The organism is Diaphorobacter limosus (assembly GCF_033100095.1).
GTDB lineage: Bacteria > Pseudomonadota > Gammaproteobacteria > Burkholderiales > Burkholderiaceae_C > Alicycliphilus > Alicycliphilus limosus.
Genome location: NZ_CP136921.1, coordinates 3,233,681 through 3,288,681, shown reverse-complemented (window position 1 = coordinate 3,288,681; position 55,001 = coordinate 3,233,681). Strand labels below are relative to the sequence as shown.

The 55,001-nt window shown below is 66.3% G+C and carries 54 protein-coding genes and 11 pseudogenes (2 of these 65 running past the window's edge); 14 read left to right on the top strand and 51 right to left on the bottom strand.

Features of this window, described 5'->3' with window-relative positions; translation table 11 throughout:
- From P4826_RS15805 to rfbB, 21 genes are all read right to left on the bottom strand, one after another.
- Positions 1–455 carry the 5' portion of a peptidyl-prolyl cis-trans isomerase gene (locus P4826_RS15805; RefSeq protein WP_317701314.1) on the bottom strand. The gene continues 427 nt to the left of window position 1, outside the view, so only the first 455 of its 882 coding nucleotides appear in the window; it begins with the start codon at positions 453–455; its stop codon lies beyond the left edge, outside the window.
- Positions 456–467: 12 nt separating this feature from the next.
- On the bottom strand, positions 468–1,556 hold the full coding sequence (locus tag P4826_RS15800; protein ID WP_317701313.1) for a hypothetical protein: 1,089 nt from the start codon (positions 1,554–1,556) through the stop codon (positions 468–470).
- 86 nt (positions 1,557–1,642) lie between these two features.
- Positions 1,643–2,575, bottom strand: coding sequence for a hypothetical protein (locus P4826_RS15795; RefSeq protein WP_317701312.1), 933 nt, complete (start codon positions 2,573–2,575; stop codon positions 1,643–1,645).
- Between the two features lie 167 nt (positions 2,576–2,742).
- Positions 2,743–3,213, bottom strand: coding sequence for a hypothetical protein (locus P4826_RS15790; RefSeq protein WP_317701311.1), 471 nt, complete (start codon positions 3,211–3,213; stop codon positions 2,743–2,745).
- A 216-nt stretch (positions 3,214–3,429) separates the two neighbouring features.
- Positions 3,430–5,868 (bottom strand): type II secretion system secretin GspD, encoded by a 2,439-nt coding sequence (gspD, locus tag P4826_RS15785; protein WP_317701310.1) that lies wholly within the window; start codon positions 5,866–5,868, stop codon positions 3,430–3,432.
- Positions 5,869–5,907: 39 nt separating this feature from the next.
- A complete protein-coding gene (locus P4826_RS15780) occupies positions 5,908–6,378 on the bottom strand; it encodes a hypothetical protein (protein WP_317701309.1) in 471 nt (156 codons plus the stop codon).
- On the bottom strand, positions 6,375–6,923 hold the full coding sequence (gspM, locus tag P4826_RS15775; protein WP_317701308.1) for a type II secretion system protein GspM: 549 nt from the start codon (positions 6,921–6,923) through the stop codon (positions 6,375–6,377). The genes P4826_RS15780 and gspM overlap by 4 nt, the downstream gene beginning before the upstream one ends.
- Entirely contained in the window at positions 6,920–7,921 is a 1,002-nt protein-coding gene (locus tag P4826_RS15770; RefSeq protein WP_317701307.1) for a PilN domain-containing protein, read from the bottom strand. Before P4826_RS15770 ends, gspM begins: the two co-directional genes overlap by 4 nt.
- A complete protein-coding gene (locus P4826_RS15765) occupies positions 7,918–8,829 on the bottom strand; it encodes a type II secretion system minor pseudopilin (RefSeq protein WP_317701306.1) in 912 nt (303 codons plus the stop codon). Before P4826_RS15765 ends, P4826_RS15770 begins: the two co-directional genes overlap by 4 nt.
- Positions 8,826–9,449: a prepilin-type N-terminal cleavage/methylation domain-containing protein gene (locus tag P4826_RS15760; protein ID WP_317701305.1), complete on the bottom strand. Its 624-nt coding sequence runs from the start codon at positions 9,447–9,449 to the stop codon at positions 8,826–8,828. Before P4826_RS15760 ends, P4826_RS15765 begins: the two co-directional genes overlap by 4 nt.
- Positions 9,446–9,850, bottom strand: coding sequence for a type IV pilus modification PilV family protein (locus tag P4826_RS15755; RefSeq protein ID WP_317701304.1), 405 nt, complete (start codon positions 9,848–9,850; stop codon positions 9,446–9,448). Before P4826_RS15755 ends, P4826_RS15760 begins: the two co-directional genes overlap by 4 nt.
- On the bottom strand, positions 9,847–10,332 hold the full coding sequence (locus tag P4826_RS15750; protein ID WP_317701303.1) for a prepilin-type N-terminal cleavage/methylation domain-containing protein: 486 nt from the start codon (positions 10,330–10,332) through the stop codon (positions 9,847–9,849). The genes P4826_RS15755 and P4826_RS15750 overlap by 4 nt, the downstream gene beginning before the upstream one ends.
- 114 nt (positions 10,333–10,446) lie before the next feature.
- Complete coding sequence (gene gspG / locus P4826_RS15745; RefSeq protein ID WP_317703774.1) at positions 10,447–10,881, bottom strand: type II secretion system major pseudopilin GspG; 435 nt, start codon at positions 10,879–10,881, stop codon at positions 10,447–10,449.
- A 41-nt stretch (positions 10,882–10,922) separates the two neighbouring features.
- Positions 10,923–12,131 (bottom strand): type II secretion system F family protein, encoded by a 1,209-nt coding sequence (locus tag P4826_RS15740; protein ID WP_317701302.1) that lies wholly within the window; start codon positions 12,129–12,131, stop codon positions 10,923–10,925.
- The gene (locus P4826_RS15735) at positions 12,124–13,827 is read right to left on the bottom strand and encodes a GspE/PulE family protein (protein ID WP_317701301.1); all 1,704 of its coding nucleotides are present in this window, start codon (positions 13,825–13,827) and stop codon (positions 12,124–12,126) included. Before P4826_RS15735 ends, P4826_RS15740 begins: the two co-directional genes overlap by 8 nt.
- An 8-nt stretch (positions 13,828–13,835) precedes the next feature.
- On the bottom strand, positions 13,836–14,747 hold the full coding sequence (locus P4826_RS15730; RefSeq protein ID WP_317701300.1) for a glycosyltransferase family 2 protein: 912 nt from the start codon (positions 14,745–14,747) through the stop codon (positions 13,836–13,838).
- The gene (locus P4826_RS15725) at positions 14,744–15,955 is read right to left on the bottom strand and encodes a DUF1972 domain-containing protein (protein WP_317701299.1); all 1,212 of its coding nucleotides are present in this window, start codon (positions 15,953–15,955) and stop codon (positions 14,744–14,746) included. The genes P4826_RS15730 and P4826_RS15725 overlap by 4 nt, the downstream gene beginning before the upstream one ends.
- Positions 15,946–16,491 (bottom strand): dTDP-4-dehydrorhamnose 3,5-epimerase, encoded by a 546-nt coding sequence (gene rfbC / locus P4826_RS15720; protein ID WP_317701298.1) that lies wholly within the window; start codon positions 16,489–16,491, stop codon positions 15,946–15,948. Before rfbC ends, P4826_RS15725 begins: the two co-directional genes overlap by 10 nt.
- On the bottom strand, positions 16,491–17,387 hold the full coding sequence (rfbA, locus tag P4826_RS15715) for a glucose-1-phosphate thymidylyltransferase RfbA (protein ID WP_317701297.1): 897 nt from the start codon (positions 17,385–17,387) through the stop codon (positions 16,491–16,493). The genes rfbC and rfbA overlap by 1 nt, the downstream gene beginning before the upstream one ends.
- 168 nt (positions 17,388–17,555) lie before the next feature.
- Entirely contained in the window at positions 17,556–18,446 is an 891-nt protein-coding gene (gene rfbD, locus P4826_RS15710) for a dTDP-4-dehydrorhamnose reductase (RefSeq protein WP_317701296.1), read from the bottom strand.
- Between the two features lie 87 nt (positions 18,447–18,533).
- Positions 18,534–19,589, bottom strand: a complete 1,056-nt coding sequence (gene rfbB, locus P4826_RS15705; protein WP_317701295.1) for a dTDP-glucose 4,6-dehydratase — start codon at positions 19,587–19,589, stop codon at positions 18,534–18,536.
- A gap of 168 nt (positions 19,590–19,757) precedes the next feature.
- Between rfbB and P4826_RS15700 the strand changes: the two genes are divergently transcribed.
- Together P4826_RS15700 and P4826_RS15695 are read left to right on the top strand one after the other, a co-directional pair.
- Complete coding sequence (locus P4826_RS15700; RefSeq protein ID WP_317701294.1) at positions 19,758–20,201, top strand: phasin family protein; 444 nt, start codon at positions 19,758–19,760, stop codon at positions 20,199–20,201.
- Positions 20,202–20,295: 94 nt separating this feature from the next.
- Positions 20,296–20,988 (top strand): TetR/AcrR family transcriptional regulator, encoded by a 693-nt coding sequence (locus P4826_RS15695; RefSeq protein ID WP_317701293.1) that lies wholly within the window; start codon positions 20,296–20,298, stop codon positions 20,986–20,988.
- A 1-nt stretch (position 20,989) separates the two neighbouring features.
- On the opposite strand, the gene P4826_RS15690 is transcribed toward P4826_RS15695, so the two are convergent.
- Positions 20,990–21,766: a type III pantothenate kinase gene (locus P4826_RS15690; RefSeq protein WP_317701292.1), complete on the bottom strand. Its 777-nt coding sequence runs from the start codon at positions 21,764–21,766 to the stop codon at positions 20,990–20,992.
- A gap of 140 nt (positions 21,767–21,906) precedes the next feature.
- On the opposite strand from P4826_RS15690, the gene lysM reads away from it, so the two are divergent.
- Positions 21,907–22,395 (top strand): peptidoglycan-binding protein LysM, encoded by a 489-nt coding sequence (gene lysM / locus P4826_RS15685; RefSeq protein ID WP_317701291.1) that lies wholly within the window; start codon positions 21,907–21,909, stop codon positions 22,393–22,395.
- 301 nt (positions 22,396–22,696) lie between these two features.
- Here the strand turns inward: lysM and P4826_RS15680 are convergent, their stop codons facing one another.
- From P4826_RS15680 to P4826_RS15645, 8 genes and pseudogenes are all read right to left on the bottom strand, one after another.
- Positions 22,697–23,122, bottom strand: a complete 426-nt coding sequence (locus tag P4826_RS15680; protein ID WP_317701290.1) for a rhodanese-like domain-containing protein — start codon at positions 23,120–23,122, stop codon at positions 22,697–22,699.
- Between the two features lie 11 nt (positions 23,123–23,133).
- Positions 23,134–23,949, bottom strand: a complete 816-nt coding sequence (locus P4826_RS15675; RefSeq protein WP_317703773.1) for a M48 family metallopeptidase — start codon at positions 23,947–23,949, stop codon at positions 23,134–23,136.
- On the bottom strand, positions 23,946–24,698 hold the full coding sequence (locus P4826_RS15670; RefSeq protein ID WP_317701289.1) for a lysophospholipid acyltransferase family protein: 753 nt from the start codon (positions 24,696–24,698) through the stop codon (positions 23,946–23,948). The genes P4826_RS15675 and P4826_RS15670 overlap by 4 nt, the downstream gene beginning before the upstream one ends.
- Before the next feature lie 90 nt (positions 24,699–24,788).
- Entirely contained in the window at positions 24,789–25,349 is a 561-nt protein-coding gene (gene gmhB, locus P4826_RS15665) for a D-glycero-beta-D-manno-heptose 1,7-bisphosphate 7-phosphatase (protein ID WP_317701288.1), read from the bottom strand.
- A gap of 13 nt (positions 25,350–25,362) precedes the next feature.
- Positions 25,363–25,965: a hypothetical protein gene (locus tag P4826_RS15660; RefSeq protein WP_317701287.1), complete on the bottom strand. Its 603-nt coding sequence runs from the start codon at positions 25,963–25,965 to the stop codon at positions 25,363–25,365.
- Entirely contained in the window at positions 25,965–28,085 is a 2,121-nt protein-coding gene (gene glyS, locus P4826_RS15655; RefSeq protein ID WP_317701286.1) for a glycine--tRNA ligase subunit beta, read from the bottom strand. Before glyS ends, P4826_RS15660 begins: the two co-directional genes overlap by 1 nt.
- Positions 28,086–28,224: 139 nt before the next feature.
- On the bottom strand, positions 28,225–29,163 hold the full coding sequence (glyQ, locus tag P4826_RS15650) for a glycine--tRNA ligase subunit alpha (RefSeq protein ID WP_317701285.1): 939 nt from the start codon (positions 29,161–29,163) through the stop codon (positions 28,225–28,227).
- 104 nt (positions 29,164–29,267) lie between these two features.
- Positions 29,268–29,387 (bottom strand): annotated as a pseudogene (locus tag P4826_RS15645) (formate/nitrite transporter family protein); the annotation flags it as partial.
- A gap of 235 nt (positions 29,388–29,622) precedes the next feature.
- On the opposite strand from P4826_RS15645, the pseudogene P4826_RS15640 reads away from it, so the two are divergent.
- Positions 29,623–31,166 (top strand): annotated as a pseudogene (locus P4826_RS15640) (transposase).
- Positions 31,167–31,611: 445 nt separating this feature from the next.
- Here P4826_RS15640 and P4826_RS15635 read toward each other — a convergent pair.
- The 15 genes and pseudogenes from P4826_RS15635 to P4826_RS15565 form a co-directional block, all read right to left on the bottom strand.
- A complete protein-coding gene (locus P4826_RS15635) occupies positions 31,612–31,968 on the bottom strand; it encodes an IPTL-CTERM sorting domain-containing protein (protein WP_317701284.1) in 357 nt (118 codons plus the stop codon).
- Between the two features lie 134 nt (positions 31,969–32,102).
- Positions 32,103–32,342 carry a hypothetical protein gene (locus P4826_RS15630; RefSeq protein ID WP_317701283.1) on the bottom strand — a complete coding sequence of 80 codons (240 nt, stop codon included), beginning with the start codon at positions 32,340–32,342 and terminating at the stop codon, positions 32,103–32,105.
- A 73-nt stretch (positions 32,343–32,415) separates the two neighbouring features.
- Positions 32,416–33,807: an IPTL-CTERM sorting domain-containing protein gene (locus tag P4826_RS15625; protein WP_317701282.1), complete on the bottom strand. Its 1,392-nt coding sequence runs from the start codon at positions 33,805–33,807 to the stop codon at positions 32,416–32,418.
- The gene (locus P4826_RS15620) at positions 33,804–35,366 is read right to left on the bottom strand and encodes an RNA-directed DNA polymerase (RefSeq protein ID WP_317701281.1); all 1,563 of its coding nucleotides are present in this window, start codon (positions 35,364–35,366) and stop codon (positions 33,804–33,806) included. The genes P4826_RS15625 and P4826_RS15620 overlap by 4 nt, the downstream gene beginning before the upstream one ends.
- Before the next feature lie 10 nt (positions 35,367–35,376).
- Positions 35,377–35,577, bottom strand: a complete 201-nt coding sequence (locus P4826_RS15615) for an Lcl domain-containing protein (RefSeq protein WP_317701280.1) — start codon at positions 35,575–35,577, stop codon at positions 35,377–35,379.
- 70 nt (positions 35,578–35,647) lie between these two features.
- A complete protein-coding gene (locus P4826_RS15610) occupies positions 35,648–36,064 on the bottom strand; it encodes a four helix bundle protein (RefSeq protein ID WP_317701279.1) in 417 nt (138 codons plus the stop codon).
- Positions 36,065–36,088: 24 nt separating this feature from the next.
- The gene (locus P4826_RS15605; protein WP_317701278.1) at positions 36,089–36,889 is read right to left on the bottom strand and encodes an Lcl C-terminal domain-containing protein; all 801 of its coding nucleotides are present in this window, start codon (positions 36,887–36,889) and stop codon (positions 36,089–36,091) included.
- A gap of 346 nt (positions 36,890–37,235) precedes the next feature.
- The gene (locus P4826_RS15600; RefSeq protein ID WP_317701277.1) at positions 37,236–37,388 is read right to left on the bottom strand and encodes a GSU2403 family nucleotidyltransferase fold protein; all 153 of its coding nucleotides are present in this window, start codon (positions 37,386–37,388) and stop codon (positions 37,236–37,238) included.
- A 4-nt stretch (positions 37,389–37,392) separates the two neighbouring features.
- The gene (locus tag P4826_RS15595; protein WP_317701276.1) at positions 37,393–37,791 is read right to left on the bottom strand and encodes a type II toxin-antitoxin system MqsA family antitoxin; all 399 of its coding nucleotides are present in this window, start codon (positions 37,789–37,791) and stop codon (positions 37,393–37,395) included.
- A 2-nt stretch (positions 37,792–37,793) separates the two neighbouring features.
- Entirely contained in the window at positions 37,794–38,090 is a 297-nt protein-coding gene (locus P4826_RS15590) for a type II toxin-antitoxin system MqsR family toxin (RefSeq protein ID WP_317701275.1), read from the bottom strand.
- Positions 38,091–38,209: 119 nt separating this feature from the next.
- On the bottom strand, positions 38,210–38,617 hold the full coding sequence (locus P4826_RS15585; protein WP_317701274.1) for a cupin domain-containing protein: 408 nt from the start codon (positions 38,615–38,617) through the stop codon (positions 38,210–38,212).
- Positions 38,618–38,627: 10 nt separating this feature from the next.
- Positions 38,628–39,401 carry an alpha/beta hydrolase gene (locus P4826_RS15580; protein WP_317701273.1) on the bottom strand — a complete coding sequence of 258 codons (774 nt, stop codon included), beginning with the start codon at positions 39,399–39,401 and terminating at the stop codon, positions 38,628–38,630.
- A gap of 77 nt (positions 39,402–39,478) precedes the next feature.
- Positions 39,479–39,907: pseudogene (locus P4826_RS15575) on the bottom strand (glycine--tRNA ligase subunit beta); the annotation flags it as partial.
- A gap of 139 nt (positions 39,908–40,046) precedes the next feature.
- Positions 40,047–40,984 (bottom strand): annotated as a pseudogene (glyQ, locus tag P4826_RS15570) (glycine--tRNA ligase subunit alpha).
- A 104-nt stretch (positions 40,985–41,088) separates the two neighbouring features.
- A pseudogene (locus tag P4826_RS15565) lies at positions 41,089–41,208 on the bottom strand (formate/nitrite transporter family protein); the annotation flags it as partial.
- A gap of 235 nt (positions 41,209–41,443) precedes the next feature.
- On the opposite strand from P4826_RS15565, the pseudogene P4826_RS15560 reads away from it, so the two are divergent.
- Positions 41,444–42,988: pseudogene (locus P4826_RS15560) on the top strand (transposase).
- 185 nt (positions 42,989–43,173) lie between these two features.
- On the opposite strand, the pseudogene P4826_RS15555 reads toward P4826_RS15560, so the two are convergent.
- Positions 43,174–43,449 (bottom strand): annotated as a pseudogene (locus P4826_RS15555) (nitric-oxide reductase large subunit); the annotation flags it as partial.
- Between the two features lie 39 nt (positions 43,450–43,488).
- Positions 43,489–43,713 (bottom strand): annotated as a pseudogene (locus P4826_RS15550) (YkgJ family cysteine cluster protein); the annotation flags it as partial.
- A 205-nt stretch (positions 43,714–43,918) separates the two neighbouring features.
- Here P4826_RS15550 and P4826_RS15545 point away from each other — a divergent pair.
- The 7 genes from P4826_RS15545 to P4826_RS15515 are packed head-to-tail and all read left to right on the top strand — an operon-like array spanning position 43,919 to position 48,877.
- Positions 43,919–44,281 (top strand): roadblock/LC7 domain-containing protein, encoded by a 363-nt coding sequence (locus P4826_RS15545; RefSeq protein WP_111868878.1) that lies wholly within the window; start codon positions 43,919–43,921, stop codon positions 44,279–44,281.
- 13 nt (positions 44,282–44,294) lie between these two features.
- Complete coding sequence (locus P4826_RS15540) at positions 44,295–44,786, top strand: PAS domain-containing protein (protein ID WP_317701272.1); 492 nt, start codon at positions 44,295–44,297, stop codon at positions 44,784–44,786.
- On the top strand, positions 44,786–45,535 hold the full coding sequence (locus tag P4826_RS15535) for a phosphate/phosphite/phosphonate ABC transporter substrate-binding protein (protein ID WP_180551334.1): 750 nt from the start codon (positions 44,786–44,788) through the stop codon (positions 45,533–45,535). Before P4826_RS15540 ends, P4826_RS15535 begins: the two co-directional genes overlap by 1 nt.
- Positions 45,535–46,122 (top strand): hypothetical protein, encoded by a 588-nt coding sequence (locus P4826_RS15530; protein ID WP_317701271.1) that lies wholly within the window; start codon positions 45,535–45,537, stop codon positions 46,120–46,122. Before P4826_RS15535 ends, P4826_RS15530 begins: the two co-directional genes overlap by 1 nt.
- Complete coding sequence (locus P4826_RS15525) at positions 46,119–47,645, top strand: hypothetical protein (protein WP_317701270.1); 1,527 nt, start codon at positions 46,119–46,121, stop codon at positions 47,643–47,645. Before P4826_RS15530 ends, P4826_RS15525 begins: the two co-directional genes overlap by 4 nt.
- A gap of 12 nt (positions 47,646–47,657) precedes the next feature.
- Entirely contained in the window at positions 47,658–48,203 is a 546-nt protein-coding gene (locus P4826_RS15520; protein ID WP_180551338.1) for a GTP-binding protein, read from the top strand.
- Positions 48,203–48,877, top strand: a complete 675-nt coding sequence (locus tag P4826_RS15515) for a hypothetical protein (protein WP_180551339.1) — start codon at positions 48,203–48,205, stop codon at positions 48,875–48,877. The genes P4826_RS15520 and P4826_RS15515 overlap by 1 nt, the downstream gene beginning before the upstream one ends.
- Before the next feature lie 181 nt (positions 48,878–49,058).
- On the opposite strand, the pseudogene P4826_RS15510 reads toward P4826_RS15515, so the two are convergent.
- Positions 49,059–49,163 (bottom strand): annotated as a pseudogene (locus P4826_RS15510) (ornithine carbamoyltransferase); the annotation flags it as partial.
- Here P4826_RS15510 and P4826_RS15505 point away from each other — a divergent pair.
- A pseudogene (locus P4826_RS15505) lies at positions 49,155–49,472 on the top strand (dihydrolipoyl dehydrogenase); the annotation flags it as partial. The pseudogenes P4826_RS15510 and P4826_RS15505 sit on opposite strands and share 9 nt — an antisense overlap.
- A gap of 108 nt (positions 49,473–49,580) precedes the next feature.
- Positions 49,581–50,648, top strand: a pseudogene (locus P4826_RS15500) (transposase); the annotation flags it as partial.
- A gap of 55 nt (positions 50,649–50,703) precedes the next feature.
- Here the strand turns inward: P4826_RS15500 and P4826_RS15495 are convergent.
- From P4826_RS15495 to P4826_RS15485, 3 genes are all read right to left on the bottom strand, one after another.
- Positions 50,704–51,423, bottom strand: coding sequence for an IS6 family transposase (locus tag P4826_RS15495; protein ID WP_279860607.1), 720 nt, complete (start codon positions 51,421–51,423; stop codon positions 50,704–50,706).
- A 19-nt stretch (positions 51,424–51,442) separates the two neighbouring features.
- Positions 51,443–53,815, bottom strand: a complete 2,373-nt coding sequence (gene nirB, locus P4826_RS15490; protein WP_317701269.1) for a nitrite reductase large subunit NirB — start codon at positions 53,813–53,815, stop codon at positions 51,443–51,445.
- A 298-nt stretch (positions 53,816–54,113) separates the two neighbouring features.
- Positions 54,114–55,001 carry the 3' portion of an acetolactate synthase large subunit gene (locus P4826_RS15485; RefSeq protein ID WP_317701268.1) on the bottom strand. 768 nt of this gene lie beyond the right edge of the window, so only the last 888 of its 1,656 coding nucleotides appear in the window; its start codon lies off the right edge, out of view — the gene reads right to left on this strand; it ends in the stop codon at positions 54,114–54,116.

Below are 55,001 nucleotides of genomic sequence, written 5' to 3'. Positions count from 1 at the left end.
TTCACATCCTTGGGCAGAATAATTCTGCTCAATCGGACACTGGTCGGCAATGTAAATGCTGCAGGGTTCTTGTCATAGTATGCGCGGCGTTCTTCCTCGCCTTTCGGGGCCTGGCACTGCGGCACCAGCTTCTGATATACCGCGTGCGCATACACATCATCAAACTTCTGATCCTTGCGCTCTGCGGCCCTGGATATATGCAACTCCCCGCCTTCGAGGGTCAGCACACGCGTCACGGCCATTTCTTCCAGGGCAGCTTTGGCACCGGCGAAGTTCCGAACCGTGGGCTTCAGGTCAATGCGCCTTTCCACATAGGCACCAAAATCAGCAGTGGTTATCTTTTCTCCATTCGAGAATGACGCCAACAAATCACTACCGGCGTTCTGGGCCATGGCCGAATGCAGCAGCAACAGCGACCCCGCAATCGCGGCGAAAATTTTCATATTGAATTTCATGGGAACTAGGTATCAATCTTTCCAAATCGGGCCAAATATCACATCAGAGGTCTCACCCGTAGAGTTCAACACGAGAATATCCTGAATTCCATCGCGATTGATATCGTGGAGCTGCAACTCGGTGGAATAGCCCGAAGTCTTGATTTCTCTGGTGTCCAGCACCTGCCCCTGCGTGTCGAGTTTTTGCAGCGTCAGGCGTTGGCTGTCACCCCAAATCACCAGGTCATCGGCCAGCGCCAGCACCGAGCTGGCGCCCCTGGGATCGCCCTGAATAAACTGGAGTTCCCCGGTATGCATGTCAATGCGCGCATTCTTACCCCCGGTTTCCAGCGCCACATACAGCCAGCGTCCGCTGGGGCTGGGCTTGGCCTGGCGTGGAATGACGTCAAACGTGGCCAATACCGCGGGCGTGGTTTGCAAATTGGTGGCCGGCACCGCAATGACCTTCTTGTCGTCAAGACAGGCTACCGCAATCCCCGGGCCCCGGTTTGGGGGCAACTGCTTGACATGCACCGGGTGCCAGGGTGCCTCACACCAGAAGGTACGATTCAGTGTGGACTGCCCGGGGTTTTTCTGATCCCAGGTCAGCCAGGACACATGCTTGCCGCTGTATGGGGTGGCCAGCAGGGTGTAGCTGCTGCCAGCATTGGCGGCTAACACCACATCCCTGGGAGAAAAACCGACGCCCTGGGCATCGATTTTTCTTAATTGATGGTTATCGACCGTAAAAAAATCCAGGGTGCCGCCGGTCTCTACCGCAGCCACTACGAGGTTGGGGGCGAGCCAAATGGCGGAATCTGGGTGGTAGCCCAGCGGCTGCTTGTCGCGAACCACGGCCTTGCCGTTGTCAAACTCCATCAATACGAGTTGACTGAGTTCGTGCTCCACCGCAATCAAGTAACAATTTTGCCCCTCAAGACACTGCACCGCACCGCCCCAGGCTTGCGGCAGTTGAAAGCTGATACGGGTGGGGTCGGCATTCTTACCGGGGTCGGGCTTGATGGCAGCAGCACGCTGATCTGTGTTTGCTGCGCAGGCCGCCAATAGAAGACTGAGGGCCAGCGATGGTAGCCATCGCGAGAAACCGGAAAGACTTTTCATATCGCTTGAAATGAATATAGCGCCTTGCGGCGCTATATGTAGGCAATCAAATTCAGCCGGTCAGGCAGACCGGCCGAATTCAACCATTAACGGTGCATGCCCAGAACCGTCTGCGTGGCGTTGAAAGCGGGAGCCACCATCACGCTGTACGTGAAGATGCTACCGGCGACTGGCGCCGGAGGTGTAGCGGCATTGCGCAGTGCGCCATTGGCATTCCACTCAATGAAACCATCCACGAAGTTGGCGGGACGGCCGGCGATCGTGGCGGGATTGAACCAGTCCAGTTCCTGCTGCGTCAGGTCAAAGTTGACCGACTTGCGGTTCTGGGCGTTGTCAAAAATGTTCACGGTGTGCGAACGGTTCTGACGGCCGGTGGACCAGACGACGATGTTGGTCGAAGAACCATTCTCCAGGTAATAACGCATGGAGAACCTTGCATTCCCAGTAGCAGCGTTAATGCCAGACTGCGCAGCACCCGCCACAACACCAATCGAAGCGTTATCCATGGTGGTCAGATCACCCTCGATACCAACGCCGAGGGTATTAGTGCCCAAGGGACCGTCGATTACAGGCGTGTAAGCCACATCCTGGGCGGTGGTATCCACCTGGAAGGCGTGCACGCCAATCTGCGCGGTGACGTCATGGCCGGTATCGGCGCAGGTCGGGCCCGCCACCGGGTTCGACACCGTGCTACCACCTGCGGCAAACACCAGGTAGCCACGCCTGTTTTCCAGACCATTGCCGGACTCAGCCATCCAGTTGAAGCTGCGATAGCCCTTGTCGGTCACCACGAAGCAACCGTCGGTAATGTGGCCGGAGTTCTGGTCAAAAAACGTCCAGAACACGGGAACCGTACGACCAGTCTGGTTCACCACACCCACGGCGGTGAACTGGGTGCTGCCGTTGTGAATGACGTTGGGAACCACGGCGCCATTGCTAAACGTACCGGCGGTGTAAGCCTGTGCCCCACCAGCCATCATTGCTGCGACGGCAACTGCCGCCATTGCAAATTTCTTCATGTTTCAGTCCTTAAAAAATTGAAGGAAGCCTCCCCCTAACGGGGCGTGCAACCCATCCGCCACTTCGTTTGGGTTGGAGCGATCTTAGCCCGGGAACATTGCGCTTTCAATCGTAACTACCCAAAAAAAAACCATACGTAATGTTTTGAACAAAAAAACAACAACCGTTATGGGGACTGTTGACTGCCCTCACGAGGCAGGGCATCGGGGAACGCCACGCTCAACGGTTGGTAGTGGTACCACTGGCCGTCGATCAGTCGCCATTGATCCTGCAGCGTGGCTTGCTGGTTGGGCAGGCGCAGCAGGGGCAGGCTGTAGCGCTGCCGAACGCTGACCACGGCCTTGCCGTTGTCCATGCTTTGGATGCCCTGGACCTCGATGGCATCGAAGGTGATGCCGCCACGCTTGACGTAGGCCTCCAGGTTGGCCTTCGGGTCTTTGGATGCGGCCTCGTAGGGCCAGGCCCGGAGCTTGTCGTTTTGCTGCACCAGCGCCCAGTATTCGCGCGCGCGTTGCAGCAGGGCTTGTTCGCTGCTTGGGCCCAGGCCACTGGCGCAGCCGCCCAGGGCGAGGGCTGCGGCGAAGGGTAGCGCCAGGGCCTGCAGCAGGCGGCGGCGGGGGTAGGCGGTGGCTGTCATGTGATGGGTCTTCATATAGGTATCCGTAGATGGGAGGCTTGGATTGGTGCAGGCTTTTACTCCCTCGCCCCCTTGGGGGAGAGGGTGGGGGTGAGGGGGTATCGGGATCGGCGCCCGCCTTTACCGCCCTCACCCCTGCCCTCTCCCGCCAGCGGGAGAGGGAGAAACAGCCATAAACCAGCGTTGATACTGCCTTGCATGCTATAAAATATGTAGCTACCGAGGCGCAACCAGCGCAGGCGCGGGGGCGCTTTGGTGACCAGGCTCCAGCGCGGGCAGCGGGCTGAGCGAGGTCTGCGTGGTCAGGTTGCGCATGCGGTCGCGCAGCTCGGCGCTGACTTCGCGCAGGGTGGAGTCGTCGGTCAGCACGCGCGGGGTGAGCATGACCAACAGCTCGGTACGGGCGCGGGTGTTGTTGGTGGTGGAGAACAGGGCGCCCAGCAGCGGGATGTTGCGCAGGCCGGGCACGCCGCTGTTGCCGCCGTTTTCGTTGTCGGTCATTACGCCGCCGAGCACGATGGGGTCGCCCGAACGCACGGCCACGCGGCTCTGGATCTGGCGCGTGAGGAAGTTGCGCTGGCCGGTGGCGGCGTCCACGTCGCCCACGTCGGTGACCTGCTGGTTGATGTCCAGCGTGACCAGGCCGCCGGCGTTGACCGAGGGCGTGACGCTGAGCATGACGCCGGTGTCTTTATAGACAATGGCTTCGGTGACCAGGTTGCCCGTGGTGACGGTGGTGGACTGCTTGATGGGCTGCTGCCTGCCCACCAGGATGGTGGCGCTGTGGTTGTCGAGCACCAGCACCGAGGGGTTGGACAGCACGCGCAGTTGCGAGCTGGCGGCCAGGGCGTTGAGCGTGGCGCGCACCACGCCGGCCTTGCTGATGGTGTACGAAAAACCCGGCTGCTGCGCCCCTATGGGGCCGGATGCGTTGAGGTTGAGCCCGGCCTGGCCGGTGCGGTCGCGGCTCATGCTGTTTTCTATGAACCATTCGACGCCATACCTCAGGTTGCCGGTGAGGCTGACCTCGACGATGCTGGCTTCGATGAGCACCTGGGTGGGGGCCTTGTCGAGCTCGCGCAGGGCTTGCTCTATACGACGGTATTCGACGCGCGTGGCACGAATGAGCAGAGCGTTGCGCTTGTCGTCGGCGACGACGCGCACACCGCCTTCGAGCTGCGAGACCGAGCTGAGCTGGCCCTGCTGGCCGGCCGCGCCGGTGCTTGTGCCCAGGGCACCAAAGTTGCCCGTGCCGCTGGCGCCCGTGCCCATGGCACCGCTGGTGCTGGCCACGGGCCGATTGGCGCTGCTGCCCAGACCGGCGGCGGCGCCAAATTGCGTGGGAGCTGCACCCGCGGCCACGCCCGGGCGAGCGGCGCCCGAGGCCGCCTGGCCACCGGTGAACAGGCCGTTGAGCATTTCGGCCAGGTGCACGGCGGAGCCGTTTTGCACGGGGTAAACGAAGAGTTGCTGCTCCAGCGCGTCGGTGGGGCGATCGAGGCGGCGGATCCAGGTCTCGACCTGGGGCAGCAGGTGCGGGCGCGGGGTGACGACGACCAGGGCGTTCAGGCGCTCGACCGGAAACAGGCGGATCAGGCCAAACAGCGGCGCGCCGACGGCGGCCTCTGCCACTTCGGCGGCATTGGCCGTGGCGGCGCCGGCGGGGCTGGATGCCGCGGGTGCCGCGCCCGGCCGAGCGGCGGCGCCGGCCGAGGCAAACGCAGCGCTGGCGCCGCCTGCCGAGGCAGCGCCAGCTCCACCGCCACCGCCGAGCACGACCTGGAGCGCGTCGCGCACCACGTTGACGCTGGCGTTCTCCAGCACGAAAACGCCCAGCGACATGCCGGAGAGAAAGTCCACGTCGAAGGTGTCCACCATTTCCAGCCAGCCGCCGAGCTGGGCCTTGCTGCCTTGCAGCACCAGCAGGTTGCGGATGGTGTCCACGTAAACAATGGATTCGCGCGGCGCCAGCGGGGCCAGGATCTTGGCCATTTCGGCGGCGGCGATATGGTTCAGCGGCACGATGACGGTGCCGCTGCCGGTGAGGTCCTTGAACTTGGAGGCGCTGACCAGCGGGCGCGAGCCGGCCGTGGCGGCGCGCTTGGTGACGTGATAGACGCCGGCGTTGTCGCGCACGATGGCCAGGTCGTGCGGCAGCAGGACGGCGTCGAGCACGTCCAGCACCTGGGCGCGCAGCAGCGGCTGGCGCGTGCGCAGGCTGACCACCGTTTCGCCGCCGGCGTCTATGGTGTAGTTGAGCTTGAGCAGGTCGCCCAGCAGGGCCGCGGCCAGGTTGCCGATGGTGACGTTTTCAAAGTTGAGCGAGACACGGTCGCCGGTGGCCAGCACCGGGTCGGCCTTGGGGGCCACGCCCTGCTTGACAAGCTGGCCGGTGCCGGGAAAGAGCTTGGTGTTGCTGGCGGCGGCCTTGGCTTCGGGGGCTTTGTCCTGCGCGGTGGCGGGGGCTGGGGCTGCAGCGGGTTGGGGCTGGGCCTGCTCGGCTGGCGGGGCCGTGGCAACGGCCGGGGCCGAGCCGCCCGATTCTGCTGGCAACGGGGCTGCTGTGGCTGGTTCGACGCTGGCGGGCCGGTCATTCACGCTGGCACAACCTGCGGCCAGCATGGCCAGCAGGAGGATGGATGGCCGAATGTTCATAAGGGGAAAACTCCGTGTGGGTGTCTGGTGTGCGCGCTGTCAGCGCTTGGGCGGCTGGGCTGCGGGGCCATATTCGAGTGGCAGATCCACGCGCTGGTTGTCGTCGGACAGGAATTGGGCGCGGCGGCCGTCAAAGGATTGCAGGCGCCAGGGCTGGGTGTCGGAGGTGAGCTTCATGGGCGTGCCGTTGGCGCGCCGCAGCAGCGCGATACGGCTGCCGCCCGACTCCAGCACGGCCAGCAGGCGTGACTGGGCGAGCTCTTGTTCGAGCTGGTTCTTCTGACTTTGGGCCTTGAGCTCGATCGGGCGACGTGTGGTCCACAGGACGGGCCGGGCCAGGGTTTGGGCCGTGGCCGGGGCGGTGGGCTGCTCGATGGGGCTGTATTGGGGCAGGTCGGGTTTGCGCGCAGCGGGCGCGCTCCAGTCGTTCTTGTGGATATGCCACCAGTAGGCGCTGGCGCCCAACGCGGCAGCGGCCAGTACCGGCCCCAGGTGCCAGGGTTTGATCATGGCTGTGCCTTTTCTGGCGTCAGGGGCGCCTCCAGCTGCAGGGTGATGCGGGCCTTTTGCCCTTGGGCGCCGGTGTTGGCGCCATCGCGCTGGAAGCTGGCGGAGCGCACCCACAGGGGGGGCATGGTGGCGTGCAGGGTTTGCATGAAGCGCGCCAGCGCCGTCCAGTCGCCTGCCACCGTGGCGGTGAGGCGCACGGCGGCGAGTTTGCCTTCGGCGGCGGGTTCCAGCGCGACTTGCGAAGAGATCAGGGTACTGCCCGACGCCAAGATGAGTTCGCGCAGGCGTTGCTGGGTGTCGTTTTGGGCAGCCTCGCCGCCCGCGCGCAGCCAGGGCTGAAGGTTGTCGCGCAGGGACTGCAGGGTGGCTTCGATTTGCGGGCCGACGCTGATGACGCCGTCGAGGCGCTCGCTGCGCGACTGCAGCTGGTTCTGGGTGTTGTCATAACGGCTCCAGAGGCTGCGGTAGCCCCAGGCCGCGCCGCCGGCGGCCGCCAGCAGGCAGATGAGCAGGGTGAGCAGGGCGCGTTGGGTCCAGAGGTTCACGATTTGCCCCCTTCTGCGCGCCAGCGCAGGTCTATGGTGAAGCGCTCTTTGTTGACCGAGGTGTCGCGCACGCTGGGGCCGCTGGCACGCACGTCGGCAAAGCTGGGCAGACGCGCGAGTTGGGTGATGAGCTCGGCGGCGTTGTTAGCGACGCCGGTGATGCGGATGTCGGCGCCGCTGATTTCTATGCGGTCGAGCGAAGCGTCGTCGGGCAGTTGTGCGCTCAGGCCTTCGATCACGGCGGCCAGGGGCAGGCTGCTTGCCTGGCCTTGGCCCAGGCTTTGCGCCACGGCCGCACGGGTGCGCAGCTCGTCGAGCTGTACGCGCAGGGGTGCGGCCTGGGGTTCGATGGTGTTGACATGCTGCAGCGCGCTGATGACCGCTTGGCGCTTGAGCACCAGGGGCATGAGCGCGGGCGTGGCCAGTGCGGCAAGCATGAGCAACAGGCCGGCGATGGCTGCGCCGTCTATCCAGCGCTGGCGCCTCTGCATGCTGCTCAGACCGGGGCCGGCCACGGGGTGGGCGCGGCCGGCGTGCTCCAGGTAAATGGGGGCGTTCTCCGCAAGGCCTTGGCGTTCGCGGGCCTGATGCTGGGTACTGGCGCGGCAGATGCCCCAGTCCACGGCCCAGTTGCCGCCGGCCAGGGCCGTGGCCTGCCATGCGGTCAGGATGTCCTGCACGGGCAGGGGCGAGACGCGCCACATGGCCTCCTGCACGGCCTGGCCCAGGTCGGTGCGCGGCATGGCGGGCAGTTGCAGCGTACCCCACAGGCAGTCGGCCTCGGGCACCAGCAGGCCGGCTGACTTGCCAGGACGCGCCACGGGGCGCAGGCGGGTGCCGGCAAGCGCCCAGTGGCCGCCCTGCGCGCCGGCCAGGGTCAGGCCCGGCGCGGGCCAGGCGCCGCGCTCGACGAGCAGGCGGCGGAGGTCGCCAAAACCCCAGGCAATCCTGTCCCACCAGAGGTGCAGGCTGCGTTGTAGCTGCGCCTTGTCTGTCATGGATTCAATTCCTGTTGCGGGCTTGGCATACGGCGTGTGGGATCGAGTGAGAGGGTTGTCCAGGGGGTCAGCGTGTCGGGGCGCTCGCTCAGGTCCACCCAGGCCTCGCGCTGCCACCAGCGCCCTTCCGGCGTGCGCACCAATGCGCGCAGCTTGAGTGCACCCCCTGCGCGGCTGGCGTTGGCGGAGAAGAACTCGGCGGCGACCCCAGTCAAGAGGTCTGCTCGCCCTTCCAGGGGGGTGGAATGGATGCGTGCACCCAGTCCCGGTTGGCCGGTGAGCTGGTCTATCAGCGCGGGCGGCGCCGCATCTACCGAGATGCTGGCCTGTCCGTTGACGCCCAAATGGGGCGAAATTATCCCATAGAGCTGGGGCGTCATTCCGAGCACCATTTGCAGCTCGGACAGGTCGTCAACGGGGGCATTGCGCGGCATGACGGCTCTGCCCGCGGCGCGGTATTGCGGGGCTTCGGCCCCACCGGCGCCGCGCGGGGCGTCGTCGGGATCAATAAAGTCCTTGATGCGTGATGCCATGATGTTGGCCTCGCCCTGGGGCAGGCCGCCGATTTTCTCCAGCACCGCTTCGAGCAGCGGCTCGGTGGCGACGTTGACGTCCACCAGGCCTTCAGCGGGGACGATCTCCAGCCGCGCTGCGGCATCGCCCAGTTGCATGTGCCATTCGCGATAGCGCCCGGGGGTGTTGCGCTCGCTCATCAGGCGCTGCGCGCCAAGCTGCACCACCGCGTCGAGCAGTTGCTCGGAGCGCATGCGGTCGAGCTCGACCCCGATACGCCGGGTTTGCAGGCGCATGCCCTGGGCGCTGGTCAACACCACCAGGGACAGCGCCGCCACCAGCCATAGCACGAGTACCAGGGCAGCGCCGCGGCTGCGTTGGGATGCACGCCTCATCGCGCCCTCGTCAAGGCAAAGACCAAGGGGGGCCAGGCACCCTGTGCGTCGGCCAGCTCGAGCTTGACGCGCGCCGGATATTGCTTTGTGGCGCTGTCCCATTGCTGCGTCCATTGGCCAGTCCTGCCGTCCTGGTAATGCCATTGCAGGGTGCGCAGGTCGTCCAGCAGCACGGCCTTTTCTGCCTGGTTCCAGTCGAGCGCCATCAGTGCACCGGTGTAGGGCAGGACTTCCAGGGACAGGTCAACCCTTCCATCGTCATGCCGCAATGGCGTGGCGCGGAACACGTACAGGCCGCCGGCATCACCGCGCTCGGGCAGCGGCGCCACCCACATGGCGCCGGCCGCATTGCCGCTGAAAAAGGAGACAAAGGTGCCGTTGACCTGCAGGCTCAGCTGGCGCAGCGTGTCCATTTTGCGACCCAGCCACTGGCTGGTGACGAGCATGCGCTCGGCCCGGTCGATGAGGCGCTGGTTGCGCTCTTCGGCGCGGCCCATGACGCCAAACCCGGCGAATACCAGTGCCACCACGGCGGTGGTGATGGCCAGTGCGATGAGCAGCTCCAGCAGGGTGAAACCGGCCTGACTGGCGCGGCGCCGGCGTGCCATGGCGCGTTTCATGGCGCGCTCCGGTAGGGTTTCCAGGTGCTCCAGGTGAGCACGCTGCGGCCGTCGCGGGCAATCTCTACCTGCACTGCGGCAGAGCGCAGGGCGAGCACGGGGTCGCGCCCCGGTTCTTCGACCGGAATCTGTATGGGCGCAGCCTGCACCGACCAACGCCAGCCGTCCACCTCGCCCGTGGGTTGCTTCAGCAGGTCTTCGGCAAAGGTGGCGGATGCCAGCACGGAGCGGGCCACCAGCGCGGCCTGCACGCGGGAGTCCACCTCGACGGCCGTTTTGCTGCTTTGGCCCACGGTTTTATACAGCGCAGCAAAGGCGATGGAGGCGATGGCCATGGCCACCAGGGCTTCCAGTAGGCTGAAGCCGCGCACGCGGCGGGAGGGAGTCCGTGCTTTCGTCATGATGCCGGGGCCTGTTCCACCGTGCCGAGCAACCAGTTGACGCGAAAAGTGGTCCCCTGTCCTGCGCGCGAAATGGTCAACAGCCCACCACGCGCGCCGCCATCGGCATTGAAGACAAAGATGATTTGCCCGGTCTGTCCCGGCTGTTGCTGCTCCACAGCATTCCAGCTGACGCCCACCGCATCTGGCACATGCACTGGGTGCTGGCCGTCTACGGTCAGCTGGCGCGCTTGCGGCTCGTAACTGACGACGACGCTGCGCCCTTCCTGCACGCACAGTGAGCGCGCCTGGCCGAGCTGGCTGGCAACCTCACGCACTGCCTGGTGGTATTGGGCGCGCGCCATGAACGATTGCGCGCTGCCACCGACGATGGTGACGGCAACGGCGGCCAGCGCCAGCACCACCAGCAGCTCAAGCAAGGTGAAGCCTGATGCGCCGGCGCGAGTACTGCGCAAGCCACGGTTCATGGAACGGACGGACATGGGTGACTGCGGCGGCACGTTCAAGCGTACGCCACCATCCCGGTGCGAGCCGGGATCCGGTGGCGCGACCAAAGTGCCTTGCTTCCGGCTAGCAGCGAAATGACGCGCGTGAGCTCAGTTGAAAATGTCAGCGTTGTCACTGTCGCCGCCTGGTTTGCCATCGGCCCCCAGGGAGAAGACATCGGGCGAGCCGTGGCGGCCCTGGCTCTTGTATTGATAGGCGCCACCCCAAGGATCGACGGGCAGGCCCTTCTTGAGGTAGGGGCCGCTCCAGCCCGGGGCGGTGGCAGGGCGTTCTACCAGGGCGCGTAGACCCTCTGCATCGTTGGGATAGCGGCCCACGTCAAGCTTGAACAAGTCCAGGCTTTGTTCGACCTCACCGATCTGCACGCGTGCCGTCTTGGCCTTGGCGCCACCGAGCTGATCGAGCACCTTGGGGCCGACCAAGCCGGCCAGCAGGGTCAGGATGACCAGCACCACCAGCAGTTCGATGAGGGTGAAGCCGCGCGCACGGCGCGCCTTGGGTGCCGAAGTGGCAAAGCGGGGCATTTGCATGGAATGCATAGGTATCTTTCTTGAAACCGGGGTTGTCAAATGGTGTCGTTGATGGACAGCACGCCGCCCAAAATGGCGACGATGATAAAAGCGACCAGAACGCCCAGCACGATGATGATGAGCGGCTCCATGGTGGCGAGCACACGCCCCATGGTGCGGCGCCCCTCGTCCTCATAGCGATCGGCCAGGCCGAGCAGGGTGGCGTCGAGCTGGCCGGTTTCTTCAGCCACGCGGATGAGCTGCGGCGTACTGGTCTTGGCGAAGTATTGTGAAGTGAAGCCCGAGGACAGCCGTTTGCCGGTTTTCACCACCGCCACCAGGGACTCCATGTCGTGGCGCAGGGCGGTGTTGGTCAGGGTGTCCACCGAGATGCGCAGGGCATCGAGCATGGGCACGCCGCGCTGCAGCAGCACGCCAAAGGTGCGAAAGTAAATCGCAAACTGCAGCTGGGTGAGCACCTTGCCCATCAGGGGTATGCCCAGCACCGCTGCGTCGAGCCGCCTGCGCCCGCCATCGGTCGCCGCCCAGCGCGACAGAGCCAGCGTCAAGGCCGCCAGCGCGGCAAGCAGGGCCATCCAGTTGCCGCGCAAGAAGTCGCTGGTCTGTATGACGAGCTGGGTCGAATACGGCAGAGCGTCGCCCATGGAGTCGAAGATTTCGCGGAACTGTGGCACCACGAAGGCCAGCAGCAGCACCACGGACAGCACGGCCACCACCAGCAGGATGACCGGATAGGTCATGGAGGAGATGATGTAGTTGCGCAGCTTGTCTTCGGCCTCGAGCTGGGTGGTGAGTTCTTTGAGGATGATGTGCAGAGAGCCAGAGGTCTCGCCGGCGCGGATCAGCACCAGGTATTGGCGCCCGAGGTCGCGCTCGAAGGGTTGCAGCGACTGGTACAGCGACTTGCCGCCGCGCACCCCCTCCTCCACCTTGGCGATGAAGGCCTTGAGACGGTCGGTATTGGCGGTTTCCTTGAGCATGGACAAGGCCTTGTCCAGCGGCATGTTGCCCTGCTTGAGGTGCGCCATCTCACGACTGAACAGCAGCACGTCGCTGCGCTTGAGCTTGAGTGCCTTGGTCGTTACCTGGGCCTGCCGCAGAGCGCTGTCTCCCCCGGCAATGCGCACCGGCGTGATGCCCTGGCCGAGCAGGCGCAGGCGCGCCGCCTGCTCGTCGGGCGCGCGGATGCTGCCCTGGCATGGTTTGCCGTCGGGCGTGGTGCCGGCGTATTGAAATTCAGTCATTTTGACGGGCCACGCGCAGTATTTCCTCTGCCGTGGTCAGGCCTTGAAAGACCTTGGTTGCGCCATCGTGCAGCAAGTTCCCGCCCACATAGGCATCACTGGTACTGGCCACGGCCGTACCCTTTTCCAGCACGGCCTTTTTCACTTCGTCGGTGAGCATGAGCAGCTCGTGGATTGCCACGCGCCCCTGGTAGCCGGTATTGCGGCAATGCGCGCAGCCTACCGGTTTGTAAAGCGTGTAACCCGCATCCGGTGCAGCGCCCAGCGAGGCTGCGGCCAGGCGCGCCTGGTCTGGCGCCATGGGGGCCTTGCATTCGCGGCACAGCTGGCGCACCAGGCGCTGGGCCAGCACGCCGACGACGGAGGCGGTGATGAGATAGGGCTCCACCCCCATGTTGATCAGGCGCACGATGGCGCCCATCGCGCTGTTGGTGTGCAGCGTGGAGAGCACCAGGTGACCGGTGAGCGCGGCCTGCACGGCGATCTCGGCGGTTTCGCCATCGCGCATTTCGCCGATCATGATGACGTCCGGGTCCTGGCGCAGGAAGGAGCGCAGCACCTTGGCGAAGGTCAGGCCGATCTGCGGCTGCACCTGCACCTGGTTGAGCCATTGCAGGCGGTATTCCACCGGGTCTTCCACGGTGAGGATCTTGAGGTTTTGGCCTTCGAGCTCCTGCATGGACGCATACAGCGTGGTGGACTTGCCCGAGCCCGTGGGCCCGGTCACCAAAAAGATGCCATGCGGCACGGCCAGCAGGCTGCGCATGGCGGCCAGGGTGGGCGGTGTGAAATGCAGGCTCTCAAGGGACAGCAGGTCGAAATTCTTTTCCAACAGGCGCAGCACCACCGATTCACCGAAGGCCGTGGGCACGGTGGAGACGCGCACGTCCATCTCCTTGCCATGCACGCGGATCTTGGTGCGGCCGTCCTGCGGCAGGCGGCGCTCGGCGATATCGAGTTGCGACAGGATCTTGATGCGCGAGACCACGGCCGGCGCGTCCTTGTTGTCGATATCGTCAATGGGGAAGATCTCGCCATCGACGCGTATGCGCACCACGGATTTGTCCTCGTAGGACTCGATGTGGATGTCGGAGGCCTTGGCGGCGACGGCCTGCGCCAGGATCTGATTAACGCGCTGGATGATGGGCGCCTCGGAGGCCATGTCACGCAAGTGCTCGATGAACTCGGAGGCCTCGAAGCCCTCGCCCGTGCCGGTCTCGTCCTGCCCCTCATCCTGCAGATACCAATCGCTCAGGCGGTTCGCTATTTCAGACTCCAGGCCAAAGCACAGGCCGGGCAGCGTGCCAAACGTCAGGCGCAATGCCGCCTGCAAGGATGGGCTGTGTGGGTCAGACGAAACGAAGTCGGGCACCCCGCCCTCTCGCGCGACATCGCCCAGAGGGAGAAGGTGGTTGGCCAACAGGAAACTGGTGTTCAGGCACTCGGTCTCGGGCCTGTCCTGGGGGAAAGCGTCCTGACGCACCAGGGGCAGACCGGCCTGGCGCGCCAGGGCGGCATAAACATCGGCCTCGGACACCAGGCCCAGGCTGATGAGCAAGCCCCCCAGGCGCCCGCCCATGGAGCGCTGCACCTCAAGTGCGCGCTCCAGGTCGCTTCTGGAGAGCTTTTGTACGGCAAGCAGGAGCTCGCCCAGCCTTTGCCGGGGTTCCTGCGCATTCATGTGGTCATTGTTCATGGAAATAATCATCTAGCGCCGGGGCGCACCAGAGGCCCGGAGCGCCCCAGGCAACCATGCCAGAGCCCGCGCAGCCACATCCGGAAGTACTGCCAGCGCCCTGGCACCAGAGTGGAGAACACCAGGAAGCGCTTGAGCTGGCGATAGGCCATATGGATTGTGGACACCTGCCCTGTCTGGCTGGAGCGCAGCATGAGCACGAAATTGCGCGCCTGATAGTAATGCCGCCAGGGCGCATGACGGGGGATTTCGCGCCCCAGAACGCGCACCACCTGGTCACCCAGGGTGTGCTCGAGCAGGGCCGCGCACACGCCGTAAATGCGCCAGCCGCGACCGCGGGCGCGCAGACACCATTCGGTGTCCACCCAGTCGATGAAAAAATCTTCGCGCATGCGGCCCACGGCCCGCAGCGCGGGTGCGGGAATCAGGCAGCCGGAGGCGATGACATGATCCACCTCCCAGACCTGGCTGGCGTCGGTGCAGGGCAGCCAGCGCAGGCGGGCGCCGCTGACCATGCTGAACGGCGTGCGCTCGGCCTGGCGCCGCGGATCGACATGGCAGGCGCCCACGGCGGCGGCCTGGGGGCAGGTGGCCAGCGCCGCCAGCAACTGCGCCACCATGTCGGGCGCCGGCAGGCTGTCGTCATCCATCAGCAGCACATGGGTGGCGCCCAGCGCCAGCGCATGCTCCATGCCTCGGTTCTGTGCAGTGCCTATGCCCAGGTTGTCGTCCAGCCAGATAGGGTGCAGACGCTCGGCAGGCCAGCGGCCATCCAGCGTACGCAGGCCGTCCCCGGACGCGTTGTCCACCCAGACGATGGCGCTCACCTGCTGCAACAGGCGTTCGAACTGCCGGGCCAGGCGCTCGGGGTCGCTGCGGTAGGACACGACCACGGCATGGACGCGAGCGCTCTCGCTCATGGCTGTTCGGCTCCGGCTCCGGCTCCGGCTGCGGTGCCGGTGCATTGGGCGTGTTCGGCGCATTCGGCGCGCATGAGGGACTCGTACTGGTCGGTGATCTGCTCCCAGGCGTAGTGCCGGGCAACGATGTCGCGCGCGCGCACGGCCAGCGCCGCGCGCGCGGCGGGCGCCAAGGCACGCACCTGGGCCAGGGCATCGGCGAGCTGCTGGTCGGTCTGGAAATACCGGGCCGCGTCGCGCGCAACCTCCCGGTTGAAGGGGTTGTCATGGGCGATCACCAGGTTGCCGCAGGCCAGAGCCTCCAGCAGCGAAGGGTTGGTGCCTCCGACGGAATGGCCATGCACATGGCAGGCCGCGCCCAGGCGCAGGGCCGTCAACTGGTCGGCGTCATACACCCCGCCGATGAAGCGCACCCTGTCGCCGGCCAGGGCCAGCAGGCGCCTCTGGTAGGGCGTGACGGGGCGCACGTCGCCCACCACCACCAGCGGCCAGTCACCGCCCCACAGGGCATGGCCCTGCACGATCTCCAGCACATGGTTCTCGGGTTCGGGCCGCGCCACGACCAGCACGTATTCGCCGGCATGCAGGCCCCAGGGTGAAAGATCCGGCAGCGCTTGCGATGGCGCTGCGGGCAGGTCGGCGCCGTAGGCGATGAAGCTGCAGGGCACGCCCCGCGGATACAGGGCGCGATAGCGGTCGGCGATGGCCTGGGCGTCGGCCAGCACCCGCGTGGGCGCCCAGGAGGACACCCACTCCATGGCGCGCAGATAGCCACGCGCCACGCGCCCCCATTTGCTGCGCGCCCATTCCAGGCCATCGACGTTCAACCAGACTTTCTGACCCAGGATTTTGCGGTTCCACCAGCAGGCCCAGGCCGCGCCATAGCCCAGCATGTACAGCAGGTCGTAACCGCGGCGCGCATCGCGCAGGCAACCGCAGTCGTAAGCAATGACCGAGGTCGCGCCCCAGCGCGGGCGTTGAATGTGGCGTATGCGCACGCCCTCGTACCAGCTGTCGGGCAGCCCCGCCCTATCGGCCTCGGCGTACACGGTGACCTGGTGGCCGCGCCGCGCCAGACGCACGGCCAGTTGCTGCGCGAAGGTTTCGAAGCCGCCATAGCCGGCGGGAATGCCGCGCGTGCCCAGCAGCGCCAGCTTCAGCGCCCGGCCCTGCACGGGGTTGGCTGGCAGCGAAACGTTCAGGGACAAAGCTGCGCCTCTGCCAGGGACTTGCCCGCCTGATCCTTGGCCGACAGCTGCGGCTCGCCCGCATACGGCCAGGCAATCGCCAGCCGCGGGTCGTTCCAGGCAATGCAGCGCTCGTGCTGCGGCGCGTAGTAGTCGGTGGTCTTGTAGAGGAAGTCGGCGCTGTCGCTGAGCACCACGAAACCATGGGCGAAACCGGGCGGCACCCACAGCTGGTGCTGGTTGTCCTCGGACAGCTCGGTGCCCACCCATTGGCCGAAGGTGGGCGAGCCCTGGCGGATATCCACCGCCACGTCCCAGACGCGGCCGCGCGCCACGCGCACCAGCTTGCCCTGGGGCTGCTCGACCTGGTAGTGCAGGCCGCGCAGCACGCCCTTGGCCGAGCGGCTGTGGTTGTCCTGCACAAACTGGTGGCTGGTACCGGTGGCCTCGTTGAAGGCCTTCTGGTTGAAGCTCTCGAAGAAGAAGCCGCGCGCGTCGCCGAAGACCTTGGGCTCGATCAGCACGACGTCGGGGATGGTCAGGCGGGTGGCCTTCATCAGTAGACCTTTTCTCTCAAGAGGCGCTGCAGGTACTGGCCGTAGCCGTTCTTGGCCAGGGGCTGGGCCAGTTGTTCCAGCCGGGCGGCGTCTATCCAGCCATGGCGCCAGGCGATTTCTTCGGGGCAGGCGATCTTCAGGCCCTGGCGGTGCTCCAGCGTGGCGATGAACTGGCCCGCTTCCAACAGGCTCTCGTGCGTGCCGGTGTCCAGCCAGGCGTAGCCGCGGCCCATAATTTCGACGTTGAGTTGCCCCTGCTCCAGGTACAGGCGGTTCAGGTCGGTGATCTCCAGCTCGCCGCGCGGACTGGGTTGGAGGCTTTTGGCCAGATCGACCACCTGGGCGTCGTAGAAGTACAGGCCGGTGACGGCGTAGTTGCTCTTGGGCGTCTTGGGCTTTTCTTCCAGCGACAGCACCCTGCCGGTGACGTCGAACTCGGCCACGCCGTAGCGCTCGGGGTCTTGCACGTGGTAGGCAAAGACGCTGGCGCCGGCATCACGGCCCATGGCGTTGGCCAGCAGCTCGTGGAAGTCGTGGCCGTAGAAGATGTTGTCGCCCAGCACCAGGGCGCTGGGGGCGCCCGCCAGGAACTGCTCTCCAATCAGGAAGGCCTGGGCCAGGCCGTCGGGGCTGGGCTGCACGGCGTACTGCAGGTTCAATCCCCACTGGCTGCCGTCGCCCAGCAGCTGCTCGAAGCGCGGCGTGTCCTGCGGCGTGCTGATGATGAGAATCTCGCGTATGCCCGCCAGCATCAGGGTGGACAGCGGGTAGTAGATCATGGGCTTGTCGTACACCGGCAGCAGTTGCTTGCTGATGGCCAGCGTGGCCGGGTGCAGGCGCGTGCCGGAGCCGCCGGCGAGGATGATGCCTTTTCGGGACGTTGCGGTGGTGGTCATGGCTTGGTGGTCGGTATTACGCCTTCCCCCTCTGGGGGAAGGTGGGAATGGGGGCTGGAGCGCCGGCAGCTTGCCGGCCATCGGATTGAAGGTCGCTGGCCCCCACCCCTGCCCTCCCCCAGAGGGGAAGAAGGTGGAATGTCAGGGATGCGCGGCACTTCATGCAGCTCACAAAATTTCAGTCAGCATGCGCGCCACGCCCTGCTGCCAGGGCGGCAGGGTCAGGCCGAAGGTGGCTTGCAGTCTGGATGTGTTCAGGCGCGAGTTGAGCGGGCGCCAGGCGGGGGTGGGAAAGGCACTGGTAGGCACGGGGCTGATCTTTTTTGCTCTTATTTGTATAGCTTTTTGCGCTTGACTGGCTTGGTCTATGACGTATTTTGCATAGGAATGCCAGGTGGTCTCGCCGGCGGCGGCGCAGTGGTACAGGCCGCCGTCCTGCGGGCGTGCCTGCAGCTGGCGCAGGGCGTGGGCCGTGACGTCGGCCAGCAGATCGGCGCCGGTGGGCGCGCCCCATTGGTCGTTGATCACCGTGAGATGTTCACGCTCCTGGGCCAGGCGCAGCATGGTCTTGGCGAAGTTGCCGCCGCGCGCGGCGTAGACCCAGCTGGTGCGCAATATCAGGTGCTGGCAGCCCGCTTGCTGGATGAGCTGCTCACCCTCCAGCTTGGTGGCGCCGTAGACCGAGAGCGGACCGGTGGCGTCGTCCTCGGTCCAGGGCCGGTCGCCGCTGCCGTCAAACACATAGTCGGTGCTGTAGTGCACCAGCCAGGCGCCCAGGCGCGCGGCCTCCTCGGCCAGCACGCCGGGGGTGGTGGCGTTGAGCAGGCGCGCGCGCGCGGGCTCGCTCTCGGCCTTGTCTACGGCGGTATGTGCTGCGGCGTTGACGATGACGTCGGGACACAGGGCGCGCACGGTGTCGGCCACGGCATCGGGCTGGGCAAAGTCGCCGCACAGCTGGGTGCTGTCATGGCTCAGCGCGGTCACCTGGCCCAGCACGGACAGGCTGCGCTGCAGCTCCCAGCCGAGCTGGCCGTTCTTGCCAAAGAGCAGGATGTTCATGGGGGCAGATGGTAAGTAGTGAGTGGTAAATGGTAAGTGGCGCGCTGGTTTTCACCATTTACCACTCACCATTCACGACTTACCAGATTAAGCGTACTGCTTGGCCACCCATTCGCGGTAGGCGCCGCTTTGCACCTGGGCCACCCAGTCCGGGTTGGCCAGGTACCACTCAACGGTCTTGCGGATGCCGGTGTCGAAGGTCTCGGCGGGCTTCCAGGCCAATTCGCGCTCGAGCTTGCGCGCGTCTATGGCGTAGCGGCGGTCGTGGCCGGGGCGGTCTGTCACGTAGCTGATCTGCGCGCTATAGCTCTGGCCATCGGCGCGCGGGCGCAGTTCGTCGAGCAGGGCGCAGACGGTTTTCACGATCTCGATGTTAGGCTTTTCGTTCCAGCCGCCGACGTTGTAGGTCTCGCCCACCTTGCCGGCCTCCAGTACGCGGCGGATGGCGCTGCAGTGGTCGCGCACGTAGAGCCAGTCGCGCACCTGCATGCCGTCGCCGTAGACGGGCAGGTTTTTGCCTGCCAGGGCGTTGACGATCATCAGCGGGATGAGCTTTTCCGGGAAGTGCAGCGGGCCATAGTTGTTGCTGCAATTCGTCGTGAGCACCGGCAGGCCGTAGGTGTGGTGCCAGGCGCGCACCAGGTGGTCGCTGGCGGCCTTGCTGGCGCTGTACGGGCTGTTGGGCTCGTAGTTGTGTTCTTCGGTGAAGGCCGGGGCGCTGGGGGCCAGGCTGCCGTAGACCTCGTCGGTGCTCACATGCAGAAAGCGAAACGCTTCTTTTTCTGTAGCTGGCAGCGCTTTCCAGTAGTGCCTTACAGCCTCCAAAAGCCTGAAGGTGCCGACCACGTTGGTCTGGATGAAGTCCTCGGGGCCGTGGATGGAGCGGTCCACATGGCTTTCGGCGGCAAAGTTGACAATGGCGCGCGGCTGGTGGCGGGCCAGCAGGCTTTCCACCAGGGCCCGGTCGCCGATGTCGCCCTGCACGAAGACATGGCGCGCGTCGCCTTCCAGGCTGGTCAGGTTGTGCAGGTTGCCGGCGTAGGTCAGCTTATCCAGGTTGAGCACGGGCTCGTCACAGCCGCCAAGCCAGTCGAGTACGAAGTTGGCGCCAATGAAGCCGGCGCCGCCGGTGACCAGGATCATGGGGAAAATCTCTCGCGCAAAAGGTAAGCGCCGCAGGGGCAAAGCCAGGGATTATCCCATTGACCCGTTGACTGACGTAACCAGCCGTCATGTATGGATTAGGGCCATCTGCCTATACCCATGCCGCGGCAGTTATCCACAATGGCCGCATCACACCAAGGAAGCAGCATGGCCCGCGCACCTGAAGACGACGACACCTCCAACCCCAACCCCGCCCATGACCTGCCGCGCATGGCGCGCGAGTCGGCGCAGCAGGTCTGGCTGGCCGGGCTGGGCGCGTTTGCCAAGGCGCAGCAGGAGGGCGGCAAGGTCTTCGAGGCCCTGGTGCGCGAGGGCCAGGCGCTGCAGCGCAAGACCCAGGACGCCGCCGGCGAGCAGCTGAGCGAGGCCGCCCAGCGCATGGGCCACCTGGCATCGGGCCTGGGCGAGCGCGCGGCCGGCCAGTGGGACAGGCTGGAGGGCATCTTCGAGGAGCGCGTCGCCAAGGCTCTGCAGCGCCTGGGCGTGCCCACGGCGCAGGAAGTACAGGCGCTGCGCGAGCGCGTGGCGGCGCTGGAAGAGGCGCTGGATGACGCCCTGGCCGGGCGGCACGACAAAAAGCCCGGGGATTGACGGCCACGCGCCCGCAACGGGCTGCAGGCTGACACCGATTTGACCCACTTGCGGCGTACAGTGCCATGGTCTCCACGACCATCGGAGGACGGCCATGGCCCGCAAAGCCCCACGCCGCACGGCAGAGCGCATCCTCGAAGCCAGCCTGGCGCTGTTCAACCGCTTTGGCGAGCCCCATGTCTCCACCGCCGCCATTGCCGCCGACCTGGGCATCAGCTCGGGCAACCTGTACTACCACTACCGCGCCAAGGACGAGATCGTCAACGCGCTGTTCGCGCAGTACGAACAGGCGCTGGGCGAGCTCTTGCAGGCCGGTGGCGACGTGGCCGATGTGGAGGACGCCTGGTTCTTCACGCACCGCCTGTTCGAGCTGGTCTGGCAATACCGCTTTCTGTACCGCGACCTGAACAACCTGCTGTCGCGCAACCGCCAGCTGGAGACGCAGTTCCCGGCCCTGCTGCGCGCCAAGACCCAGGCCATGCACGCGCTGCTGGCCGCCCTGGGCCGCAGCGGCGCGCTGCGCCTGCCACCGGACGGCGCGGCGCAGACCACGGCCAACTGCATGGTGCTGGTGGCCACCTACTGGCTGAGCTTTGAATATGTGCACGACCCGCGCCGCGCGCTGGAGCCCGAAGGCGCCCAGGCCGCGCTGCTGGGCGGCGCGCGCCATGCGCTGGGCTTGCTGCTGCCCTACCTGGAGCCGGCGCAATGCGCGCATCTGGCGCGGCTGGCGGGGGCCTATGGCGCGGCGGCGCACCCTGCCCCAGCCCTGGACGACGGGGAATAGCTCAGGCTGCGGCCGGCGCAAAGCGGCGCGCGCCGATCTCCAGCAGGCCGTCGAAGATCAGGTTTTCCACCAGCTCGAAGGGGCGCGCCATGCTGGGCGCCATCTTCCAGCCGGCGCCGCCGGTCATCAGGCACAGGGGCTCCTGGCCGCAATGCTGGCGCAGGTGCTGGTACAGGCGCTCCACGGCGCCGGCGATGGCGTAGGTGCCGCCGCTGGTGAGCGCGTCGCTGGTGTTGGTGGGAAACGGCCGCACCTCGCCGGTGGGCACATGCAGGCCGGCGGTGCCGGTCTCCAGCGCACGCAGCATGATGCCGTGGCCGGGCAGGATCAGGCCGCCCAGAAAGCGGCCCTCGGCGTCCAGCGCCTCCACCGTCACCGCCGTGCCCACCATGGCCAGCACCAGCGGACGCGCCGGGCCCTGGGCCAGCAGATGGTGGCGCGCGCCAATCATGGCCACCCAGCGATCGGCGCCCAGGCGCGAGGGGTGGTCGTAGCCGTTGACCACGCCGGCCTCCTCGGCCGAGGGCACGACCCAGCGCGCGGGCACGTCCCACAGGTCCATCTGCTCGGCCACGCGGCGCTTGACGGCGTCACCCGCCACCACGCAGCCGAGCATGTGCGTGGGCGCGGGCAGATCGGCCCACTGGCCGTCGGCCAGGCGCTCGATGTGGTCGAGAAACTCCACGCCATGGGCGAGCAGCGCGGCGCCGGGCCGCGCCGCCGCGTACAGCGCCCATTTCAGGCGGGAATTGCCCACGTCGATGGCCAGAAATGTCATGGGGCGCGATTATCCAAAAGTTTTGCGGCGCACGGCGCTGCAGGCAGCGGAATGCGAAGAATTGTCAAAGCGCGGTTTATACGCCCATCTGCCGTTACATTCATCCGTCTTGATTTGATTGCAACCAATAGGAGAGAAACATGGGCCTGTTCACATTCATCAAGGAAGCCGGTGAAAAGCTGTTTGGCGGCAAGGACGCGCATGCAGCCAGCCCCACGGCGCCCACGCCGGCCGAGCTCAACGCCCAGGCCGGCAAGGCCATTGGCAACTACATCGCCGCGCAGAACCTGGGCGTGAGCGATGTGCAGGTCACGTTCGACGGCGCCGAGGGCAAGGTCACGGTGGCTGGCGTGGCCCCCACACAGGCCGTCAAGGAGAAGGTGACCCTGTGCTGCGGCAACGTGGCCAGCGTGACCAGCGTGGACAACCAGATGTCGGTCACCAACCCCGAGCCCGAGGCCCAGTACCACGACGTGGTGCGCGGCGACACGCTGAGCGCGATTGCCAAGAAGTTCTATGGCGACGCCAACAAATACCCGGTGATCTTCGAGGCCAACAAGCCCATGCTGAGCCACCCGGACAAGATCTACCCGGGCCAGAAGCTGCGCATTCCGGCATTGGCGCGCTAAGCTTCATTCCGCATCAAAATAGCTGCCAGCGCTTGTGTATCAAGCGCTGGCAGCTATTGTTTTTATTGATGGTGAGCAACGCTTGTTTAGCGCGGTTTTTAACCCCCTCGCCCCCTTGGGGGAGAGGGTTGGGGTGAGGGGGTGATGCCGCGCAACACCCGGTTTTTTGCACCCTCACCCCTACCCTCTCCCGCACGCGGGAGAGGGAGAAACAGCCCTCAAGGCGCAATCACACTGCGCGGTGCGCTATCAAAAAAAGTATGCATCCACAAAGCCAGAGGGGGCGCAGGGTGGGCCATCGTCACCCCTGCCGCCACGGCAGGCCATGAAAGCGCCAGCCGCCCAGGCGGTTGCGCTGGCCATTCGCGTCGGGGTCGCCCTCGAAGCCTTCCAGGATGTTGTAGGCCTGCAGGCCCAGCTCGGTGGCGCGGCGCGCCGCCGCGATGGAGCGCACGCCGCTGCGGCACAGCAGCAGGACCTTGGTTCCCGGCGGCACGGCGGCGCATAGCTGCGCGTCGAAGTCGATGTTCAGGCGCATGCCGGGCCATTGCTTCCAGACCACGGCCAGGGCGCCGGGCACATGGCCCACCCAGTCGCGCTCGGCGTCCGAGCGCACGTCCACCAACACCGCCTGGCCGCTGCTGGCCCATTGCCAGGCCAGTTGCGGGCTGATGTCGCCGGCGTAGCCATCGGCGGGCCGGGGTTGGTCGATTGCGGCTTGGTTCATGTTCAACAGTCCTATTCCCACAGCGGCGCCGGCTGCTCGCGCAGCTGGCGCCGCAGCTGGGCATGGTTGGGCAGCACGCTGTGCACCACGCTCCAGAAACGCGGGCTGTGGTCCATGACGCGCAGGTGCGCCAGCTCATGCGCCACCACGTAGTCGATGATGGGCGGCGTGTAGTGCATCAGGCGCCAGTTCAGGCTGATGGCGCCGCCGGTGCGGGCGCTGCCCCAGCGCGTGGCGGCGCTGGACAGGCGCAGGCGCGTCCAGTGCACGCCGAGCAGGGGGGCGAAATGGTCGAGCCGCTCGGTAAAGCGTCGGCGCGCCTCGCGCATCAGCCAGGTCTGCACGGCGGCGCGCACCTCGGCCGGCGCCGTGCCCTGGGCCAGCGGCAGGTGCAGCGCATGCGCGCCGTCCTGTGCCGGCACCAGGCTGGCGCGCGCCGGCTGGCGGCCGGCCAGCAGCACGGTGAGCGGCTGGCCCAGATACGGCAGCCGGGCGCCATGGCCCCAGGCGATGCGCGTGGCCTCTTGCTGCTCGCGGCGCAGGCGCTGCTCGGCCAGCTTGCGCACAATCCAGTCGGCCTTGGACTGCAACGCGGCATCGACCTCCGCCAGCGTGACCCAGGCGGGCGCGCGCACCGCCAGACCGTCGGGCCCGACGCTGAAGCCTATGGAGCGCCGGCGCGCGCGCTGCAGGCTGTAGGGCACCGCCTGCCCGGCCAGCAGCGCCTGGCGCGGCCGCTCTGGCCTGGTTGGCGCAGGCGCTTTGGCGGGCGGCGCATCGCCCGCGCCGCCCAGCAGATCGAGCAGGCCTTGCAGCAGCATCGTCAGGCGTCCCGGGCCGGGGCGTAGGCGTCGGGGTCCAGGCGGCGCATCTCGGACTCTATCCAGTCCTCGACCTCGCGCATCAGCTCGTCGGACTTGCGCCCGGCCGTGGCCATGGGCCGGCCTATGGAGACATCGACCACGCCCGGGGTCTTCACCCAAGCCTTGCGCGGCCAGCAGCGCGCCGACGTGACGGCCACGGGCACGACGGGCACGCCGGCCTCGATCGCCAGGCGCGCGCCGCTGGCCTGGTAGGTGCCCTTTTCGCCGCGCGCCGTGCGCGTGCCCTCGGGGAACATGATGACCCACACGCCCTGGCCCAGCAGCTGCTTGCCGCGCTTGATGACATGCACGAAGGCGCGCGCCTTCTGGCTGCGGTCGATGTGGATCATGTCCAGGCTGCCGATGGACCAGCCGAAGAAGGGGATGCGCAGCAGCTCCTTCTTGAACACATAGGCCAGGGGGCGGGGCATGATGGCCGGCATCAGGAAAGTCTCGAACGCCGACTGGTGCTTGACCAGCAGCACCACGCCCTGGACCGGGTCTTGCGGCAGGTGCTCCATGCCGGTGATGCGGGTGCGGATGCCGAGAATCGGGCGCGCCGAGTCCACGCACAGCGCCAGCCAGGCCCGCGCCACCCGGTAACGCGCCGCCGGGCTGCCGCCAAACAGCCGCACCAGCAGGATGAGACTGGTGTAGGGGATGACGGTGACGATCATCACCAGCAGGTGGATGAGGGAGCGAATCAATGCCATGGGCGGATATTTTTGGAGTGTTCTTGGCCTCCAGCGCCCTGTTTACAAGCGCAAGAAGCTATTGATTTAATAGTTGACCATCGCCATGTGTCACGGCGGCGCAGGCTGGGTGGCGATGCTGTCCACCAGGTCGCCCAGGCTGGCATGGGCGCGAGTGCCGGGGGGCCAGCCTGGCGGCAGCGGCTGGAGCGGGTCCAGGTGGGCCGAGCGGCCGGTGCACACCATATGCAGCTGCGCGCCCAGCTCGCTGGCGGCCTGCAGATGCGCCGGGCAGCTGCCGACAACCAGGATCTCGTCGCCATCGGCGCCATAGCGCTCGCGGATCTGCTCCATCAGGCCGGGGGCGGGCTTGCGGCAGTTGCAGCCCTCGGTCTCGGCGTGCGGGCAGTAGAACACCGCGTCTATGCGCCCGCCCAGCGCGGCGAGCTGGCGGTGCATCTTGGCGTGGATGGCGACCAGGGTCTGGGCGTCGAACAGGCCGCGGCCCAGGCCCGGCTGGTTGGTGGCCAGCACCACATGCCAGCCGCCATGGTTCAGCCGCGCCACGGCCTCCAGCGCGCCGGGCAGGGGCGTCCAGTCGGCGGCCGAGGCGATGAAGCCGTCGCCCAGGGCGTTCAGGGTTCCGTCACGGTCGAGGATGGCGAGTTTCATGGCCGCAGCACTCTCAAGGTTGGACGGGCAGCATATCCCAGCCGCTCAGGTAGCGTCCATGCCAGCGCCCACGCGCCCAGCGCAGGTTCAGGCGCGCATGCAGCGGCACCTGGGCGGCGGCGGCGTCCGGCACCAGCACCTGCTGCGGCGCGTCCTCGCCAGCGATGCGCAGCACCCACAGCTGGCCGCCCAGCGAGCGCTGCGACGGCGGCTGGGCATGGGCGCCCAGCAGCTCGGCCTGCAACGGAGCTTGCGGCACGAGGGCGCGCAGGTTCAAGAACGATTGCAGCTGCGCCGCGCAGGCCGCCGCCCACAGCAGCAGCCAGGCGGCCGTCAGCAGCCGCAGCGGCGCACGCCAGCCATGGCGGCGCGCCCAGGCGCGTGCCAGCAGGGCCAGCAATGCCAGGGCGGCGATGGCCATGCCCGCCGGGCGCAGCCAGGCCCAGGGATCTTGCGTGCCGACGAAGGGGGTGATGGGCCAGGCCGCGGGCTGGGGCGCGCGATCCTGCAGCCACTGCAGCACCCAGCGCAGGCCCACCCAGGCGGCCAGCGGGGCAAACAGCAGCCAGGCGCCGCGCTGCCCTGCCCCCGGCGCCGCCGCCTGCGCCATGGCCATCAGGCGGCCAGGCGCGAGAGGTCGGCGACGCGGTTCATGGCGTCGTGCAGGCTCTTGAGCAGCCCCTGGCGATTCAGGCGCAGATCCAGCTGCTCGGCATTCACCATCACGTCATCGAAGAAGGCATCCACCGGCGCGCGCAGCACGGCCAGGGTCTGCAGGCTGGCGGTGTAATCGCCGGCGGCAAACTGCGCGTCGGCCTCGGGCACGAAGCGCTGCAGGGCCGCGTACAGATCCTGCTCGGCCTGCTCCTGCAGCAACTCGGGGTTGACATGGGCATCCACCGCCTCGGCCTTCTTCAGGATGTTGGTGATGCGCTTGTTGGCCGCCGCCAGGGCCGGGGCCTCGGGCAGCGCGGAGAAGGCGCGCACCGCCGCCAGCTGCTTTTGCACCAGGGCCAGGCGCTGCGGGCGCAGGGCCAGCACGGCGTCCACCTCCTGGGCGCTGTAGCCCTGCTCGCGCAGGGAGCCGGCCAGGCGGTCGTAGATAAAGTCAACAAGCTGCAACGATCCTTGAATGGCATCGACGCCACTCAGTTTGTCGCCAAACTTGTCCTGAGCCAGCGCCACCAGTTGGATCAGATCCAGCGGCAAGTCCTTCTCGACCAGCATGCGGATCACGCCCAGCGCGTGGCGGCGCAGCGCGAAGGGGTCGCGGTCGCCGGTGGGCAGGTTGCCTATGCCGAACATGCCGACCAGGGTCTCCAGCTTGTCGGCCAGGGCCACGACCACGCCGGCCGTGCCGCGCGGCAGCGCATCGCCGGCAAAGCGCGGCTTGTAATGGTCTTCGATGGCGTCGGCCACCGCCGCGTCCAGGCCGTCGTTCAGGGCGTAGTAGCGGCCCATGGTGCCCTGCAGCTCGGGGAACTCGCCCACCATGTCGGTGACCAGGTCGGTCTTGGCCAGCAGCGCCGCCTGGTCGGCCTGCTGCGCCAGCTGGGCCCCGCCGAGCCGCGCGGCAATCGCCCGGGCGATGGCCCTGACGCGCTCCACGCGCTCGCCCTGGGTGCCCAGCTGGTTGTGGTAGACCACCTTGGCCAGCTGCGCGACGCGGCTTTGCAGGGTCTTTTTGCGGTCCTGGTCGAAGAAGAACTTGGCGTCGGCCAGGCGCGGGCGCACCACGCGCTCGTTGCCCTGGATGACGGCGCTGGCGTCCTGCGGCCGGATGTTGCTGACGATGAGAAACTGGTGCGTGAGCTTGTCCGAGGCGTCCAGCAGCGGAAAGTACTTCTGGTTGGCCTTCATGGTCAGGATCAGGCATTCCTGCGGCACGGCGAGGAATTCCGTCTCGAACTGGCAGACCAGCACGTTGGGGCGCTCGACCAGGGCTGTCACCTCATCGAGCAGCGCATCGTCCGCTATGGGGCGCACACCGCCGCCAATCTTGTCGGCCGCCGCCTGCAGCTGGCGCGCGATCTCGGCGCGGCGCTCGGCAAAGCTGGCGATCACCGCGCCCTGCTCGGCGAGCTGCGCGGCGTAGCTGTCGGCATCGTGGATCACCACCGGGTCCACGGCCGCCTCGAAGCGGTGGCCATGCGTGCTGTTGCCCACCGCCAGGCCGAGCACCGTCACCGGCACCACGGCGCTGCCGTGCAGCGCCACCAGGCCATGGGCGGGGCGCACGAAGTTCACGCTGCTCCAGCCGTCCTGCAGCTGGTAGCGCATGACCTTGGGAATGGGCAGCCTAGCAATGGCTTCGTCCAGCGCTTTTTGCAGGCCCTGGGCCAGCGTGGCGCCGCGTGCCTGGCTCTCGTAGAACAGCAGCTCGGCCTTACCGTCATGCACGCGCTTGAGACCCGCCACGACCGAGGCGTCGGCGCCCAGCGCGGCCAGTTTCTTGAGCAGCGCCGGTGTGGGCAAGCCATCGCTGCCCAGACCCACGGCCACGGGCATGAGCTTTTGCGACACGGCCTTGTCGGGCGCCTGGTGCAGCACGTTGCCGATATGCGCGGCCAGGCGGCGCGGCGAGGCGTAGGCGGTGAGCGGCGCGTCGGCCGCGCACAGGCCCTGGGTGGCAAGCTGCTCGCGCAGCACGCCGGCAAAGGCGTCGCCGAGCTTTTGCAGGGCCTTCGGAGGCAGTTCTTCGACGAAGAGTTCAACAAGAAGGTTTGAATGGGTCATGGTGTGTGATCTTGTCTGACTCCCTCTCCCGCTGGCGGGAGAGGGTGGGGGTGAGGGTGGGCTCGGGCTGGGCGCTGGGCCCTGGCACCCCCTCACCCCTGCCCTCTCCCCCAAGGGGGAGAGGGAGTGTGGTTGCTCCTCAAGCCGCTTTTTTCTGCTGCTGCTCGGCCGCCTTGGCCAGCTCCGCCAGCACCTCATCGGCATGCGCCTTGGGCGCCATGGGGAAACCCAGGCGCGCGCGGCTGTCCAGGTAACTCTTGCCCACGGCGCGCGCCAGGTTGCGGATGCGGCCAATGTAGGCGGCGCGCTCGGTAACGCTGATCGCACCGCGTGCATCCAGCAGATTGAAGGTGTGCGCGGCCTTAAGCACCTGCTCGTAGGCCGGCAGCGCCAGCTGCTCGCCCATCAAATGCTGGGCCTGCTTTTCATGCGCGCCAAAGGCGGTGAACAAAAACTCGGCATCCGAATGCTCGAAGTTGTAGGTGGACTGCTCGACCTCGTTCTGGTGGTAGACGTCGCCATAGGTCAGGCCATCCGTCCAGGTCAGGTTGTAGACGTTGTCCACGCCCTGCAGGTACATGGCCAGGCGCTCCAGGCCGTAGGTGATCTCGCCCGTGGCGGGCTTGCAGTCGATGCCGGCGACCTGCTGGAAATAGGTGAACTGCGTCACCTCCATGCCGTTCAACCACACCTCCCAGCCCAGGCCCCAGGCGCCCAGCGTGGGGTTCTCCCAGTCGTCCTCGACGAAGCGGATGTCGTTCTTCTTCAGGTCAAAGCCCAGCGCTTCGAGCGAGCCCAGGTACAGCTCCAGGATGTTGGCCGGCGCGGGCTTAAGCACCACCTGGTACTGGTAATAGTGCTGCAAGCGATTGGGGTTGTCGCCATAGCGCCCGTCCTTGGGCCGGCGGCTGGGCTGCACGTAGGCGGCTTTCCAGGGCTCTGGCCCCAATGCTCTTAAAAAAGTAGCTGTATGCGACGTACCGGCGCCGACTTCCATGTCGTAGGGCTGCAAAAGCGCGCAACCCTGGTCGGCCCAGTAGGTTTGCAGTTTGAGGATGATTTGTTGGAAGGTGAGCATGGCTGGGGGCGATTCGGTAAGGGCGTGCGGCCGGGCGCACGCGAACCGGTCATTTTAGGCGCTGCAACAGCGCTGGCCTTCCCCCCGGCCTTTCCTCCAGCGGCTCAGCCCAGCGCCCGCTGCGGCGCGGTACGCGCATGCGTGGTGTAGAGCGTCAGGCCGGTGAAGGCCAGGCCACCCACCAGATTGCCCAGCACCACCGGGATTTCGTTCCAGACAAGATAGATGGGAGCTGATGCGGTGGACATCGGCAAGACCATCCACCCGCACCCCACGCTGGGTGAGAGCATCGGCATGGCCGCAGAGGTGGCGCATGGCAGCTGTACCGATGTGCCGCCTGCGCGCAAATAGACCCGCCTTCAAGCTACCCAGACAAGGCCCGAACCGGCAACGGTTCGGGCCTTGTGCTTTGCGTGCCCAAGCAATCGCCGCAGAATACTGTGCATTTGTACAGTATTCATGCAAACCACTGCAAACCCCAAGCTCTACAGCCCGCGCCACCCCGAACGCACGCTGCTGTACCAAACGGTAGCCGAGCACTACGAGACCTGGCTAGAGTTGGCCAGCGCGGGTCAGTTCGACGGCCAGGGCGATCACCACACACCCAAGCCCTATGTGTGCAAGGCGTTTGCAAAATATCTGGAGTGCGGCATCTTTGCCCATGGCTTTGCCCGCGCTCGCTGCGGCGACTGCGGGCACAACTACTTCGTGGCTTTTTCCTGCAAAGGCCGTGGTGTCTGCCCCTCGTGCACCACACGGCGCATGGTGGAGACGGCGGCACACCTGAGCGACCACGTCTTCCCCGCCTGCCGGTGCGCCAGTGGGTGCTCTCCGTGCCCAAACGGCTGCGGTACTACATGCAGCGCGACAGTGCCACGCTCAATATGGTGCTGCGCATCTTCCTGCGTGTCATTGCACAAAGCCTGCAAGCCCATTGCCCTGGCGCGGCCAATGCAGACAAGGCGAACCTGCACATCGGCGCAGTGGCCTTCATTCACAGGTTCGGCTCCAGCCTGAACGAACACGTCCACTTCCACGTCTGTGTGGTGGACGGGGTGTTTGAGGAAGTGGAGGGCGAGGGCGATGCTGATGCGACCCCTCGAATCTCATCGCCGGGTGTCATCTTTCACGCGGCCACCGGCATCGATGCGGCTACCGTGGCCCCAGTGCAGACCACCCTGCAAAAACGCATCCTGCGCGCCTTCGTTGCTCGGGGCCTGCTGGAGAACTGTGACGCCAAAGACATGCTGGGCTACAAACACAGCGGCTTCTCGGTGGACGCCGGTGTCTGCATCGAAGCCCACGACCGCGCTGCGCTGGAGCGGCTGCTGCGCTATTGCGCGCGTCCACCGTTTTCCATGGAGCGCCTACGCAAAGAGGGAAGCAAACTGGTGTACCGCTGTGCCAAACAGCGCAGCGAGCCCACCAGTGACAAGCGTGGTGGCAAGGCAGATGAGCTGCACCTCACACCGCTGGAACTGATCGACCGCATCGCCGCGCTGGTGCCACCGCCACGCACCCACCGGCACCGCTACTTTGGTGTGCTGGCACCAAACTCGCCGCTGAGAGCGGCGGTAACGGCGCTGGCTCAGCCTGCTGCGTCGCAACCAGCCACGGTGGAGACTGCACAACCTGGCGCGGGCGTACCTGGGGTGGCGGCGCCGGGCAACGCGGCCACACCCACACCCGAACCTGAAGCACGCCCGAAGCGAGCGGCGCATTACTTGTGGGCGGTGCTGATTGCCCGCATCTACGAGGCATTTCCACTGCTGTGCCCCATGTGCGGTGGGCAGATGCGCATCATTGCCTTCATCACCCACAGCGCCGAAATCCGCCACATCCTGAACCACATCGGGGTGGAGTCTGCCCCCCCGCACATCACCCCGGCACGCGGGCCACCGCTGTGGGAGGGCTGCGACGCGCCGGTGGATGATGGTGCGCAAGGCGAGCCGGATTGGGATCTGGCAGCTCAACCCGACGAGGTAGACCAGCGCGTCAATTAGTGACCCAGTGAAGCGGCGGTATCCATCGCTGCGGGGAAGCAGCTGCGCGCGCGCCAGGCCCAAATGCATACTGCCTCCCAAGCTCTTGCCATTGAGCGGCAAGCGAGCGCTCAACCTTCCTTGGCCGAACGTGTTTCGAGGCCCAAAACTCGCGCCATACTTGGCCTCATGCGGTTGAATTTCCTATCCGTACAGCGTTCGAGCTTGCGAACTGAGTTCTTCCATGAGACTGACCATCATGATCCCTTGGTGAAACGCCCACGCTCCTAGTCTACTGCCGAAGGAAAAACCGCAGTGAGCGGCTGCCCCGACCAAGGGCGCGCTGATGGACAGATACCCATGAATTTTCAATGCAAATCACCGACAAACGCTTGATGGGAAAGCGCCGCCAGCTATTACCATGAGGGCGCGTTCACAGCTCTTATGCCGCGAAGGCGCCCGGCCCTCAGGCACCAGCAACCTTGCGCCCGCGCAGCCAGGCGAGCGCGAACAGGCCGGTCAAGGTCGAGAGCAGCAGCAGCGCCCATTCGGACAGCGTGGGAATCGACGCCGCCCCCACGGGTACGCCCATGGGCATCACCGGGCCACCCGGATCGGTGATGGCGCTGTTCTGCTGCAAATCGTCGTCGCCATCGGCACCGTCGGTGAGCGTCAACGTGATGGTGCTGCCGCTGATGGTCGCACCAGCGAACGGATACCAATGCGCCGTGGGGTTGCCCGCCATCTTGCCGTACTTGTAATACACCGTGCCCGCGGGCAGGAGCTGGAGACAAGTCAGCACCACGATGGCACCGGTACCCACGGCGCGTCGATGAGCTTCAGGTTCATCACGCCATGCCACGCTGATGAACGAGCCCTGGCCCGAGCGCTACTTCAGCGTGCCGGTGCGCTGAGACCCAATGAAAAACCGCCTTGCGGCGGTTTTTTGCGGGTCGTTCAGCCTTCGATTTCAAGGCGCCGTTCTATCCGTTCGATGCGCTCTGCCAAGCGATCCACGCGAACGCCCGTGCTGGCCGATCCCTCGTCAGCATGGGCCAGGTCCCGGCGCACGCCTGCCAGGCCCAGCTCGATATGCCCGACCCTGGCGATGACTTCATCCAGTTTGTGCTCGATGCGGTCTTGCCCGGCCTGAAACCGTTTCAGGTGTTCGAGGATCAAGTTTTCAACGTTTTCCATGATTTCAGTCTACTCCATGCTGAAATCAGCGAGAACACGCCACGCGCAATCACTGTGCAAAGACCTTCGCGGCTCAGGCGCCAGCAGCCTTGCGCCCGCGCAGCCAGGCGAGCGCCAGCAGGCCGGTCAAGGCCGAAAGCAGCCACAGCGCCCATTCGGAGAGTGTGGGAATCGACGCCGCCCCCATGGGTGCACCCAAGGGCACCACCGGGCCACCGGGGTCGCTGATGGAACCGTTGGCCGCCAAGTCGTCATCGCCATCGGCACCATCGGTCAGCGTCAGCGTGATGGTGTTGCCGCTGATGGCCGCGCCGCTGCTGAACGAGTACCAGTGGTTGGTGGGATTGACTGCGGTCTTGCCGTACTTGTAATACACCGTACCCGCAGGCAAGGGCTGCGGGTAGGTCAGCACCACGGTGGCTGCCGTGCCCGCCGTGCCGCCGCTCAGGCTCAGAGTCACGACGCCCTGCGGCGCGGCGAGGCCCGGCGGCAGGGGCGCGCCCAGGCTGGCCAGGGTTTGCGTGGTGGCCGCATCCAGATGCCAGCCACCCGCCGAGGGCAGCGCCACCACCTGCATCGGCTGGCCTGTCTGCGGCCCTTCCGGCAGGGTGGCGGCGGTGGCGGTGGCAAAGGCCACCCGCTGCACGGGCGCGCTCAACTGCCCCGCAGCCTCGGCCACCAGATAAAAGTCATAGCCGGTCGCCGCGCTCAGGCCGCTGGCGGCAAAGCTGGCGGGCGTGCCCGCCGCCATCGCGCCGCTGCCGTGGGCTGCAGGCGTCACGCCGCCGTAGGCCACCCCGGCCTTGACCTGCGCGGACGTCGGCACCTGGCTGCCGCTGGGCACCACCAGCCAGTAACCTGTGCCGGTCTTGTCGCTGGTACCCACAAAGGCCGCGCCGTTGCCGGTGGGCGTGCCCGAAAGCGCCACGGCGCTCAGCGCCGGCAAAGGGGCCAAAGACTGTCCCGCGCGCACCAAGCGAACGAGGAAGCTGTAGCTGCGGTTGAAGCTGTTGGCGTAGCCATCGTTGAAATCCACGTACCACGCGCTGTTCGAACCGTTGGCATTGGGCGAACCCGACCAGACGTCCGAAGACGGCGTTCCCGGGAAAACCGTGTCGTTGATGCTGGGTACGGTGCGGCATTCCTCCACCAGGCTGCGCAGCTCCTTCAGGTTGGGCAGGCGCCAATCGCTGTGACCGGCAAAGCTGGCCGCTTCAGCCGTGCTCAGGGCCGTGACCCAGTTCATGGGCGTGACCGTCCCGGTGCAGGCGCTGCCGCTCCAGCTTTGCCCCTCCAGGCATTGCTTCCACATCAGGCCGGTGCGGGGGTCGGTGACGGTTTGGTCGCCATGCACGGTGTAGGCGCTGTCGGGGTTGCTGGCCGGGATGTTGTCCTGGCAGGTCACGGCCTGGGCTGCGCCTGCGGACAGACCCAGGGACAGGGCAAGCAGGGGTGGAAATTTCATGACATGGCTCCTGGAGTGCAGGGGGTGGATGTGAGGGGATGCGTGCCTGCAAGGGCGCTGGCAGGCCCGATGGCGCACAACTGGCGGCGCTTGCGGCCGCTGTGCTGGTGGCCGGCTTCAGCCACCGCCAGCCAGGGCTGGCCAGCGGCGCTCAGGCGGCGCTGCAGCGCGGGCAGATCACGCGGGTGCAGGCTGTGGGTGGGTGGCAGGCCGGGGCGGCGGGTGCTGGGCGGCAAGCCCGCCAGGGCGCTGCACTCCCACCGGCTGCCTACCTGCACCAACAGGGCATGGCCAGGGTAGCGGCGGGCAAACCAGCGCCACTGGCGTGCCAGCGTGGGGGCCTGGGCGGGGCCATCCACGCGCTGCAAGGCGCCGTCGGGGCGTTGCCGCAGCCAGTGCGCCAGCCAGGGGTGGCGGGCCAGCACCTGGGCGCGTGTGCGGTGGCTGTGCGCATGTCGTATATGGCCCCAGTACGACGCCAGCATGGCGTGCAACTGGTCGGCCTGCTGCGCCGTGCAGTGCAGGCTGCCATCGCCGCGCTGCCAGTGCTGGCGGATTTGCGCAAGCTTGCCATGCAGATGGCCCAGCACGCGGCGGCGCACCAGCAGGTAATGCGGGCGCACGATGTAGCCCAGAAAGTCGATGCCATTGGCCACCGGGGCCAGCCGCCCGGCGTCGCGCAGGGCCAGGCCCAGGCGCTGGTGCAAGAAGGCCGTGATGGCGCTGCGCCACTGCGCCAGTTGCTGCGGGCAGTGGTGCAGCAGCACAAAATCATCCACATAGCGCACATAGTGGCGCACCTTGAGCTGGTGCTTGATGAACTGGTCCAACTCGTTGAGATAGACGTTGGCAAAGAACTGGCTGGTGAGGTTGCCTATGGGCAGGCCGATTTCGGGCGCGGCGTGGATGAGCTGCTTGTGCGCTGGCACGCGCAGCAGGTCTTGCACCCGGCCCTGGTAGCGTGCGCCCAGTGCCGGGTTGCCGGTGAGCAGTTGGCGGGCCAGCCAGAGCATGTGCGCGGCCTCATCCGGCGGGCAGTGGCGGGCGTGCGAAGTCGGGCGGCGCAGGTCGCGCTGCACGCGGGCTTGCAACAAGCCGAACAAGGTGCGGCGCTGGATGCTGTTGAAGAAGTTGGCAATATCGAGCTGCAGGTAATGCCCCGCGCCCTGCCCACTGGCCAGCGCCTGCTGGCTGCGGGCAAACGCCTGCAGGCGCCGCACGGCGGCGTGCGTGCCCTTGCCCTTGCGGTTGGCAAAGCTGTCTGCAATGAACACGGGTTCATACAGGCGCTCCAGCCAGGGCACCAGCAGGTGGTGCACCACGCGGTCGCCAAAGTCGGCGGCCAGAATTTCACGCGGCTTGGGGTGCAGGGTGACGAAACGGGTTGCGGGGGATGGGTGCCAGGCGTGCGTTTGCAAGGCGACGCTGGTCTGCACCAGGTTGTCCAACAAGTGCAGACCATAGCGCTGGGCCTTGCGTGTGCCCTGCTTGCCGCGCCGACAGGCTTGCCAGGCCTGGTGCAGTGCGGCAAAGCCGAAAACTGGCAATGCAGTGGGCACGGGATGCGCATCACTCTCCCGCGCGCACCAAGCGAACGTGGTTGTTGTTGCTGCGGTTGTCGTTGTTGGCGTTGCCATTGTTGAAATTCACGTTCCACGCGTTGTTCGAATTGTTGGCATTGGGCGAACCCGACCAGACGTTCGAAGACGATGACCCACCCACTTGTTTGCCCACCGGCCATCCCCAAGGTAGGCTGGTGGACGCTGCCATGCCGGCCAAGGCTTGCCCTGCACGGGTTCGTTACCTTGGCACGGCGGGGTGGGCGCACAGTGATGTCGGTTCACGCGGCGCCGGCTCCCTGGCGGGATGCCTGCGCCGCTACGGACCGCGCCTTTTTGCACCACCCCCCGCTCTGTTTGCCCAGCGCCACGGCAAGTTCTGCCAAGGCTTGAAACTGGGCGAATGAGGCAAAGGCCTGCAACTCTTTGGCCAGTTGCAGGCGTATCTTGAAGTCTTCCAGCCCCCACACCAGGCGCTCCAACACCACCACGCGGCGCTGCACATCGCCCTGCTGGGCCGCACGCGCCACCAAACGGCAAATGGCCATGGCCTGCTGGCGCAGCTCGCTGCCCAGGGTGTATTTGTGGTAGCGGGCAAAGTCGCGCACGGCCAGCTCCACCTGCAGCAGCAGGCGCTGCGCGTCGCGCCACAGCGGCAATTGCCGGTAGCGCGGGCCGCGTGCACTGGGGTGGTTCATGGGCAGACAGGGGAAAAAGCAAAATCACTGTCCCGCGCGCACCAAGCGAACGCGGCTGCTGCTGCTGCGGAGGCCGTCGTTGGCGTTGCCATAGCCGAAATTCACGTTCCACGCGTAGCTCGAATAACCGGCATTGGGCGAACCCGACCAGACGTACGAAGACGGTGTATTCGGGAAATAAGTGGGGTCGATGGCCGGGTTGCTACGCCCCAGGTCGGCAATGCCTTCGAGCTCCTTGACGGTGGGCATGCGCCAGTCGGTGTGGCCGCACAGGTTGGTGGCGTTCACGTCGGCCACGTATTTTTCGGTGTCGCAGCGGCCTTCGGTCTCGCAAGTGCCACCGCTGGCGGTTCCGGCGTTGCCATCGGGGCTGCCCGTCATGTACCAAGAATAGGTGTGGGCTTGGCTGCGCAGGCCGCTGGTGGTCTTGACCTCCCAGATCAGGCCGGTGACGTTGTCGCGGGTGCAGGCCCAGTCGCCGGGGCTGCTGCCCAAGGCGGCATTGGCGGGCAGCACGCTGCCGTTGTTGGCGATCTTGGTGTAGTCAAAACCATTGGCCACGCCGTTGTTCGGGGTGCTGGCGCCCACTTTAGTCAGCGCACCATCGGCTGCGGCCTTATCACGCCCGTAGTGGCAGTCTTGCCCGGCGGGGTGGCCGCTGTCGCAGGTGGTGGCGTTGCCACTGGTGGCGTGGCCGCTCCAGGTGATGCCGGTGTCGTTCAGGGGGCGGGTTTGCGCCTGCGTGGCGGGGGCGGAGCACAGGGCCAGGGCCAGCCAAGGCAGGAGCGCGAGAGGGCGAAAGTCTGGAGTTGCGGTAGAGATCATGCCAAGTGTCCTTGGGTGGGTGTCAGAAAACAAGACGCAAAAAAGCGCCGTCCAGGCAGGCCTGGACGGCGCTTCAAAAGGCGAATGGAGAAAAAGAGGCGCTAAAGCGGCTCGGCTCGGCTCGGCTCGGCTCGGCTCGGCTCGGCTCGGCAGTTAGGTTGCAATTGGCGTAAAAGTTCGGCATGGCCTTGTTGTTTTTTGCAATGCTGGTGCGCAGCCCTCCCGGCAAGCGCACGGTCGCCCGAGTGTAAGCAATTTTTTCCGCCTGGTTTTCCGGGTTATCCCTCGGCTCGGCACGCTTGCTTTTCGCAACTCCTTGGCTCTTTGGCAGAGCGTTGACAAGTCATCAACCATCGTCCTTGGCAAACAGCATTTTTTCATCGAGCAGGGCCTGCACGATTTCGGCTTGTCGCTGATCGCGGCGGCGTTTGGGTGCGGTGCGGTGGGGCGCCTGGGCCGCCAGCCAATGCTTGAAGGCGACGAAGCTGGAGGGCTCCACCGTCTCAGGATCGGACTTCGCTCAGCAGGTCTGGGTGGCGATCCAGCAGCCTGAACAATTTGACCAAGGCCAGGGGCGGTTTGGTCTTGCCAGTCTCGTAGCGCGAGAAGGCATTGACGCCGCCGCCAAAAATTTCGGCCGCTTCACGCTGGTCCAGGTCGAGCTTCTTGCGCACGTCCACGATGAAAGCCGGATCGACGATGGCTGCGTTGATCTGTTTGGAAAAGACGCGCATCTCGCGCATCACACGCCGGGATTCGGCATCATCCAAAATGGACTCGGCGCAGGCAGGGCAGAAGTCGCCCGTCACCGCCGCAATCGTAGTGGTCTCACCCTTGTAGGTATAGGGCAGGTCGCGGGTGTCGTGGATCAGTTCGGCACCGCCGCAGACAGGACATTTCATGGTCATAGCTCCTTGAAAGACACGATCAGGACGTCTTCAACGACCGTCAGCTTCAGGTACACGTCGCCCGCCCGCGTGTTCGGTCGATACACGTCCTGCCAGATCGTGTGATCGGCATGGGTTGTCATGCTCTTGTAAAAGTCTGCCTGCGTCAGCGCGAGCACCACGCTCAGCATTTCGGTATAGGAAAACCCCAACTCGTTCGCGCCATTGCGCGCCGTGTGCGTGGTACGCACCTTGCCTGCTTCAACCAAGGTTTTGACGATGGTCAGCTTGCAATGAGGCGTCCCCTTTTCCATGGATCAATTTTAACCAAAATGGTTTTATTTGGCAAACAGGTTAGTCGTCCTCACAGCCCGTGTGCGCATCGTTTTCAAGTCGCAAGAGAAGGGCACGCGCCCAATACCTCGGCTTTCAATCAAACACTGGCCACCCACGGCCCCTGCACGAACTGCGCCTCATCCGCCCCGGGCCAGGGCGGCAGGGTGATGGCCACCGCGCTCAGGGGCGCGTCAAGCGCCGCGCGAAACTGAAAGCGCGTGCCCACGGGTATCGACAGGCACAGGCCGGGTTCAAGCGCCAGCACCTCTTCGCGCGCATGCTCGCCTTCGCCCTGGCGGCGCCACATCTGCCCGCGCCCTTCAAGCACGTACCACAGCTCTTGCACGCTGGCGTGCACTACCGCCTTGGCCACAGCCCCTGCGGGCAGGCGAAAGTGCGCCATCGAGCCTTGCTGCTCGAAGGCCAGCAGGATGCGAACCTCAGAGCCGTCGGGCGCGAGTACGTCGGGCGCTTGGGGCAGGTGGCGGTGTGCGAAGGCGGTCATCGCGGCGGGCTCACCAAGCACTTGTGTTTGCCCCGGCGGCGGCATCCATCGGCCCGTCGATCGCACGGCGCATGGTGCGGATCAGGCGCTCGGCCAGCACCGGGTCGGTGAAATTGGAAACCGGTGCCGCCTTTTGGGCTGCTCCGGTGTCTCCGTCCTCCAGCGGCAGCGCCTTGCCCGCGCAGGTGGTCTCGCGCGCGGCGGGTGGCTGGCCCAGCAGATGGCCCCAGACGTTGAGCTCGACGCAGTCGGTGCCATAGAACAGCAGGCCATGGCCGCCTTCATCCTGCACGTGCACCATGCGCGCGGCGGGCAGTTGCTCGAAGGTACGCTGCGCGCCGGCGGCGGGCGTGGGCACGTCATACGCCGATTGCAGCATCATCAGCGGCACGTCCTTCAGGCGGGTGAGCGCGGGCTTGGTGTAGCTGGCGCGCTCTTGCCAGTGCAGGCAGGGTTGACTGGCAACGTTGCGGGTGGAGACGAAGGGCAGTTGGCGCGCCAGCGCAAAGCCGGCATCCACCCAATAGGACAAGTCCTTGTGCGGCAACGCTTCATCGTTGCAGACCACGGCGTTCCAGACCGAATCGTCATTGTCCAGCGCCAGCGGTTTCGAGCGCCCGAGATACCTCGGGTCTTGCTGGGCAACGATGGTGGCGGCCAGGCTCCCGGCGATCGAGCGGTATGCCGTGTCAAAGCGCGCATGGGGCAGCGTCGGTTCGCTCTTGAGCGCGGCATCGAGCTCAGCGGGCGTGCGCCCCGCATCCAGCAGGCGCTGTGCTTGCACGCCCGCGCGCAGCGCGGCCAGGTAGGCGGGCAGTTTGCTCTGCTCGGTGCGGTGGGCCAGCGTGGCGCCGCGTGCCTGGCTTCGTCCAGCGCTTTTTGCAGGCCCTGGGCCAGCGTGGCGCCGCGTGCCTGGCTCTCGTAGAACAGCAGCTCGGCCTTACCGTCATGCACGCGCTTGAGACCCGCCACGACCGAGGCGTCGGCGCCCAGCGCGGCCAGTTTCTTGAGCAGCGCCGGTGTGGGCAAGCCATCGCTGCCCAGACCCACGGCCACGGGCATGAGCTTTTGCGACACGGCCTTGTCGGGCGCCTGGTCCAGCACGTTGCCGATATGCGCGGCCAGGCGGCGCGGCGAGGCGTAGGCGGTGAGCGGCGCGTCGGCCGCGCACAGGCCCTGGGTGGCAAGCTGCTCGCGCAGCACGCCGGCAAAGGCGTCGCCGAGCTTTTGCAGGGCCTTCGGAGGCAGTTCTTCGACGAAGAGTTCAACAAGAAGGTTTGAATGGGTCATGGTGTGTGATCTTGTCTGACTCCCTCTCCCGCTGGCGGGAGAGGGTGGGGGTGAGGGTGGGCTCGGGCTGGGCGCTGGGCCCTGGCACCCCCTCACCCCTGCCCTCTCCCCCAAGGGGGAGAGGGAGTGTGGTTGCTCCTCAAGCCGCTTTTTTCTGCTGCTGCTCGGCCGCCTTGGCCAGCTCCGCCAGCACCTCATCGGCATGCGCCTTGGGCGCCATGGGGAAACCCAGGCGCGCGCGGCTGTCCAGGTAACTCTTGCCCACGGCGCGCGCCAGGTTGCGGATGCGGCCAATGTAGGCGGCGCGCTCGGTAACGCTGATCGCACCGCGTGCATCCAGCAGATTGAAGGTGTGCGCGGCCTTAAGCACCTGCTCGTAGGCCGGCAGCGCCAGCTGCTCGCCCATCAAATGCTGGGCCTGCTTTTCATGCGCGCCAAAGGCGGTGAACAAAAACTCGGCATCCGAATGCTCGAAGTTGTAGGTGGACTGCTCGACCTCGTTCTGGTGGTAGACGTCGCCATAGGTCAGGCCATCCGTCCAGGTCAGGTTGTAGACGTTGTCCACGCCCTGCAGGTACATGGCCAGGCGCTCCAGGCCGTAGGTGATCTCGCCCGTGGCGGGCTTGCAGTCGATGCCGGCGACCTGCTGGAAATAGGTGAACTGCGTCACCTCCATGCCGTTCAACCACACCTCCCAGCCCAGGCCCCAGGCGCCCAGCGTGGGGTTCTCCCAGTCGTCCTCGACGAAGCGGATGTCGTTCTTCTTCAGGTCAAAGCCCAGCGCTTCGAGCGAGCCCAGGTACAGCTCCAGGATGTTGGCCGGCGCGGGCTTAAGCACCACCTGGTACTGGTAATAGTGCTGCAAGCGATTGGGGTTGTCGCCATAGCGCCCGTCCTTGGGCCGGCGGCTGGGCTGCACGTAGGCGGCTTTCCAGGGCTCTGGCCCCAATGCTCTTAAAAAAGTAGCTGTATGCGACGTACCGGCGCCGACTTCCATGTCGTAGGGCTGCAAAGCGCGCAACCCTGGTCGGCCCAGTAGGTTTGCAGTTTGAGGATGATTTGTTGGAAGGTGAGCATGGCTGGGGGCGATTCGGTAAGGGCGTGCGGCCGGGCGCACGCGAACCGGTCATTTTAGGCGCTGCAACAGCGCTGGCCTTCCCCCCGGCCTTTCCTCCAGCGGCTCAGCCCAGCGCCCGCTGCGGCGCGGTACGCGCATGCGTGGTGTAGAGCGTCAGGCCGGTGAAGGCCAGGCCACCCACCAGATTGCCCAGCACCACCGGGATTTCGTTCCAGACAAGATAGATGGGAGCTGATGCGGTGGACATCGGCAAGACCATCCACCCGCACCCCACGCTGGGTGAGAGCATCGGCATGGCCGCAGAGGTGGCGCATGGCAGCTGTACCGATGTGCCGCCTGCGCGCAAATAGACCCGCCTTCAAACTGCCCAGACAAGGCCCGAACCGGCAACGGTTCGGGCCTTGTGCTTTGCGTGCCCAAGCAATCGCCGCAGAATACTGTGCATTTGTACAGTATTCATGCAAACCACTGCAAACCCCAAGCTCTACAGCCCGCGCCACCCCGAACGCACGCTGCTGTACCAAACGGTAGCCGAGCACTACGAGACCTGGCTAGAGTTGGCCAGCGCGGGTCAGTTCGACGGCCAGGGCGATCACCACACACCCAAGCCCTATGTGTGCAAGGCGTTTGCAAAATATCTGGAGTGCGGCATCTTTGCCCATGGCTTTGCCCGCGCTCGCTGCGGCGACTGCGGGCACAACTACTTCGTGGCTTTTTCCTGCAAAGGCCGTGGTGTCTGCCCCTCGTGCACCACACGGCGCATGGTGGAGACGGCGGCACACCTGAGCGACCACGTCTTCCCCCGCCTGCCGGTGCGCCAGTGGGTGCTCTCCGTGCCCAAACGGCTGCGGTACTACATGCAGCGCGACAGTGCCACGCTCAATATGGTGCTGCGCATCTTCCTGCGTGTCATTGCACAAAGCCTGCAAGCCCATTGCCCTGGCGCGGCCAATGCAGACAAGGCGAACCTGCACATCGGCGCAGTGGCCTTCATTCACAGGTTCGGCTCCAGCCTGAACGAACACGTCCACTTCCACGTCTGTGTGGTGGACGGGGTGTTTGAGGAAGTGGAGGGCGAGGGCGATGCTGATGCGACCCCTCGAATCTCATCGCCGGGTGTCATCTTTCACGCGGCCAGCGGCATCGATGCGGCGACCGTGGCCCAAGTGCAGACCACCCTGCAAAAACGCATCCTGCGCGCCTTCGTTGCTCGGGGCCTGCTGGAGAACTGTGACGCCAAAGACATGCTGGGCTACAAACACAGCGGCTTCTCGGTGGACGCCGGTGTCTGCATCGAAGCCCACGACCGCGCTGCGCTGGAGCGGCTGCTGCGCTATTGCGCGCGTCCACCGTTTTCCATGGAGCGCCTACGCAAAGAGGGAAGCAAACTGGTGTACCGCTGTGCCAAACAGCGCAGCGAGCCCACCAGTGACAGCGTGGTGGCAAGGCAGATGAGCTGCACCTCACACCGCTGGAACTGATCGACCGCATCGCCGCGCTGGTGCCACCGCCACGCACCCACCGGCACCGCTACTTTGGTGTGCTGGCACCAAACTCGCCGCTGAGAGCGGCGGTAACGGCGCTGGCTCAGCCTGCTGCGTCGCAACCAGCCACGGTGGAGACTGCACAACCTGGCGCGGGCGTACCTGGGGTGGCGGCGCCGGGCAACGCGGCCACACCCACACCCGAACCTGAAGCACGCCCGAAGCGAGCGGCGCATTACTTGTGGGCGGTGCTGATTGCCCGCATCTACGAGGCATTTCCGCTGCTGTGCCCCATGTGCGGTGGGCAGATGCGCATCATTGCCTTCATCACCCACAGCGCCGAAATCCGCCACATCCTGAACCACATCGGGGTGGAGTCTGCCCCCGCACATCACCCCGGCACGCGGGCCACCGCTGTGGGAGGGCTGCGACGCGCCGGTGGATGATGGTGCGCAAGGCGAGCCGGATTGGGATCTGGCAGCTCAACCCGACGAGGTAGACCAGCGCGTCAATTGGTGACCCAGTGAAGCGGCGGTATCCATCGCTGCGGGGAAGCAGCTGCGCGCGCGCCAGGCCCAAATGCATACTGCCTCCCAAGCTCTTGCCATTGAGCGGCAAGCGAGCGCTCAACCTTCCTTGGCCGAACGTGTTTCGAGGCCCAAAACTCGCGCCATACTTGGCCTCATGCGGTTGAATTTCCTATCCGTGACATCGATGCCGTAGAACTCCTGACCTTCCACCGTGTAGTGGGCGGTAAAGCCGCCCAGGAAGACCTGGGCGCAGAACAGCGCCACCACCAGGAACAAATACTTGCCCAGGGCGCGCTGCGACGGGGTGAGCGCCACGCGGGTCAGGGGGTCATGCTTGGGCGGCACCGGATCCTGCTCGTCATGGTCGCGCAGGAAGGCCCAGCCCCAGACCAGAAAGCCCACGCCGGCCATCATGATGATGATGCTCATGATGGACCAGACCATGTTCTCGCTATCCGTCGTCCTCATGCGGTTGAATTTCCTATCCGTATAGATGCTGCAGGCCACGCGCTCGCCCACGCAGCCCGACAGCGCCGCGCAGCGCGGCGGCAGGTGGTCGGTGCCGCGCAGGCGGCAGGTGCGGGCGGCGACGGGCAGCGCCAGGCCATTGGGCACCGCGCCGCCTCCCGCCTGTGTTTCCATGATCGAGAAATCCACCCGGAAGGTGGCGCAGCAGGCGCCGCAGCGCTCGCAGGGGCTGAGATTCGCTGCCATGTTTTTCATGGCAAAGCTCTTGAATGAATACTTAGGTTCTTAGTTCCCGGGGGTATGCACACCGGTGTGATATTCGACCGCGAAATAAGTGGCGCCTGCACGGGTCTGTATTCCGGGAACTATGGTCATCGGTGTGGTTTTGCATTCTAATTTGCATGCCGCGGCCACTTGGCGAAGCGGGCTACCACCGACAAAGGAAGAAATTATGCGTACTGACATGTTCCAGCAGGTGCTGGAAGAGCTCAAAGGTTCGTCTGCCGACGTTGAGGCATCGGCCCTGATTTCCACCGACGGTCTGATGATCGCCTCGGCCCTGCCGGCCGGCATGGACGAAGACCGCGTGGGCGCCATGTCCGCCGCGCTGCTGTCGCTGGGCGACCGCGCAGTGCGCGAACTGGCCCGCGGCACGCTGGAGCGCGTGCTGCTGCAGGGCGAGCGCGGCTACGTGATCATGAGTTCGTCGGGCACCGAAGCCGTGCTGACGGTGCTGGCCAAGCAGAACGCCAAGCTGGGCCTGCTGTTCCTGGACATCAAACGCGCCGCCGAGGCGCTGTCCAAGCTGATCTGAGGAGGGTTTCGCCATGGCTTTCCCCCCGATGCAGCCCGCCGCGGATGCGGACCAGGCGCGCCAGCACACCTACCACGACGGCACCAGCCGCACGGTGCAGGTGAGCGAGCGCGAGATTCCCTACCCCGAAGGTCGCCTGATCATCTCGCGCACCGACCTCAACGGCGTCCTCACGCACGCCAACGACGCCTTCATCGAACTCTCGGGCTACACCCGTGAGGAACTGATCGGCCAGCCGCACGCCGTCCTGCGCCACCCCGACATGCCGCGCGCCACCTTCAAGGACCTGTGGGACACCATGAAGGCCGGCAAGAAGTGGCACGGCTACGTGAAGAACCTGCGCAAGGACGGCTCGCACTACTGGGTGTACGCCACCGCCGTGCCCAACATCCGCAACGGCCAGACCGTGGGCTACACCTCGGTGCGCCGCAAGCCGTCACGCAAGAAGATCGAAGAACTGTCGGCCGTCTACAAAGAGTGGAAAGCTGCCGAAGGGAGCACCTGATGACCTTGAATTTGCTGATTGCCCCCGACTTCGCGCCCGAGCGCTTTGCCGGCTGGCACATGCTGAACACGCTGCTGCAGAAGCGCTCCGGCCTGCAACTGCACCTGCTGACGCCCGCATCGGCCGCCGAACAGGCGCAGCTGATCGCCGAGGGCAAGGTGGATGCGGTGTATGCCAACCCGTTCGACGCGGCGTCGATGATCCGCGACGCCGGCTACCAGGCCATCGCACGGCCGGTGGGCAAGTCGGACGAGATGGTGATTGCCACGGCCGCCGGCTCGGCCGCCAACACGGTGGAAGACCTGCAGCCCGGCTGCAAGATCGCGCTGACCGACAACAAGGACGTCAAGCTGATCGGCCTGCGCCTGCTGGAGCCGGCCGACCTGACCGAGGCCGACATCCAGTGGCAGATGGTGGACACCTACCAGGCCGCCGCGCGCATGGCCATCAAGGGCGAGGTCGACGCCAGCTTCTTCCTGGCCGAGGCCTACCACTCGCTGTCGAAGCTGACCAAGTCGCAACTGAAGGCGCTGATGGAAAGCAAGCTGGCCGACATCACGCATGTGCTGCTCACCAGCGCCAAGGTCGGCGCCGACGCCGAGCGCGTGAAAGAGGCGCTGGTCGGCCTGACGGGCACGCCCGACGGCCAGCCGGTGCTGGACGAGCTGGGCATCGCCGGCGGCTTCGAGCCGATGACGCAGGAAGACGCCGAGTTCATGATCGACCTGATGGACACGCTGCTCGATTGATGCGCAACGCCCAGCACGGCCTGTCCGCCAGGCAGCAGTTCCGCCAGGCAGGTCGCCGGGTGCTGAATGCGCCCGCCGACCTGGCGCTGCACGAGCAGCGGGTGAACGCCGCACTGGGCCTGGAGGGCGCCGAGCCGCTGCAGGGCGCCCTGGCCGACTGGCTGCATGGCTGCGCGCCCGATGCGGCGCGCTTTCAGGCCCTGCTGGCGCGTGCCGACATTCAGCCGCGGCTGGCGCCGTTCGTGCTGCAGGGCCTGCAGGCGCAGGCTGCCAGCGGCCGCAAGCTGCCCGCCGCCAGTGTCTGGGCCACGCGCTGGAGCGTGCTGGTCGCGCCCTCGCTGGACGTGCCGCGGCGGGCGCTGCTGTGCAGCGTCGACGATTCGCGCCGCATCGCCGCCGAGGCGCTGCCGGCGCTGCTGGCGGGCGACGCGCAGGCCGAGCAGGACTTTCTCGCGCACTGCGAGGGCGCCGGCGATTCGCTGGGCTTCATGCTGGTGCGCCGCGCGCTCACACGCGAAGGCCGGGCACTGTCGCCACAATGGGAAGCCGTGTCGCTGGCTTTGCAGAACGGAGTGATCCAAGCATGAAGAACATCCTCCTGATGGGCCTGACCGATCATGAGGCCGCTGCCGTCGAGATCATGATCGGCATGAACTGGCGCGACCACCGTTGCATCACGCTCAAGCGCGAGCTGCCGCTGGCCATCCCCGAGCAGCACGCCGCCGCCCGCAGCTGCGAAGCCTGCGTGCTGGATCTGTTCGGCCTGGGCATGCGCAAGTATTCGCCGGCCAACGCCACGCGCCTGATGGAAGTGATGGCCGGCCGGCCGGCCGTGCTGCTGACCGGGGGCGACGGCGGGGGCTGGCTGGAGGCCAAGCTGCCGCTGGCCAAGGGCCAGCACATCGGCTGGGTCGGCATGCCCTACACCAGTGCCGGCCTGCGTGACGCGATCAAGAAAGTCAAGGAAGCTGCCGAACGCATGGTGCCGCCGGCGGCCGCCGCCGTGGCCGCTGCGCCCGCCGCCATGCCGGGCAGGGCGCGGCCGGTGGTGTCGCTCGACGTCGAGCCCGCGCTGCCCGCGGCGGTGGCCGAAGCCGAGCCCGCGGCCGTGCCGGCCTGGCGCCGCGCCATGGAACTGGCCGACCAGCTCAAGCGCAAGGCGGCGCCGGTGGTCAGCGCGCGGCCGGCGGCCCGCGCTGCCGTGACCGAGGCGGTGCTGGCCAACCCGCCGGCACGCCGCCCGGCAGCGCCCGTCGCGCCGCCACCCACGCCGGCTCCCGAGCCGGCACCCATGCGTGCACGTGCCTCGGCGCCGATGCCGCTGCCGAAGGCGCAAGCATCTTCCGTCTCCCTGGCGCCGCCGGCCACGCGCATGGCCACCGACGCGGTCGGCCTGGGCAAGGGTGCGCTGGCGGCGCTGCTGCAGGTGTTTCCGCTGCTGCGCGACCAGCCGCTGATCGGCTTGACCGAAAAAATCATTGGTCACGACGGCCCGATGCTGCTGCGCATCGGCACCGATGCGGCCTTCGTCACCCACACGCGCGCCGGCTGGCTGGCCTCCGGGCTGCGGGTGTCGGCCCTGCCGAAGCTGCTGCGCACGCCCAGGCTGGTGGAGAGCGTCCGCGCCGAACCGCTCGACCCCGACCACGTCGAGGAGACGGTGCGCCAGCGCTTCGACGGCAAGTTCCACCGCGCGCAGAAGCCGCTGGACGTGATTACCTGGGAGCTGGTGAGCGACGTGATGCGCGACATGAAGCTGCAGCGCCAGGGCGACCTGACGTTCCAGCTGCGGCGCTTTCCCAACTTTCCGATGCTGGCCGGCGTCGGCCCGCTGGACGTGCAGCTGGCCGCCATCTGTGCCCGCATGCCGCAGTCGATCTCGGAGCTGCTGCGCGCGTTTCCGAAGCACGAGCAGGACGTGCTGCGCTTCGTGGTGCTGTGCGTGGTGTCGGGCCTGGCCAAGGTGATTCCGGGCGGGCCGGTGGCGGCCGGCGCCGTGGCGCCGCCGCGCGCGGCGCAGGCCCAGGCGCCGGTGGCCGCGGCGGCGCGCAAGCCCGAGGTGGCGGCGCGGCGCGGCTTCTTCAAATCGCTGATGGACAAGCTGTTCTAATTTTTTGACGCCATGGCCAGTATCTACAAGCTCGTGTTCGCCGGCCCCGTGGGGGCGGGCAAGACCACGGCCATCCAATCCCTGTCGGACATCGAGGTGGTACGCACCGAGGCCAACGCCTCGGACGACGTGAAGACCCTCAAGAAGACCACCACGGTGGCGATGGACTACGGCCTCATGAAGCTCGCCAGCGGCGACCAGGTGCGGCTGTACGGCACACCGGGGCAGAAGCGCTTTGACTTCATGTGGGACATCCTGACCGAGAACGCGCTCGGCCTGGTGCTGATGCTGCGCGGCAACTCGCCCGACCCGGTGGCCGACCTGCGCACCTACGTGACCGAGTTCCGCGACTTCATCGACCGCACCTCGCTGGTGGTCGGCATCACGCATTCCGACCAGGGCGGCTGGCAGACGCGGCAGATGGTGTCGCGCGAGCTGGTGGCCATGGGCTTGCCGCCGACGGCCATGGACACCGACGCGCGCAGCCGCGCCCACATGGCGACGCTGGTCAAGGCGCTGATCTACGGCATCGATCCGTTCAACAACGCGGAAGAGTGATGAACGAAACCCCTGTCAGCGCCGACGCCCCCGCGGACGACCCGTACCTGGTGCTCACGCCCGCCGGTGCGCTGCACGCCTACGGCGAGCGCGTGCCGGACGAGACCAGCGCCATCCTGCAGACCCTGATGCCGCGCGGCGCCTCGCTGCGCCGCAGCGCCTGGCTGGAACTGGCGCCCGAGCACCGCACCGTGCTGGCGCGCGCGCTGTACGAAGGCTGGGTGCACGAGGTGCAGCGCGAGCTGCGCGCACCCGACGTGCGGCTCGACAACTACCTGCCGCATGCCATTGCCGGGCTGTCGGGCACGCGCACGGCGGCGCTGGCCTCGGACGAAGGCTTCTGCCTGGCGCGCGTGGGCTATTCGGAGGAAGAGGCCGAAACCCTGTGCGTGGTGGCAGCCGATTTCTTCGACTTCGCCAAGCGCCAGAAGCAGCGCGGCTGGACGGGCACCGGCCGCGCCGTGTCGTTCCACGAAGGCATCGACATGCTGCTGCCCACCACCACGCTGATGCTGTTCTGGGTGGATGGCACCGGCTACTGGCTGATCCTGGGCGGTGAGCCGCTGCTCAACAACCGCGCCCTGGTCGAGCTGATCTGGGGCATCCGCACCGCGGGCACCAAGTTTGCGGTGCGCGAGACCACGTCGATCGCCAGCCAGATTCTGTCGATGTAAGCGCCGCTGCCGTGGGCGGTGCGCGGCCTATCTCACTCTGATGATGGGGGAGTATCGGTCGCCAGCGCCCGTCTGTCGGGCGCTATCGGCGGCCTATACGGGGAGTATAGGAGTGGGCCGCGTGCGGCAAGCCGGCGAGGCGGCGTCCATCTCGGGCCAGCCCGCGCCCACGATTACCGTGTCAGGCCAGCCGGCCCAGCAGCAGGTACTCCATGAGTGCCTTCTGCACGTGCATTCGATTTTCTGCCTCGTCCCACACCACCGACTGCGGGCCGTCATCAGGGTCAAGAAGGGCCTGTTCCCCTGGGCCGCCTCGGGCCGCGCCATTGCCAACGGGCGTGACGAAGGCTTCACCAAGCTCCTGTTTGATGATTCGCCCGAGGCCCATGGCCACGGCAAGATCCTGGGCGGCGGCATGGTCGGCACGCATGCGGGCGACATGATCGGCGAGATCGCCCTGGCCATCGAGATGGGTGCGGACGCTGTCGACATCGGCAAGACCATCCACCCGCATCCAACCCTTGGCGAATCCATTGGCATGGCGGCGGAAGTGGCGCATGGCAGCTGCACGGATGTGCCGCCTGCGCGCAAGTAAGTCCGCAGCCAAGCTACCCTGACAAGGCCCGAACTGGCGACGGTTCGGGCCTTGTGCTTTGCGTACCCAAACAATCGCCGCAGAATACTGTGCAGTTGTACAGTATTCATGTCAGCCACTACCAAGCCCAAGCTCTACAACCCACGCCACCCCGAACGCACGCTGCTCTACCAAACGGTAGCCGAGCACTACGAGACCTGGCTAGAGTTGGCCAGCGCGGGTCAGTTCGACGGCCAGGGCGACCACCACACCCCCAAGCCCTTCGTGCGCAAAGCGTTTGCCAAGTATCTTGAGTGCGGCATCTTTGCCCATGGCTTTGCCCGCGCTCGCTGCGGCGACTGTGGGCACGACTACTTTGTAGCCTTCTCCTGCAAAGGCCGGGGAGTCTGCCCCTCGTGCACCACCCGGCGGATGGTGGAGACGGCGGCACACCTGAGCGACCACGTCTTCCCCCGCCTGCCGGTGCGCCAGTGGGTGCTCTCCGTGCCCAAACGGCTGCGGTACTACATGCAGCGCGACAGTGCCACGCTCAATATGGTGCTGCGCATCTTCCTGCGTGTCATTGCACAAAGCCTGCAAGCCCATTGCCCTGGCGCGGCCAATGCAGACAAGGCGAACCTGCACATCGGCGCAGTGGCCTTCATTCACAGGTTCGGCTCCAGCCTGAACGAACACGTCCATTTCCACGTCTGCGTGGTGGACGGGGTGTTTGAGGAAGTGGAGGGTGAGGGCAGCGCTGATGCCCCAATGCAAGCCTCTGCGCCAGGTGTCGTATTCCACCCGGCCAGCGGCATCGATGCGGCGACCGTGGCCCAAGTGCAGACCACCCTGCAAAAACGCATCCTGCGCGCCTTCGTTGCACGGGGCCTGCTGGAGAGCAGTGACGCCAAAGACATGCAGGGCTACAAACACAGCGGCTTCTCGGTCGACGCCGGTGTCTGCATCGAAGCCCACGACCGCGCTGCGCTGGAGCGTCTGCTGCGCTATTGCGCCCGTCCACCCTTTGCCATGGAGCGCCTGCGCAAGGCCGGCAGCGAGTTGATCTACCGCTGCGGCAAGCAGCACAGCGAACCCCGCAGCGACTTCTACGCTGACAGACGCGGTGCCAAGGCAGACGAGCTGCACCTCACACCGCTGGAACTCATCGACCGCATTGCCGCCCTGGTACCCCCGCCGGTTGTGTCGCAATAGCGGCGCCGAGGCGGCAAATGGCCGTTGATGTCGATCGGTTTCAATGAGCCAAGCTGTAAAACTGGTCGGCGGCGGACATGGTGTTGCCACTCGGGCAGCGCTGCTGCCCTTTCTTGATCATGTGCATGGTCTCGATGCCGGCGATGATGCGTCTGGCGGACCAGAAAGACTTGAACCCCATCATCGGTCGGGTTCGTCGCTTGATCGCCCGGTGGTCCTGCTCGACGATGTTGTTGAGGTACTTCGACTGGCGCAGTTCAATTGCCACGCCGCTGTCGGCGATCAAGCCTCGCACAGCTGCGGTGTTGGCGCCGCTCTTGTCAATCGTGATCTTTTCGGGGACGTCATGCAAGTCAATGGCACGCTCGAAGAATCGGCGGGCCGCCGCTACATCGCGCCGAGCGGTGAGCAAGAAGTCCACGGTGTACCCGAGCTTGTCGACGGCGCGGTATAGATACTTCCACTGACCGCCGACCTGGATATACGTTTCATCGACTCGCCAGGAGCGCCCCACCGGACGCTGGCGCCGGCGAAACACCTTGGCCAGCACCGGCAACATCTTCAGTGCCCAGCGGTGAACCGTGGCGTGATCGACCTGGATGCCGCGTTCAGCCATCATCTCTTCCAGGTTGCGCAGGCTCAACGGGTAGGCCGCGTACCAGCGAACGCACACCAGCATCACTTCCAGCGGATAGTGCAGCCGTTTGAGGACCCCACGCAGGACCGAATTCTGGAGCTGGAATGACAACGCTTGCATCATCAAATCCTAGCCGTTCCGCTTATTGCGACACAACCTGCAGGCGCGCCCACAGGACCTGGCGGTTGGCCTCGTCTTCCAGCACCTTTTTCTTCACATGCTCCAGGCCGACGCGCGCCACGTAGTGGGTGGTGCGCTCCAGGTACCAGCCTTCTTCGCGGTAGAGCTGCAGGAAGGCGCCGCTGACCTCCATCACCTCCTCGGCGGTTTTCACCTTGGTGAAGAAGTGCGCCACCTCGGTCTTGATGCCGCCGTTGCCGGCGATGTGGATCTCCCAGCCCGAATCCACGCCGATGATCCCGACGTCCTTGATGCCGCTCTCGGCGCAGTTGCGCGGGCAGCCGCTGACCGCCAGCTTGACCTTGTGCGGCGCGTACATGCGCCAGAGCGCGCGCTCCAGGTCGCGCCCGAGTTGGCTGCTGTCCTGCGTGCCAAAGCGGCACCATTCGCTGCCCACGCAGGTTTTCACCGTGCGCAGGCTCTTGCCGTAGGCGTGGCCGCAGGGCATGGCGATGTCGTTCCACACGCCCTGCAGGTCTTCCTTCTTCACGCCCAAGAGGTCTATGCGCTGCCCGCCCGTGACCTTGACGCCGGGGATTTTGTATTTGTCCACCACGTCGGCAATGCGGCGCAGCTCGGCCGCGCTGGTCTCGCCGCCCCACATGCGCGGCACCACGCTGTAGGTGCCGTCTTTTTGGATGTTGGCGTGGCTGCGCTCGTTGATGGCGCGGCTTTGCGGGTCGTCCAGCGCCTCTTTGGGCCAGGTGCTGATCAGGTAGTAGTTGATGGCCGGGCGGCAGCTGGGGCAGCCGTCGGGCGTCTTCCACTCCATGAAGGCAAAGACTTCTTCCTTGCTGATGAGGTGATTGGCGCGGATGGCGTCGCGCAGCGCCTGGTGGCCGTGCTCGGTGCAACTGCACACCGGCTTGGCGGCGCTGGCGGCGGCGTAGGCGCCGCCCACGGTGGCCATCAAAATCTGCTCGACCAGGCCGGTGCACGAGCCGCAGCTGGCGCTGGCCTTGGTGTGCTTGCGCACCTCGTCGACGGTGAACAGGCCTTTTTCCTTGATGGCCTTGCAGATGGTGCCCTTGGTCACGCCGTTGCAGCCGCAGACCTCGGCCTCGTCGGGCATGGCGGCGGCCTGGTTCTGGCCGGCGTGACCGCCGTCGCCCAGGTTGCTTTCGCCAAACATCAGGCTGGCGCGCAGCTCGGCCACGCTGCGGCCCTCGCGCAGCAGCTTGAAGTACCAGCTGCCATCGACGGTGTTGCCGTACAGGCAGGCGCCGACCAGCTTGTCGTCCTTGAGCACCAGCTTTTTGTACTGCCCGGCGCCGGGGTCGCTCATGACGATTTCTTCGGTGCCCGCGCCACCCATGAAGTCGCCGGCCGAGAACAGGTCTATGCCCGTGACCTTGAGCTTGGTCGAGGTCTGCGAGCCCAGGTAGCGGCCTATGCCGAACTCGGCCAGGTGGTTGGCCAGTACCTTGCCCTGCTCGAACAGCGGTGCCACCAGCCCATAGGCCGTGCCCCGGTGCGCGGCGCATTCGCCCACGGCGTAGATGCGCGCGTCGGTGGTGGTCTGCATGGTGTCGTTCACCACGATGCCGCGATTCACATGCAGGCGCATGGATTCGGCCAAGGCGGTGTTGGGGCGTATGCCCACGGCCATGACGACCAGGTCGGCGGGGATCTCGCTGCCGTCCTTGAACCGAATAGCACACACGCGGCCGTCGGCATTGCCCAGCAGCTCTTGCGTCTGCGCCTGCATCAAAAACTGCATGCCGCGCTCTTGCAGCGCCTTTTGCAGCATCTGCCCGGCCACGGGGTCGAGCTGGCGTTCCATCAGCCATTCGCTGGCGTGCACCACGGTCACCTGCATGCCGCGCTTCATCAGGCCGTTGGCCGCCTCCAGGCCCAAGAGGCCGCCGCCAATGACCACGGCGTGGCGGTACTGCGTGGCCGCGTCAATCATGGCCTGGGTGTCGGCAATGTCGCGGTAGGCCAGCACGCCGTCCAAATCCTTGCCGGGGATGGGCAGCATGAAGGGGTTGGAGCCCGTGGCCAGGATCAGCCGGTCATACGGCACGCTGATGGCCTGGCCGTCTTTGCCGCTGGCGTGCACGGTGCGCCGCGCGCGGTTCACTTCGTTCACGGTGCAGCCGGCGTGTACGGTGATGCCGTGCTCCTGGTACCAGGCCCAGTCGTTGAGCACGATTTGCTCCAGCGTTTGCTCGCCGGCGAGCACCGGCGAGAGCAGGATGCGGTTGTAGTTGGGGTGCGGCTCGGCGCCGAAGATGGTGATGTCGTACAGGTCGGGCGCGATCTTGAGCAGCTCTTCGAGCGCGCGCACCCCCGCCATGCCGTTGCCCACCAACACCAGTTTCATTTTTTCCATGGCTCCCCCTTGCCTTGCGTGTGGATCCGGCCAGCGGGCAGTCATGCCGCATATGGCCCATGGCCGCCATCGGCCACGCAGGGTTCAATGCAACGACCGTGCCAACGCGGGCACAGGGGGCAATGGCCAGCGGCTACGGTGTTTTGCCGGGTCTTGGTGCAAGGCCCTGGTGCGGCGCACCAAAAAAGGCCGTTGGCGGCGAAGCGTCCATGCAGGCCATGCCTGCGGCGCGCGCTCGCCCGGGGTCTTGCCCGCGCCCACGGCGGGCACGGGGCGTGGGCATCCCTATCGCTCTCGACTACGGTGCTATCTTTTGCTTCAGCGCCCGCGCCACCGGCCGCGGCAGGCTGGGCAGCGACTTGAGCAGCCAGGGCAGCAGCTTGCGCTTGGCGCCGCTGAGCGACTCGGGCACCAGCGCCTCGATCAGGTGCGGGCCGGGCGTGGCCAGGGCGTATTCCAGCGCCTGGGTGAAGTCCTCGGCCGTGCTGGCGCGCACGGCGTGCACGCCCATGCCCTGGGCGAGCTGGGCGAAGTTCAGGCGCGGCCCGGCCAGGTCGAGCTGGGCGCGCGCCTTGGCGCCGCCTTCGCCCGCGCCCACGCGTTCCAGCTCCACGTTCAGCACCGAGTAGCTGGCGTTGTTGAAGATGATGCTGACCACATGCAGCTGCTCCCGCGCCATGCTCCACAGCGCCTGGATGGTGTACATGGCCGTGCCGTCGCCGATCAGCGCGATCACCGGGCGATCCGGGCAGGCAATGGCCGCACCCACGGCATTGGGCAGGCCCTGGCCGATGGCGCCGCCGGTCAGGGTGATCAGGTCGTGGCGCGGGCAGCCGGCCGTCATGGCGCCCAGCATCAGGCCGCTGGTGATGGCCTCGTCGATGAGGATGGCGCCCTCGGGCAGCAGGTGGCCCACGGCCTTGCAGACCTTGGGCGCCGTCAGCCGGCCTGTGGGGCGGCCGGGGCGCAGCGGCGCCTGCAGCCGTGGCTGGGCCTGCTGCGCGCCCAGGGCAGCGCAGAGCTTTTCCAGGCTGGCCAGCGCGTCCTGCTCGGGCGCGGCCAGGGTGTGCACGCTGCAGCCGTCCGGCACCAGATCGCTCTTTTTGCCGGGGTAGGCAAAGAAGGACACGGGCGCCTTGGCATCGACCAGGATCAGGTGCTCCAGGTCGGCCAGCTGCACGCCGGC

Coding starts and splice junctions, on each gene's coding strand:
- P4826_RS15765 (WP_317701306.1), bottom strand. CDS start 8,829: ATGAGGCGTGCATCCCAACGCAGCCGCGGCGCTGCCCTGGTACTCGTG.
- glyS (WP_317701286.1), bottom strand. CDS start 28,085: ATGACCCATTCAAACCTTCTTGTTGAACTCTTCGTCGAAGAACTGCCT.
- P4826_RS15795 (WP_317701312.1), bottom strand. CDS start 2,575: ATGAAGAAATTTGCAATGGCGGCAGTTGCCGTCGCAGCAATGATGGCT.
- rfbB (WP_317701295.1), bottom strand. CDS start 19,589: ATGATCCTGGTCACCGGCGGCGCCGGCTTCATTGGCGCCAACTTCGTA.
- P4826_RS15760 (WP_317701305.1), bottom strand. CDS start 9,449: ATGAAACGCGCCATGGCACGCCGGCGCCGCGCCAGTCAGGCCGGTTTC.
- P4826_RS15790 (WP_317701311.1), bottom strand. CDS start 3,213: ATGACAGCCACCGCCTACCCCCGCCGCCGCCTGCTGCAGGCCCTGGCG.
- P4826_RS15780 (WP_317701309.1), bottom strand. CDS start 6,378: ATGATCAAACCCTGGCACCTGGGGCCGGTACTGGCCGCTGCCGCGTTG.
- P4826_RS15695 (WP_317701293.1), top strand. CDS start 20,296: ATGGCCCGCAAAGCCCCACGCCGCACGGCAGAGCGCATCCTCGAAGCC.
- P4826_RS15660 (WP_317701287.1), bottom strand. CDS start 25,965: ATGGCCATGGCGCAGGCGGCGGCGCCGGGGGCAGGGCAGCGCGGCGCC.
- rfbA (WP_317701297.1), bottom strand. CDS start 17,387: ATGACCACCACCGCAACGTCCCGAAAAGGCATCATCCTCGCCGGCGGC.
- P4826_RS15615 (WP_317701280.1), bottom strand. CDS start 35,577: ATGGCAGCGTCCACCAGCCTACCTTGGGGATGGCCGGTGGGCAAACAA.
- P4826_RS15545 (WP_111868878.1), top strand. CDS start 43,919: ATGCGTACTGACATGTTCCAGCAGGTGCTGGAAGAGCTCAAAGGTTCG.
- P4826_RS15750 (WP_317701303.1), bottom strand. CDS start 10,332: ATGTCCGTCCGTTCCATGAACCGTGGCTTGCGCAGTACTCGCGCCGGC.
- P4826_RS15595 (WP_317701276.1), bottom strand. CDS start 37,791: ATGAAATGTCCTGTCTGCGGCGGTGCCGAACTGATCCACGACACCCGC.
- P4826_RS15680 (WP_317701290.1), bottom strand. CDS start 23,122: ATGAACCAAGCCGCAATCGACCAACCCCGGCCCGCCGATGGCTACGCC.
- P4826_RS15800 (WP_317701313.1), bottom strand. CDS start 1,556: ATGAAAAGTCTTTCCGGTTTCTCGCGATGGCTACCATCGCTGGCCCTC.
- P4826_RS15605 (WP_317701278.1), bottom strand. CDS start 36,889: ATGATCTCTACCGCAACTCCAGACTTTCGCCCTCTCGCGCTCCTGCCT.
- gspD (WP_317701310.1), bottom strand. CDS start 5,868: ATGAACATTCGGCCATCCATCCTCCTGCTGGCCATGCTGGCCGCAGGT.
- P4826_RS15515 (WP_180551339.1), top strand. CDS start 48,203: ATGAACGAAACCCCTGTCAGCGCCGACGCCCCCGCGGACGACCCGTAC.
- P4826_RS15625 (WP_317701282.1), bottom strand. CDS start 33,807: ATGAAATTTCCACCCCTGCTTGCCCTGTCCCTGGGTCTGTCCGCAGGC.
- rfbD (WP_317701296.1), bottom strand. CDS start 18,446: ATGAACATCCTGCTCTTTGGCAAGAACGGCCAGCTCGGCTGGGAGCTG.
- P4826_RS15755 (WP_317701304.1), bottom strand. CDS start 9,850: ATGACGAAAGCACGGACTCCCTCCCGCCGCGTGCGCGGCTTCAGCCTA.
- lysM (WP_317701291.1), top strand. CDS start 21,907: ATGGGCCTGTTCACATTCATCAAGGAAGCCGGTGAAAAGCTGTTTGGC.
- P4826_RS15740 (WP_317701302.1), bottom strand. CDS start 12,131: ATGACTGAATTTCAATACGCCGGCACCACGCCCGACGGCAAACCATGC.
- gmhB (WP_317701288.1), bottom strand. CDS start 25,349: ATGAAACTCGCCATCCTCGACCGTGACGGAACCCTGAACGCCCTGGGC.
- rfbC (WP_317701298.1), bottom strand. CDS start 16,491: ATGAAGGCCACCCGCCTGACCATCCCCGACGTCGTGCTGATCGAGCCC.
- P4826_RS15610 (WP_317701279.1), bottom strand. CDS start 36,064: ATGAACCACCCCAGTGCACGCGGCCCGCGCTACCGGCAATTGCCGCTG.
- nirB (WP_317701269.1), bottom strand. CDS start 53,815: ATGGAAAAAATGAAACTGGTGTTGGTGGGCAACGGCATGGCGGGGGTG.
- P4826_RS15730 (WP_317701300.1), bottom strand. CDS start 14,747: ATGAGCGAGAGCGCTCGCGTCCATGCCGTGGTCGTGTCCTACCGCAGC.
- P4826_RS15535 (WP_180551334.1), top strand. CDS start 44,786: ATGACCTTGAATTTGCTGATTGCCCCCGACTTCGCGCCCGAGCGCTTT.
- glyQ (WP_317701285.1), bottom strand. CDS start 29,163: ATGCTCACCTTCCAACAAATCATCCTCAAACTGCAAACCTACTGGGCC.
- P4826_RS15540 (WP_317701272.1), top strand. CDS start 44,295: ATGGCTTTCCCCCCGATGCAGCCCGCCGCGGATGCGGACCAGGCGCGC.
- P4826_RS15770 (WP_317701307.1), bottom strand. CDS start 7,921: ATGACAGACAAGGCGCAGCTACAACGCAGCCTGCACCTCTGGTGGGAC.
- P4826_RS15590 (WP_317701275.1), bottom strand. CDS start 38,090: ATGGAAAAGGGGACGCCTCATTGCAAGCTGACCATCGTCAAAACCTTG.
- P4826_RS15630 (WP_317701283.1), bottom strand. CDS start 32,342: ATGGAAAACGTTGAAAACTTGATCCTCGAACACCTGAAACGGTTTCAG.
- P4826_RS15525 (WP_317701270.1), top strand. CDS start 46,119: ATGAAGAACATCCTCCTGATGGGCCTGACCGATCATGAGGCCGCTGCC.
- P4826_RS15585 (WP_317701274.1), bottom strand. CDS start 38,617: ATGACCGCCTTCGCACACCGCCACCTGCCCCAAGCGCCCGACGTACTC.
- P4826_RS15495 (WP_279860607.1), bottom strand. CDS start 51,423: ATGATGCAAGCGTTGTCATTCCAGCTCCAGAATTCGGTCCTGCGTGGG.
- P4826_RS15700 (WP_317701294.1), top strand. CDS start 19,758: ATGGCCCGCGCACCTGAAGACGACGACACCTCCAACCCCAACCCCGCC.
- gspG (WP_317703774.1), bottom strand. CDS start 10,881: ATGCCCCGCTTTGCCACTTCGGCACCCAAGGCGCGCCGTGCGCGCGGC.
- P4826_RS15670 (WP_317701289.1), bottom strand. CDS start 24,698: ATGGCATTGATTCGCTCCCTCATCCACCTGCTGGTGATGATCGTCACC.
- P4826_RS15520 (WP_180551338.1), top strand. CDS start 47,658: ATGGCCAGTATCTACAAGCTCGTGTTCGCCGGCCCCGTGGGGGCGGGC.
- P4826_RS15530 (WP_317701271.1), top strand. CDS start 45,535: ATGCGCAACGCCCAGCACGGCCTGTCCGCCAGGCAGCAGTTCCGCCAG.
- P4826_RS15690 (WP_317701292.1), bottom strand. CDS start 21,766: ATGACATTTCTGGCCATCGACGTGGGCAATTCCCGCCTGAAATGGGCG.
- P4826_RS15735 (WP_317701301.1), bottom strand. CDS start 13,827: ATGAACAATGACCACATGAATGCGCAGGAACCCCGGCAAAGGCTGGGC.